This window comes from Photobacterium damselae, assembly GCF_003026815.1.
GTDB classification, from domain to species: Bacteria; Pseudomonadota; Gammaproteobacteria; order Enterobacterales; family Vibrionaceae; genus Photobacterium; species Photobacterium damselae.
The window spans coordinates 57672-115342 of record NZ_PYOG01000011.1 but is presented as its reverse complement, the minus strand read 5'-3'; the positions used below and the strand labels follow the sequence as shown (position 1 = coordinate 115342).

At 38.8% G+C, this 57671-nt stretch carries 40 protein-coding genes (1 of these 40 only partly in view); 20 read left to right on the top strand and 20 right to left on the bottom strand.

Translation table 11 applies throughout. The annotated features are described in order from the left end of the window. The first annotated feature begins 325 nt into the window (after nt 1-325). Entirely contained in the window at nt 326-1261 is a 936-nt protein-coding gene (locus tag CTN07_RS11975; RefSeq protein ID WP_005306279.1) for a VirK/YbjX family protein, read from the top strand. A 202-nt stretch (nt 1262-1463) separates the two neighbouring features. Here CTN07_RS11975 and CTN07_RS11970 read toward each other — a convergent pair whose 3' ends face one another. The 3 genes from CTN07_RS11970 to CTN07_RS11960 all read right to left on the bottom strand — a co-directional run bounded on the left by CTN07_RS11970 (nt 1464) and on the right by CTN07_RS11960 (nt 4752). Continuing rightward, a complete protein-coding gene (locus CTN07_RS11970; RefSeq protein ID WP_005306282.1) occupies nt 1464-1646 on the bottom strand; it encodes a hypothetical protein in 183 nt (60 codons plus the stop codon). 488 nt (nt 1647-2134) lie between these two features. After that, nucleotides 2135-3226, bottom strand: coding sequence for a linear amide C-N hydrolase (locus tag CTN07_RS11965; RefSeq protein ID WP_005306285.1), 1092 nt, complete (start codon nt 3224-3226; stop codon nt 2135-2137). 164 nt (nt 3227-3390) lie between these two features. Continuing rightward, nucleotides 3391-4752: an NCS2 family permease gene (locus tag CTN07_RS11960; protein WP_005306287.1), complete on the bottom strand. Its 1362-nt coding sequence runs from the start codon at nt 4750-4752 to the stop codon at nt 3391-3393. 460 nt (nt 4753-5212) lie between these two features. Here CTN07_RS11960 and CTN07_RS11955 point away from each other — a divergent pair, with 460 nt between their 5' ends. Together CTN07_RS11955 and CTN07_RS11950 are read left to right on the top strand one after the other, a co-directional pair. Further along, nucleotides 5213-6517 carry an L-cysteine desulfidase family protein gene (locus tag CTN07_RS11955; RefSeq protein ID WP_005306290.1) on the top strand — a complete coding sequence of 435 codons (1305 nt, stop codon included), beginning with the start codon at nt 5213-5215 and terminating at the stop codon, nt 6515-6517. Nucleotides 6518-7088: 571 nt separating this feature from the next. Next, a complete protein-coding gene (locus CTN07_RS11950; RefSeq protein WP_005306292.1) occupies nt 7089-8417 on the top strand; it encodes an SLC5/6 family protein in 1329 nt (442 codons plus the stop codon). A gap of 79 nt (nt 8418-8496) precedes the next feature. On the opposite strand, the gene CTN07_RS11945 is transcribed toward CTN07_RS11950, so the two are convergent. From CTN07_RS11945 to CTN07_RS11930, 4 genes are all read right to left on the bottom strand, one after another. Further along, on the bottom strand, nt 8497-9405 hold the full coding sequence (locus CTN07_RS11945; protein ID WP_005306295.1) for a LysR family transcriptional regulator: 909 nt from the start codon (nt 9403-9405) through the stop codon (nt 8497-8499). Between the two features lie 175 nt (nt 9406-9580). After that, on the bottom strand, nt 9581-10471 hold the full coding sequence (locus CTN07_RS11940) for a DMT family transporter (RefSeq protein ID WP_005306297.1): 891 nt from the start codon (nt 10469-10471) through the stop codon (nt 9581-9583). A 191-nt stretch (nt 10472-10662) separates the two neighbouring features. Further along, nucleotides 10663-11208, bottom strand: coding sequence for a 3'-5' exonuclease (locus CTN07_RS11935; RefSeq protein WP_036765889.1), 546 nt, complete (start codon nt 11206-11208; stop codon nt 10663-10665). A gap of 121 nt (nt 11209-11329) precedes the next feature. Continuing rightward, the gene (locus CTN07_RS11930; RefSeq protein WP_036765891.1) at nt 11330-11725 is read right to left on the bottom strand and encodes a hypothetical protein; all 396 of its coding nucleotides are present in this window, start codon (nt 11723-11725) and stop codon (nt 11330-11332) included. Nucleotides 11726-11880: 155 nt separating this feature from the next. Between CTN07_RS11930 and CTN07_RS11925 the strand changes: the two genes are divergently transcribed. Continuing rightward, nucleotides 11881-12675: an AraC family transcriptional regulator gene (locus tag CTN07_RS11925; RefSeq protein WP_005306303.1), complete on the top strand. Its 795-nt coding sequence runs from the start codon at nt 11881-11883 to the stop codon at nt 12673-12675. Between the two features lie 210 nt (nt 12676-12885). Here the strand turns inward: CTN07_RS11925 and CTN07_RS11920 are convergent, their stop codons facing one another. Continuing rightward, nucleotides 12886-15156, bottom strand: a complete 2271-nt coding sequence (locus CTN07_RS11920) for a patatin-like phospholipase family protein (RefSeq protein ID WP_005306306.1) — start codon at nt 15154-15156, stop codon at nt 12886-12888. Nucleotides 15157-15258: 102 nt separating this feature from the next. After that, nucleotides 15259-17259 carry a replication initiator protein RctB domain-containing protein gene (locus CTN07_RS11915; protein WP_005306308.1) on the bottom strand — a complete coding sequence of 667 codons (2001 nt, stop codon included), beginning with the start codon at nt 17257-17259 and terminating at the stop codon, nt 15259-15261. A 1197-nt stretch (nt 17260-18456) separates the two neighbouring features. Here CTN07_RS11915 and CTN07_RS11910 point away from each other — a divergent pair. The 4 genes from CTN07_RS11910 to CTN07_RS11895 all read left to right on the top strand — a co-directional run bounded on the left by CTN07_RS11910 (nt 18457) and on the right by CTN07_RS11895 (nt 23617). Continuing rightward, on the top strand, nt 18457-19671 hold the full coding sequence (locus tag CTN07_RS11910; RefSeq protein WP_005306311.1) for an AAA family ATPase: 1215 nt from the start codon (nt 18457-18459) through the stop codon (nt 19669-19671). Nucleotides 19672-19674: 3 nt separating this feature from the next. Next, complete coding sequence (locus CTN07_RS11905) at nt 19675-20649, top strand: ParB/RepB/Spo0J family partition protein (protein ID WP_005306314.1); 975 nt, start codon at nt 19675-19677, stop codon at nt 20647-20649. 120 nt (nt 20650-20769) lie between these two features. Beyond that, nucleotides 20770-22887, top strand: coding sequence for a tRNA(Met) cytidine acetyltransferase TmcA (locus CTN07_RS11900; RefSeq protein ID WP_005306316.1), 2118 nt, complete (start codon nt 20770-20772; stop codon nt 22885-22887). Beyond that, nucleotides 22871-23617, top strand: a complete 747-nt coding sequence (locus CTN07_RS11895; protein ID WP_005306319.1) for a phosphatase — start codon at nt 22871-22873, stop codon at nt 23615-23617. The genes CTN07_RS11900 and CTN07_RS11895 overlap by 17 nt, the downstream gene beginning before the upstream one ends. A gap of 858 nt (nt 23618-24475) precedes the next feature. Here the strand turns inward: CTN07_RS11895 and CTN07_RS11890 are convergent. Then, complete coding sequence (locus tag CTN07_RS11890) at nt 24476-26401, bottom strand: EAL domain-containing protein (RefSeq protein WP_005306321.1); 1926 nt, start codon at nt 26399-26401, stop codon at nt 24476-24478. Between the two features lie 246 nt (nt 26402-26647). Between CTN07_RS11890 and pdxH the strand changes: the two genes are divergently transcribed. Next, nucleotides 26648-27286 (top strand): pyridoxamine 5'-phosphate oxidase, encoded by a 639-nt coding sequence (gene pdxH / locus CTN07_RS11885; protein WP_005306324.1) that lies wholly within the window; start codon nt 26648-26650, stop codon nt 27284-27286. 21 nt (nt 27287-27307) lie between these two features. Here the strand turns inward: pdxH and CTN07_RS11880 are convergent, their stop codons facing one another. Then, on the bottom strand, nt 27308-28018 hold the full coding sequence (locus CTN07_RS11880) for a helix-turn-helix transcriptional regulator (protein WP_005306327.1): 711 nt from the start codon (nt 28016-28018) through the stop codon (nt 27308-27310). Nucleotides 28019-28979: 961 nt separating this feature from the next. Here CTN07_RS11880 and CTN07_RS11875 point away from each other — a divergent pair. The 4 genes from CTN07_RS11875 to putP all read left to right on the top strand — a co-directional run bounded on the left by CTN07_RS11875 (nt 28980) and on the right by putP (nt 35510). After that, nucleotides 28980-29747: a helix-turn-helix domain-containing protein gene (locus CTN07_RS11875; RefSeq protein WP_005306330.1), complete on the top strand. Its 768-nt coding sequence runs from the start codon at nt 28980-28982 to the stop codon at nt 29745-29747. Between the two features lie 289 nt (nt 29748-30036). Continuing rightward, complete coding sequence (putA, locus tag CTN07_RS11870) at nt 30037-33180, top strand: bifunctional proline dehydrogenase/L-glutamate gamma-semialdehyde dehydrogenase PutA (protein ID WP_005306333.1); 3144 nt, start codon at nt 30037-30039, stop codon at nt 33178-33180. Then, entirely contained in the window at nt 33180-33845 is a 666-nt protein-coding gene (locus CTN07_RS11865) for a hypothetical protein (protein ID WP_005306336.1), read from the top strand. Before putA ends, CTN07_RS11865 begins: the two co-directional genes overlap by 1 nt. A gap of 168 nt (nt 33846-34013) precedes the next feature. After that, nucleotides 34014-35510 carry a sodium/proline symporter PutP gene (gene putP / locus CTN07_RS11860; RefSeq protein ID WP_005306339.1) on the top strand — a complete coding sequence of 499 codons (1497 nt, stop codon included), beginning with the start codon at nt 34014-34016 and terminating at the stop codon, nt 35508-35510. Between the two features lie 61 nt (nt 35511-35571). On the opposite strand, the gene CTN07_RS11855 is transcribed toward putP, so the two are convergent. The 3 genes from CTN07_RS11855 to CTN07_RS11845 form a co-directional block, all read right to left on the bottom strand. Continuing rightward, on the bottom strand, nt 35572-36897 hold the full coding sequence (locus CTN07_RS11855; protein ID WP_005306342.1) for a hemolysin family protein: 1326 nt from the start codon (nt 36895-36897) through the stop codon (nt 35572-35574). Nucleotides 36898-37027: 130 nt separating this feature from the next. Then, complete coding sequence (locus tag CTN07_RS11850; protein WP_005306345.1) at nt 37028-38086, bottom strand: succinylglutamate desuccinylase/aspartoacylase family protein; 1059 nt, start codon at nt 38084-38086, stop codon at nt 37028-37030. Nucleotides 38087-38428: 342 nt separating this feature from the next. Next, on the bottom strand, nt 38429-39769 hold the full coding sequence (locus CTN07_RS11845) for a peptidoglycan DD-metalloendopeptidase family protein (protein ID WP_005306348.1): 1341 nt from the start codon (nt 39767-39769) through the stop codon (nt 38429-38431). A gap of 266 nt (nt 39770-40035) precedes the next feature. Here CTN07_RS11845 and CTN07_RS11840 point away from each other — a divergent pair, with 266 nt between their 5' ends. Beyond that, entirely contained in the window at nt 40036-40473 is a 438-nt protein-coding gene (locus tag CTN07_RS11840; RefSeq protein WP_036765895.1) for a bifunctional diaminohydroxyphosphoribosylaminopyrimidine deaminase/5-amino-6-(5-phosphoribosylamino)uracil reductase RibD, read from the top strand. 127 nt (nt 40474-40600) lie between these two features. Here the strand turns inward: CTN07_RS11840 and CTN07_RS11835 are convergent, their stop codons facing one another. The 3 genes from CTN07_RS11835 to CTN07_RS11825 form a co-directional block, all read right to left on the bottom strand. Then, nucleotides 40601-44539, bottom strand: a complete 3939-nt coding sequence (locus CTN07_RS11835; protein WP_005306351.1) for an AsmA family protein — start codon at nt 44537-44539, stop codon at nt 40601-40603. 274 nt (nt 44540-44813) lie between these two features. Continuing rightward, nucleotides 44814-45941, bottom strand: coding sequence for a membrane-bound lytic murein transglycosylase MltC (gene mltC / locus CTN07_RS11830; protein ID WP_005306354.1), 1128 nt, complete (start codon nt 45939-45941; stop codon nt 44814-44816). A gap of 119 nt (nt 45942-46060) precedes the next feature. Beyond that, nucleotides 46061-47392: a DUF3943 domain-containing protein gene (locus tag CTN07_RS11825; RefSeq protein WP_005306357.1), complete on the bottom strand. Its 1332-nt coding sequence runs from the start codon at nt 47390-47392 to the stop codon at nt 46061-46063. A 284-nt stretch (nt 47393-47676) separates the two neighbouring features. Here CTN07_RS11825 and CTN07_RS11820 point away from each other — a divergent pair, with 284 nt between their 5' ends. Together CTN07_RS11820 and CTN07_RS11815 are read left to right on the top strand one after the other, a co-directional pair. Then, on the top strand, nt 47677-48441 hold the full coding sequence (locus CTN07_RS11820; protein ID WP_005306359.1) for a TerC family protein: 765 nt from the start codon (nt 47677-47679) through the stop codon (nt 48439-48441). Between the two features lie 371 nt (nt 48442-48812). Then, nucleotides 48813-50210: a cytochrome-c peroxidase gene (locus CTN07_RS11815; RefSeq protein ID WP_036765897.1), complete on the top strand. Its 1398-nt coding sequence runs from the start codon at nt 48813-48815 to the stop codon at nt 50208-50210. Nucleotides 50211-50270: 60 nt separating this feature from the next. Here CTN07_RS11815 and CTN07_RS11810 read toward each other — a convergent pair whose 3' ends face one another. After that, the gene (locus tag CTN07_RS11810; protein ID WP_036765898.1) at nt 50271-50600 is read right to left on the bottom strand and encodes a DsrE family protein; all 330 of its coding nucleotides are present in this window, start codon (nt 50598-50600) and stop codon (nt 50271-50273) included. A 378-nt stretch (nt 50601-50978) separates the two neighbouring features. Here CTN07_RS11810 and CTN07_RS11805 point away from each other — a divergent pair, with 378 nt between their 5' ends. The 4 genes from CTN07_RS11805 (at nt 50979) to CTN07_RS11790 (ending at nt 54511) form a co-directional block, all read left to right on the top strand. Continuing rightward, nucleotides 50979-51305 carry a hypothetical protein gene (locus CTN07_RS11805; RefSeq protein ID WP_036765899.1) on the top strand — a complete coding sequence of 109 codons (327 nt, stop codon included), beginning with the start codon at nt 50979-50981 and terminating at the stop codon, nt 51303-51305. 208 nt (nt 51306-51513) lie between these two features. Continuing rightward, complete coding sequence (locus CTN07_RS11800) at nt 51514-52419, top strand: AAA family ATPase (protein ID WP_005306365.1); 906 nt, start codon at nt 51514-51516, stop codon at nt 52417-52419. Nucleotides 52420-52421: 2 nt separating this feature from the next. Next, nucleotides 52422-52865: a hypothetical protein gene (locus CTN07_RS11795; RefSeq protein WP_036765900.1), complete on the top strand. Its 444-nt coding sequence runs from the start codon at nt 52422-52424 to the stop codon at nt 52863-52865. Further along, the gene (locus CTN07_RS11790; RefSeq protein WP_036765908.1) at nt 52862-54511 is read left to right on the top strand and encodes a VWA domain-containing protein; all 1650 of its coding nucleotides are present in this window, start codon (nt 52862-52864) and stop codon (nt 54509-54511) included. The genes CTN07_RS11795 and CTN07_RS11790 overlap by 4 nt, the downstream gene beginning before the upstream one ends. Before the next feature lie 110 nt (nt 54512-54621). Here the strand turns inward: CTN07_RS11790 and CTN07_RS11785 are convergent, their stop codons facing one another. Together CTN07_RS11785 and CTN07_RS11780 are read right to left on the bottom strand one after the other, a co-directional pair. Beyond that, nucleotides 54622-56466: a hypothetical protein gene (locus tag CTN07_RS11785; protein WP_005306371.1), complete on the bottom strand. Its 1845-nt coding sequence runs from the start codon at nt 56464-56466 to the stop codon at nt 54622-54624. A 12-nt stretch (nt 56467-56478) separates the two neighbouring features. Next, nucleotides 56479-57671: the final stretch of a DUF8727 domain-containing protein gene (locus tag CTN07_RS11780; RefSeq protein WP_005306373.1), read on the bottom strand. The gene runs 1315 nt beyond the window's last position; the window shows 1193 of its 2508 coding nt (coding positions 1316-2508); its start codon lies off the right edge, out of view — the gene reads right to left on this strand; it ends in the stop codon at nt 56479-56481.

Sequence of the window (57671 nt, the reverse complement as noted above, 5' to 3'; positions counted from 1 at the left end):
TAAAAATGAAATCCTGATCACAATCATTGTTCTATTTAATTTTGGAATAAAACCTTTCATTGTAGTGAAAGTGAAAACCGCTAAAAAAGAATATATTTACACCTATCCAGTGAAATCAATAAGAAAAATAATGATATTAATCACCATCGAAAGGTTTTAATAAATATATTTTTTATTATTTATTTCAATCTTTCAGTTGATAAAGATCACAAATATAGAATATTAACAAATACAACAATGACAATTGCTTACATCAATAAGACAGAACTTTGAAAGTCATTTTTTTAAGATGGGATGTTCTATCGTAAATAGCCAAGGATATCCAGTGAGCACTACTTTACCATCCCAAGATAACAATAGTCGGCTACAGCAAGCAATTAGCCTTGCAAACTTAGTGTATCCACATACAGCAGGGATTCAAAAAATACGTAAAAATGCTCGCTTTGTTTTTTGGTGCTTAACCTCGCCAAAAACGGTTCAAACCATGCTAGATTTGTTGACCACACCTCTGCTAGCACCATTAAAAACGCAATTTCCTTGTCTTCTCGAAAAGCCTTTAAAGCCCTATGGCAATCTTGGATGGTCACAAGCAAGAAGAACCCAACTTATTGTTGAGCATTTCACTTTTATGCTTAAACATTTTCCTTATCATATAGATGCTATCTATAAAAATAGAGGCATCGTGTTATATCAGTTTCAAGATAAAGACAAAAGATCCTACAGTATTAATCTCAACTCAGGCGAACGCAGAGAAGGATCGCTAGGGCTCCAACTTATCGATGAATACGGTCAACGGCTTTATTCAATCAGCTTTACGATATCAACAACTGAAAATACTCTTTACATTGGTTCTCTACAAGGGCCTACGGAGAGTATCTATAATCGAAATGAAACGATAAAAAGTCTTACCAAAGCATTACATGGCCTGCGAACCAAAGCCTTAATGGTTGAAATCGTAATGATGTTTGCACAGCTCTTTGAGATAGAGAACATATGTGCCATATCTAACCAAGGCCATATTTATCAAGCGTTGCGTTATATAGGTTCGAAACGAAATGCAGTGAGTTTTGATTACGATAAGCTATGGCAGGAATACCATGGTAAGCGTATTGATAAGTATACCTATCAGCTACCCACTCAACCAGAACGAAAAGATGTAGATCAACTAAATAGAACCAAGCGAAAACTCTATACTAAACGTTATCAATGGCTTGATGAATGTAAAATAGCGTTAGCAAACAGTATTATGCTTTATAAATGAAAGATAAAAAAATAGGGAAAGCATCCGGCTTTCCCCGCTTAACCCAAGTATCTATAAGCAATACTTGTAATCTTCCCAAAATGAAAAAAACTGTGAATAAAAAAGGTTTCATTTAGGAAACTAAGTTATGTAGAGAATGAGCACATCCATTGTGATACATAACTTAGTTAATTCTAATTCTGTACTAAATTAAGAAATTACATTATTTCTCAATTCGGATCTCACCATCTTTATCCATACAGACAACCGCTTTGCGCTGTTGGATTAACTGCGCGGCATAAGAAGGTGTTACTGCGTGTAGTTGACCTTTTGAGCAAAGAAATGAACCTTCCCATGCTTGATCACGATATTTACCGGTTTCTGTAAACTCAATAACAACTTTCATATTACGCTCCTAGATGTCTCTGTACTTATGATAATGAAGCATGTCAGTATTCTTGTGGCGACTTCGATACTAAACATACCAGAAGATTTAAAAATTATTAGCGACATAGTTGCAACGTTAGATTCGTATAATGTAAAAGTCGTATTGTCCTAAATTGCATGTAATACGATTGAGCTTTGGACGACTATTAAAAATAATAATAAAAATGAAAAGATATAAATAATTCTATTTTTCTAAGCTTATGAATAATCAAGCATCAACTTAAAGTCATTCATAACTCATCAAACAACAAATCAAAAAATAAACATAAAAAGCAAGCTAGGAATATTCACCGAATTAAATCCTTTCATTATTGGAAATAATACATTGCAAATATATAGAGTATTAGCTCTACACCAAAATAGTATCTAGATAGGGATATAAAACACAAAAAAAGCACAGTACCTTAAAAAATACTGTGCTTCTAACTTAACAATGACGTACTTTACTTAAAGAGATGGCGTCACGTCTTCAACCGAAAACTTACCATTATCTAAAGGACGAACTTCTTCTTTCTTACCAGTAAAGCTTAGCTTACTTAAATCTACCTTCTTGATGGTGCTATCACGCATAGTTTTGTAGAACAACAACCCACGAGTCTGATCGATAACTGATGTCCATTGTGTCGCACTTGGTAAATCTGCTGGGATGTATTCCTTTGCATTAAACTCACTGCCGATTGGAATATCGAAGTTATTTAAAATATGAAATGCTTGAGAAACAGCTTCATCACCCGTTTTCATAACAGGTGCCGAGTTTACATAAAATGCCGCACGAACAAATCGTGACGGTGGTGTAATATCGCCAGGTAAGCCTAAAGCACCAGAGCCAACGCCAAATGAGAAAGCATTAACGCCATTAATCTGCTGAGCCTGACTCACTCCCGGATGTAAATTTATGTAGTTATTTAAATTTGTTACCTGCCAATTATAGTCAGGAGCATTAGTCAGGACTTTAGCGGTATTTTTATGAATATGGATCTGCCCATGATCCATAATCTCAATCACGATGCTGTTACCTTGCTTATCAGAAACACGCCAGTGGGCAGTTGGTGATGGATTACCTTTTGCATCCATATAAACAGGAACAATCTTAATCTGATTAAGCGCCTGCTCGACTTCTGCTACCGTTTTAAATTGACTTAACATCCAACGAACAAAATCCATATCTGTAATATTATTCGCAACAGAGTTTGGATCGTACTTAGCTAAAGAGCCGTAATTCTTAAAATAGAATAATCCTGCGGTTAAGCCTTCTTCGTTTACCCCTTCGGCAATAAAACGGTCATCACTTACTGAGATACCAGCAAAACCATATTTGCTCTGCCAAGTTAAGCCTTTCTTTTGATCTGGTAAGATAGAGGTATACGAATGCTCTCGAGGAGAAACAACCAGCTTGCTATTTAGATCGCTTTCGCCCCACTCAATAGTACGAGCTTGAACATAATCGTGGTTAGTAGATGAAAGAGAGATACCTGTACACGCATTAGCTGAGTATGCGACAACAGAGGCCAGTAACGCACTTAATAATTTTAGTTTCATGTTTCACATCACCATGTATCAATATTGGCGACGATATTACATGTTTTTATCTCATCGTCAAAAACAATGTTTTATTGGCATGTAAAAAAATATTTCTTAATCACAAAAAAACCCTTGAGATCATACTAACTCAAGGGCTTTTATAACGTTCTAATGATTAAATCTTAAATAGCCCAACCACCAGCATAAAAAGCAACAAGAACAATCGCAATCAGTACAGTTCCGATGTTAAGGCGACGCCACTCACCAGAAATGACGCGTCCAATAACAAGTGCGGCAAAACCTAACATGATGCCTGTAACAATATTGCTAGTTAATACAATAAAGACAGCACACAGTAATCCTGAAAGACCATCAACCAGATCGTCCATATTTAATTTGCTAACATTACTGAGCATAAGTAGACCGACATACATAAGAGCTGGTGCGGTCGCGTAAGCAGGAACTAAGTAACTTAATGGAGAGAGAAATAGCATAAGTAGAAACAGAGCACCAACAACGGTTGCTGTTAAGCCAGTTTTACCACCAGCTGCAGTTCCAGCGGCTGATTCAATATAAACAGCAGCAGGAGCACCACCAACAAAACCAGCAAAAATACTGCTTACTGAGTCTGCAGTAAGAGCTTTACCACCACTAATAATATGACCACGTTCATTGAGCAAATTAGCCTGTCCTGCAACAGCACGAATCGTACCTGTAGCATCAAAAATAGCCGTCATCACAAGGGCTAGAACACTTGGCAAAACAACTGGGTTTAGTGCCCCCATAATGTCCATAGTGCCAAGCAAAGATTCCCCTTCACTGCCAAAAGTTGGCATTGCAAAGAAGCCATGGAATGTTACTTTCGGGTCGAAAATTAAACCAAAAACAGAAATAGCAATAATAACTAATAAAATACCACCAGGAACGCGACGTTTTTCAAGACCAAATATCGCAGCTAAACCAATAAGAGACATAAGTACAGGTAGAGAAGTGAAATCCCCCATTGCAACAGGGAGACCTTCATGAGGGTTTTTAACTACTAAACCAACACCATTGGCTGCAATTAACAATAGAAATAGACCAATACCAATGCCTGTACCATGAGCAATTCCAAAAGGCATATTAGATAAAATCCACTTCCGTACCCCTGTTACGGTAATCGCAGTAAAGATTAAACCCATTAAAAATACGGCACCCAACGCAACAGGAATACTGATCCCTTGCCCTAGCACTAAACTAAATGCGGTAAAAGCAGTTAAAGAAATGGCACACCCAATAGCCATCGGAAGATTAGCCCAAAGACCCATAAGTAAAGAACCAAAGGCCGCAACTAAACACGTTGCAATAAATACAGCACCTTGGTTAAAACCTGCCGCACCTAACATGCTTGGAACAACGATAACAGAATATACCATTGCTAAAAATGTCGTTAATCCAGCAACGACTTCTTGGCGCACGGAGCTACCACGTTCAGAGATTTGAAAAAAACGATCTAACCCAGTATGACCAGTTGCATGAGAAGCAATGGAGCGATTATCTGACATGAGAGTTATCCTTCATGATTGTCGTCAGGCTTAAAGGAAGTAAAAAAACGCAACGCAAACGTTTGGCTTTTTAATTTTTGCCGCGATTTTAAGAAGCTTTAACACAAAAAGCAAAAATTTGATGATGATCTCATTGGTATTTGGTGAAGAAAACAGCAGACAATTAATTGCAAACGAAAACGATTGCTACAGATTAAGAAAATATGTGAAATTTACGTTTAAAGCTTACAGATAATTAACAATTTAAATTCTATTAATTATGTGATCCAGTCAACAAACAACCTATTCACAGCAACAATCATAGAAAACATTTCTATATATCAATAAAAAATGAGGATAAAAAGGGAAAACATTTCTTCATTTCTAGCGTTAATATAATCCAAAATCATACAGAGCACTTTATTTCTTCTATATCGCTAACAAGCTCTGTATCTCTAGCAGTGGATTTAAGGTGAATATAATGAAAAAGCATCTATGGAATGGGTTTATTTCTGTTGTTAAACGCGATGTGGTTCCAGCTCTTGGCTGTACCGAGCCAGTCTCAGTTGCTCTTGCTGCTGCCATTGCGATGGAGAAACTAAAGCAACGAGGAGTTACTCAGATAGATGCAATTCGTGCTCAAGTATCACCAAACCTAATGAAAAACGGAATGGGTGTTGGAGTACCAGGAACAGGTATGGTTGGCTTACCCATTGCTGCTGCAGTTGGAGCTATCGCAGGTGATTCACAAGCACAACTTGAAGTATTAAAAAATATCACCGAGCAAGACGTTAAGTTAGGTAAAGCGCTTATTGATAATGGTAATGTTGCAGTAACCGTTGCCGATGTTACCAATATTCTTTATGCCAAAGCAACGTTATACAGCGGAGAGCATTTTGTTAGTGTTACCATTGCCGATAGTCACACACAAGTAATTGCAATTGAAGAAGACGGCATCACGACGTTTACGGCACAAAAAGATGCATCAGCACAAAAAGCGAGCGCCGCTGAAAATCCATTTATAGAAGCCATTGCAGAAGATATCTATGATTTTGCAATGAATGCCCCTCTTGAAGATATTCGTTTTATTGAACAAGCTTATGAGCTTAATGACGCATTATCTATTGAAGGCCTAACAGGTAAATACGGCTTACAAATTGGTGCTACATTCCAGCGTAATGTCGACCGTGGACTCTTATCTGGCGGTCTTTTAACTGAGGTACTCTGCCGAACCTCTGCTGCATCTGATGCGCGAATGGATGGAGCTATGAAGCCTGCAATGAGTAACTCAGGTTCTGGTAACCAGGGGATTGCAGCCACAATGCCAGTTGTTGCTGTGGCCGATTTTATTAAAGCCAATAAAGAGCAACAAATTCGAGCTCTTATGCTTTCCCATTTAATGGCCATTTATATTAAAAGTCATCAAAATAAGCTCTCAGCACTTTGTGGAGCAACAACAGCTTCAATGGGAGCGGTAGCGGGGATGACTTGGTTACTGGGTGGTAACTTTCCACAAATCAGCTCTGCTATTTGCAGCATGATTGGGGATATTGCCGGTATTATTTGTGATGGTGCAAAAACCAGTTGTGCAATGAAAGTTTCATCTTCTGCTAGCGCTGCCGTTAAAGCCGCATTAATGGCCCTTGATGGTATTCGTGTAACAGGTAACGAAGGTATTGTGGCAGATGATGTAGATACATCTATTCGCAACTTATCCGCTCTAGCCAATGGCGCAATGACTCAAACCGATGTGCAAATTCTAGATATCATGGTGAACAAGTCGTAATACCACTTCGGATCATCATTTACTCTCCGTACAACTAAGCCCATTGTGTAAATGCAATGGGTTTATCCTTACCTCTCAATTGATTTTTAATTCTATTTATTCCCTTCTTAATAAGCATTAGTGATAACTTATAACCTTTAGTTATTTCTAATTATATTCTCTAGCGAGATAATCCTATCCAATCTGTAATACCAGATAAAATTACTCAAGATTGTTCCCTTTTTAGAATAAGTCTCCACCTAACAGCTTATTTTAGAAAAAATGACTAAACTTGCGATTTATCTCTCAGTAACAGATGAAAACACAAGGCCATTACAGAGCCAAATAAATATAAAAATATTGAAGTAATTCAAACTATTAGACACAAAAAAGATCATTTAAACTGATCAAAATCAAGGGTGAAAATTCATTTTATGCTTAACCCAATGGCAGAGAATGGATTTCTTTTTATGCTAGTTACATGCGTTTTTTTGCAAAATAATTCTCTTCATATCTGCGTATGCTCATCTTGAAGAGAATTGATGCTCTGTATCTAAAATAAAAATAACAACCCTACTAAATGGAAACCACTATGAGTGATATCACCCCAGCAGTAAAATCTGCGTGCAATACCAAAGTCTCACCCCACATTAGAGCCAATATGTCAGAGCAAGAGTGGAAGCAAGCGATAAAATTTGACAGCGTTGATATTGGATGGATTGTAATGAGTATCGGCATGGCAATTGGTGCCGGTATTGTTTTCCTTCCTGTGCAAGTTGGCGTGATGGGACTTTGGGTCTTTCTACTCTCTTCGATCATTGGCTACCCAGCAATGTATCTCTTCCAAAAGCTATTTATTAATACGTTAGCAGAATCAAAAGAATGTACAGATTACCCTGGCGTTATTTCTGGCTACTTAGGCAAAAACTGGGGTGTAGCTCTTGGTATTCTCTATTTTTTGATGTTAGTTATTTGGGTACTGGTATATTCACTTGCCGTTACCAATGATAGCTCATCTTATCTGCATACCTTTGGCATTACCGAAGGCCATTTAAACCAAAATGCTTTTTATGGCTTAGCACTTATCTGTATTTTGGCCTTTATCGGTTCTAAAGGTGAAAAGTTGCTGTTTAAACTGTCAGGATTTATGGCAGTAACGGTATTAACTTTGGTTGGTGTTATGGGAGTACTGCTTATTTCTCGCTGGGATTTCAATAATATTCCAGCAATGGGAAATATGGGAACAATGATCAAGGATGCGATCATTACCTTACCGTTTACGCTAACCTCGATCCTATTTATCCAATCACTTAGCCCAATGGTGATCTCATACCGCTCCCATGAAAAATCGATTGAAGTTGCACGTTATAAAGCCTCTCGTGCCATGACTATCGCATTTTCTATCTTATTTGTTGTCGTGTTCTTCTTCGCAATATCGTTTACCTTTGCAATAAATCAAGAGCAAGCTCATGAAGCTATGCAACAAAATATCTCTGCTCTTGCCATTATTGCTCATTACTTTCCTGGAAGTTGGGCGACAATTACCGGAATTGTTATCAATATCTTTGCGGTCGTAACCTCCTTCTTTGGAGTATTCCTTGCGTTCCAAGAAGCATGTCGTGGTTTAGCAATGAATCTGCTGCTACGAAAATTTGAAGAGTCCCAAATTAACCGTCAATTGGTTAATAAATTGGTAACCGTATTTATTATTTTGCTGGCATGGTCTGCGGTTGCACTTAATGCACCAATCTTGTCGTTCACTTCTATCTGTAGTCCGATCTTTGGTTTAGTTGGCTGTTTGATCCCAGCATACTTGGTATATAAAGTGCCTAGCTTACATAAATACAAAGGTGTAGCGACCAATCTAATTATTATTACTGGTATCTTGCTTTGTATTTCTCCACTACTTGCTTTTATGTAATTTGACAGTAAAAGATACGAAAAAGGGCTATGGTCGAAAAATCGATCATAGCCCTTTTACTATCCAAATCTTTATCTTATTAGCGAGAACCTAGCTTATGACGCTCTTCCATTTTAGACATCAAAAAATCAATCAATAGCCGCAATCTCTTTGGCATTAAATTTCGCTGAGAGTAAACCAAACTGATTGGAACTTCCGGCATTTTCCACTCTGGCAATAAATGAACAAGTCGCCCAGTTTCAAGGTGAGGAAGACAAATAAACTCAGGCAATAGAGCAATACCCAAACTATCAACACACGCATCAGCTGCAGCTGAAATAGTATTAACCTGAATACGATGAGGAAGTTCGATATGAAACTCTTGCTCATTTTGTGATATTTGCCAAGCTGAGTTCACCCTTGCGGCATTATCAATTCGAATCTGGTAATGAGGATCTTTTAAATCAGTCGGAGCGTTAATCTCACCATATTGTTTCAAATATTCAGGGCTAGCAACCAAAATACGATGCGAAGAGTGAAATTGACGAGCAATAAGACTTGAATCTTCAATTGGCCCAATTTGAACGTAAAGATCAATACCTTCACTGATTAGCTCAACAGGTTTATTGGTTAGATCAAGATGGATAACCACATTTGGATATTGACGCAGATATTCATTGATATACGGAATTAAGACCTGTTGTCCTACTTCTACCGGCATCGCAATATTAATCCTTCCACGGACTTGATCCTGATTTGCAGTCACTTCCAATTCGGCTTGTGAAATGATGTCCATCATCTGAGCGCAAGATTGATAAAACAGCTCCCCTTCTTGAGTTAGAGTAATATGTCGCGTTGATCGCGTTAATAACCTAACCCCTAAGTGGCTTTCTAATTCAGCAACTTTTCGACTCACTGTAGATTTGGTTAACTCTAGAGCCTCTGCTGCCTGGGTAAAACTGCCACATTCGACAACTTGTGCAAAAATCGCAACGGTATTGAGATCCATAGCTTACCTTTATCTATCTAATGTCTTTTGTTGGGTAATGGTGCCAGTCATAATCAAGACAATCAACTATTTAGCTCTCTTCAATCAATCGACCAAAGATCAAAACAATAACTAAAAGAAAAAAGCATAAAAAAACGGCTTATTATCAAGCCGTTTTTTCTCATTACTAAATCAATTAAGCAATTGCCATATCTTTTGCTGGTGGCTGTTTGGGTTTTCGCTGTGCTAATGCAACACCTGCCAACACCATCATTCCTCCAATATAGTGGTAATAAGCCAGTTGCTCGTGCAGAACAATACTGGCAACAATTGCAGCAATTACAGGCATTAAATTCATAAACATCGCCGTACGATCAGCACCTAATCGTTCAATAGCTTGTAGCCAGCACCATGGTGCAATCACCGAAGCCGGGATAGCAGCATACATAATAAGTGGTAAAGAATCGGCGGTAATACCCGAACGATGACTTGTAATCAAAAGAGGAGTTAGCATGATCACCGCAAATAATGTCTGAACATACACAGACTGCCAATTGCTTATCGGCATTTTCCAACGTTTCAGTAACACGCTATAAAGAGCATATACAAACGCGGCAATCAGTAATAAGCCATCTCCTTGAGTGATCCCTTGTGCTAATAAATAAGAAATATCACCATGCCCTAACATAAAGATGAGGCCAGCTAGGGACAGAACAGCCCCGACTAACGCCATTGGAGCTAATCGTTGGCCGAGTAAAGGGACACTTAAAAACATGCTGATAAGCGGCACCAATGAGATAATTAAAGCCATATTAGTTGCAGAAGTGGTAGCTGCTGCAAAATAACCAAGAGATTGGTTTAATACCATACCAAGTAGAGCTAAAAACGCTAATTTGGATAGATAGGGCTTAATAATATGACGCTTGCGCCAAGCACCAATTGCGACAAAAGGTGTTAACGTCACCATGGCAAAAAACCAGCGATAAAAAGAGATCGCACCAGGATCAATAACACTAAATGAAAGTTTATTTACGATGGCATTTATGGCCCAGATCGTAACGGTTAACAGGGGAAATAGGTAGAACATAACACGCCTTAATGCAGAATTTGCAGGAGACTACTCGAATATACAAGTCTCAATAAGGCTATTGTGTCACGTCATTTACCGAACACATATTCGTAATCGGACATGTTGAGTTATTTATCAGACATAATCAGAAAAAGAATGGTATTGGCGATAAATGCAAAAAAGCGAAGCACTTGCTCCGCTTAAATTAATTAAGAATTAACGTCACAAAACATGGTTCTTGCCAATCGCGCTAGATTGTACGCATCGACATAACCAGAATGCTGACGACCTTCCCACTCAAGACCTGCAACATCCATTGCAGCTCGATGACCTAATCGCTTATTCTCAACATGGCGTTGTAACTTAAACAAAGTAGCTAAATTTAGGTATTCACGAAATGGAACCTTAAGACCTTTAGCTTCACATTCTCGTTTAAGAATTAAGTCATCTTGGCCCCAAGCGGCATAAATTTTATGTCGGCCACCAAATTTTTGCTCAATTGAACGCAGAATAACAGCTAAAGGCTTACCATTCTTTTCAACTTGCTCAGGTTTGATGCCTGTGAGTTCGGTACAAAACGGAGAAACTTGATCGTGTTCGGGCAGCACATAATGTTGAGCTCGACGAACAATCTCCCCAGTATTTAAATCCAGTTCCGCGACTCCAATTTCGATAATTTCACCAGTTCTTGGTCTTCGTCCATCATTCCAGCAGCACATTTCGAGGTCAAAACAGACTAAGCGGTCAAAATTCATTCTTCATCCAAGGATCACGGGGTAAACAGACGCGAATAATACCATTATCGTTTACTTGGGTGAACTTTGAGATGAACACTATATCCAGAGTTCTATATCAAAAAGACTTTACGATCATTATTTAGTGAGAGTGGATCTTACAGTTGTTGGGTATCGCTTTACTGCTTAAACGCACTTTGTAAGCATTAATGACACCATCATATTCGCCGTCAAAACCATCACCATCAGATTTACCTTCATTCACACCGTCAAACTCAAGATACACACTTAAATACGGCTCATCGCCCTTACCATTTGCAATTTGATCCAATAAATCTGCGTCAATATCAGCTAAAGCATCATTCTCTGAGTATAACCAATAATCTTTAGTACCATTGCATGGTGTAAAAGCATTCACTTCAAAACCAACGGTGTACACGCCTTTATACAATATTGGAGGAGTATCTTTTGCCATTACAGATAAACTTGTGCCCAAAAGAGCAACGAGCAATACAGGAATACGCCATAATTTCATCATTCTGTTTCCAATCTAGTTTTCCAACTGCAACAATGCCAAGTCAATTCAGCCATATCTATCCTTTCTATGTACAGATTTGTCAGGGTATTGATTGAACTCTTATCTCGAAGCCCGTATCTTTACGCAGAGAAAAGAGTCATATAGATGATCTACATATGAAAAATGTCTATCGCCCAATTTTTGATGATAACAACCCTCCAGCTGAAATATTTTTCGGTCATGAAGTCTTTTTGCCAAATACAGGAACCATTCCGCATTGGCATTCATGGGGACAGTTACAATTAATCAGTGGCGGTATAATGGAGTTGAAAACCCAAAACAAACGCTTTCTCTCTCCTCCTCAGTATGCGGTTTGGGTACCACCAACTGTCACTCATGAGAGTTACATTCGTCGCAGTTTAGATTATTGCTCGATGAATATTATTGCGCCTTTAGCATCGACGTTACCGAGTTATCCCTGTCTTTTAGAAATCTCTCCCATTATTGAGGCGATTGTAAATGACTTCCGTCGGCGAAAGCTGATCTATCCTCAAACCCCAGAAGACGAACGACTGGTTAAAGTACTTCTCGATCAGGTTTTACAATGCCCTATACATCAACAGTTTTTACCAACCAGCGATGATAAGTTGTTAAATCCTATTTTGGTCGAGTTAGAAAAGAATCCGACAAACGCTAAATCATTAGCACAATGGGCAAGCGAGCTTCATACAACAGAGAGAACATTAGCAAGACACTGCCAAGATAAGTTAGGAATGAGTTTTACAGAGTGGCGACAGAGAAGAAAATATATCTACTCACTGCACTTATTGCGCAAAGGAATGACAGTAAAAGAAGTTGCTCTAACTTTAGGTTATCACCAAGCCTCTCCTTTTATTACATTATTCAAAAAACATTCAGGAAGTACACCAGAGCAATATCGCCAACGTATTGGGATGGATATTCAAAGTTAGAAGGCTAAATCAAATTTTGGGTAAAAAAAAGCGAGCCGGTCGAAGGCTCGCCAAAAACTCATATATTGCTTTTCGAGAGTTTAGCTACTGTCTTATTACTATCCTTAGTAACGCCACAATACACTCATCGAAAGGGACAAAGGTTATATCCGAGATAAATAATAGCTCAATCCGTCAATATTTTGTCATGCCAATGTCAAAATATGTCTCTTAGTTTTGAATACCGCCGCCAACAGATAGATAAATGGAATTATCACCGTGAGATGATTGGCCATAACCAAAGTACACAGGCCCTAAAAATGAATCGATGGCAATAAATACACTTCCTGCACTGATAGCACTATTCCAGCTCATATCAGACATATGGTTCCATACACCACCACGTTCAATAGAACCGCCGAGATATACCGGAGATGAGAAAGCACCAAAATCATTATCAAATAAACGGTAGCGGTACACTAAGCCAGCAAAAGCACTGTAACGACCATTTAACTCATAGCGGTGATAACCTGATAAATTAAATAGACCACCGAGATCTTGAACATTAATCGGTAAGATTTCTTCAGAATCAGAACCACCACTCTTTAAGATGCTAACAACTGAATGACGACCTAAATTCCATGGTTGAATTAATGAAACGTCATAGTATGAGCCATAACCAGATTCACTTTCACCTAAGAATGCTGTTTTTGCGTCGATAAGGCCAAACTCAGAGGAGAAATAGGTTCCTTTTGATGGGAAATAAAAATTATCCAAGTCATCATAGGTAAAGCTCCAGTATGGGCCATAGGTTCGGTAATCTTCTTTCGTACCATTAACAAGTAGACGAATTTTACCATCTTGAATTCGATAACCCATATTAAAGACAGCCCAAGGGCGAACATTCCAACCAAGTTCCGCAAAACCAGTATAGTTTGCATATTCAGCACGAAGATTTAAGGATGAGGCATCAGCATCAATATTGCTAAATTGACGAATTTCATTGTTCCAACTCGCTCCAAAAGCACTAAAGAATTTTTGGTCATAATCAAAAGGCAAATAGAGTTCTGTATTCACCTTTTTCCAGCTACCAAGCTGTGCTTCCACCGTCCATTCACCACCTTTATCGGTCACATCGGTATAAATATATTGTGCCCCAAAGGTAAAATCTGAACGTTCAGAAAAATCATCTTCAAAGGTTAATTTAAAATTAAGATACCCCGGTCCCCAAGGCTTTTCATCTACTTTCATCACTAACACGTTTTTACCCGATCGGTGTTCAATTTCGTAACCGACTTTAGCAAAAATATCTTGAGACTGTAGGCGGTTAACCGCTTCTTCAAGCTCTTCATTAGAAATGATACGTTTCGTTTTCAAATCTAATAAAGCCAGTAATGCCGTGTCAGATAAACGGGTATGGTTATCAATATCGATCGTATCAATATAATAGGCACTATGAGCCGCCAATTGACTACGTCGGTTCTGCTTTTCTTTTAAATATTGTTCATATTGGGCAGGAGAAACTTGAAATTTAAGTAAAGCAGGCAACATCTTATTCGCGATATTTCGGCCAGCGCGATACGCTAGATCCATTTTATCGAAATCCGGTGCAAGCATGAAACTCACATCGGGTTGCATATAAATATCACCAGGATGAAGTAAACTTTTTTGGTGATCCGCACTGGCATTCGTCATGTATGTTGTTAGCTGAGAGATGATATTAAGTGCGCTTTCCAGATCTTTTTGAGGAAGTAAACTGTCTCGCAAATCGACCGCGATAATAACATCTGCTCCCAGTTTCTGGGCTATATCAACAGGCATATTATTAACAACGCCACCATCGACCAATAGCTTGCCATTTAATTTTACAGGCTTAAGGGCCCCGGGAACCGTCATAGACGCTTGCATTGCTGTTGCTAAATGACCAGAACTAATTACATAAGGCGCAACATTTGCAATATCGGTTGCAACGCTACGATAAGGTATTGGTAATTGATCAAATGATGATACAGCAGGTAGGTTATTGGTTAAATTACGCAGTAAAACGGCCATCCCCTGCCCTTGAAAAGCACTGGGTCTCGCTTTAAATTCCCCATTAAGATCTAAACCTAGATCGGTATGTAGCTGAAAATCATCGTTCTGCTGTTTACGACGTAATGTTAGATCATTTCGTTTTGCTCGATCATTGTAACCTTGATCCCAATTTGCATTTAACGTGCGATCTTTCACCTCTTTAGCCGTTAATCCCATTGCATACATGCCACCAACATAGGCTCCCATACTGGTACCAGTAATGACATCAACAGGAATTCGGTTCTCTTCCAAAACTTCTAAAACACCAATGTGAGCTGCGCCCTTTGCGCCTCCCCCACTTAGTACTAAACCAACTTTTTTACGATCTATCTGTGGACGATCTATCGCATCAGCAAAGATATTAGAGCTAAAACATAATGCAACTATCAATAACCCTTTTCTGACATGCATTCGATCTAAACGCGACATACTACCCTCTATAAAGATCATTTCGGTAAATAGTTATCAGAAGATAAAAAAGAAAAAAGGATTCTACCACGAGAATCCTTTTTCGGACGAGTAATCTAAATTTTATATACCCTTTGCAACATCATCTAATGCAGCCATGACTTGATCATTAATATGTCCAGTATGAACTAATTTACATACCTTACGACGAACCGCTAGACCAGAGATTAAACGTTCAATCGACAAATGTCGGGCATCTTGCTGACTATTGTATAATTCAACTGTTTTACTTAAGGTCTCATAAGATACCACTTCATCACCGACACGTAGCCAATCTAGCTTCTCTAAATACCCCTGGCACTCATCAGTGATAGCACTAGAGGGATGACCAGTCATAGCCGACAGAGCCGTTATACTGCGTTGTAGAGCTTCTGGAGATGTATATTTAGATAAAATAATCGTTAATTCATCGGCATTAATTTCTACCAAATGCTTACGCAGCTTAATTCGACGGCCAAGGCGTCCTTTCGGTCGATGTTCTTTGCGCTGAATGGGTTCAAATTCACCATCAATAATTTCGGAAAGCTGATCAAGGTGTTGCCTTGGCATAATCTCATTTCGAAGCGGATTTGGCATGGTAGGTGCCATATTTCGCTTACCTTCATTGATTGTTTTTGCACGAGAAAAACGGATCACTTCATCAGCATTACATTTAATATCAATTTGGTAATCGGTATAGCGCTTATCCGGATCCTCTGGAGAGATCGTTAAATGATAGCCCCATAAATTAACGGCAAAAATAGACTCAGAGATCTTATCTTTTGCTAATTTTCGCAATTCCCGAATTAAATCAACAGAGAAACGTCTCCACTCAATGTTTCTTGCAAGCTTTTGATTTAACTCACTAAGAAGCATAGTATCAGTGCCTTTACGCGACATTCGACTACGGAAAAACGTATACAACTGAAACACAAGTGTATGCTGACGCAATATCTCTGGTGGGAATAAAAAGAAATAGTCACGGGTTAATAATTCATCAAAAAAAGACGGTTCCCAAACCATAATATACAAATTAGGTTTGATACGGATCTCACCATCTTCGCCTTCTTGTGGTGCTTCTTCAGAAGCTGTGATCGTACGAGCAATAAAACGAAAACGATCACTTTTGAAACCTTCAGGCATATTTTCACTTAACCAACGACCGGTTAATTCATGTAACTGAAAGTCAGTAAATTCAATACGATCAATACTTTCACGAATAGAATCTCGCGCAGGTCCACTGTCTTTTTTACCGCGCAGCGCTAGAATATCGGTAATATAAACAGGTGTTTTATTCCCCATAACTCGAGATTGAAGTTCGTAATCAGAGATATGATGATCATGGTATTGCACGGTTAATGTAAACAGCGCAAATAGTGTCATCAGATCATCAACCGTCATGATCGACTTTGAAGATCGAGTTTCAATGATCGCTTTTGTACCACTAATCGCTACCATTGATTTTTGATAGCTCTTTTTTGTTCGAGGAGGGGCTAACGCTTGATCAATGATCCCAGCCCAACTTGTCGGTGAAACTACAATTTGATCGGCCTCATCGGGCATGCTTGGTGGAGTACCTAAACCATGTTCCGTCAGTAAACGACGGTTAACATGAGTTTGAGCTAAAGCCTTCGAGCGTTTTTTCTTTTCTTTTTCCTGACTTGTTTCAGAAATAAGACTTCCAGTACCTAACTGTGAAATTAAATGTGCTGGATTAACAAAATGATGCAGCATTGTTTTCCCTGCAAGCCCTTCTTCAAATCGCACGGGTTGCTGGGTAAATAAACCAAGATTAACTGCTGCTCGTAACCGTTGCTGAATGGCTGCACGAGTTAACTGCCCTTCTGTTGCTTCAACAAGCTCTGTTGTTGAAACCATGCCATCAACCGTTGATAAACCTCGAAGTGAAATTAGATTTAACAATTCAATGATGCTTTTTGTCACACCTTTAAAATGTTGATATTGACCAAGCCAATCAACAATCGCCGAATGGATTGCAAAAAGATGCCCATCTTTGTGGGATCTTGGAGCTAAGATCAATATCTTTTCCGTGGTTGTAGTATCAGTCTTCTGGGTGGTTTTCATCTGTCAAAGGCCGTAGATGCATCATTTTTCCGTAAGAGATTAATAGAAAAAGATCAATAAATAAAGATTTTTTTATTATTTTTTCTTTAACTGATCTTTTTGATTTTTATGATCTATATGATTATCTGATCTTATGATCTGGTCATTAAATACGCACTTAAGTCATTGATAAGTAATATTTTTATTTTTTTGAGATTAGGAAGAATGATCAACGCCTGCACAGAAGCATGATCAATAAGTATGAGAAAGCATGATCAACAAAGCCCCTAAAGCATGATCATCAAGGAGATGAAACGATGATCAATAACTATTCGAATCAATGATCATGATTTGATCATTGGTTACACACAGACTTATCCACAGAAGACTTCAAGAGGGTCTCTTTTTTTGAGATTTTCACCCTAGAACAATGATCAAGTAATCGTTTTTTGAACTCTATTTGCCCAAATTATGCTGTAGTTTACTCTAAAATCCAAAATTGAAATGACAATTCCAGTAAAGAAATCGGATTATATCATGTGTCCGATGGAAAAGATGATCATGGAAGAGCTTTTGTATTTCAATTTTATCTATCTATAGCTATTAGCGAGTTTTTATTATTGTAAAAATAGCGTCTAATCCCTTGTTGAATCTACGTTCCCCGTAAATTTCTCCTGATTTTATATGCTTCCGAGATCAAATATATTTTTAAAGCTTTACTTGATCATTTTTCCGATCATGAGACTGAAATATGGCATGATCTTGGTGTGTAAAACATCCTTGATCATCGTTCGGCTATTTATTAAAAATTATGGATCAATGATCAAGGTTATCGCCTTTCGTAGCTCGTTTAACTAAGACAATTGACAGTTTTGGCTATGAAATTGAGTAATTTCATTAGTGTGTTTAATTTTGCATCAAATACTGAAGATATAATTGATTCTACATCATCCGTAATTTAGCTCTTTTTTTTCACGCTTCCGAGATATGTTCATTTACATTGTAAATAAGTGACGCTGTAACACTTTCTTTGTATCCCTCTTTCTTGGTCAATTACCCTATAAAATTTCAGAGCTCATCACAAAAAACGATCTAAAAATTTGAATTATCCTGCAAAAAGCAATTATATATACTTATCTTTTTTGTTCAGCTATTTATTGTTTTTGTGTGAATGTGCTGTACAATATCGCTAAGTCTTTTATCATGGTGAAAAATAGAATGAATAGGGAACAGACCATAACGAATTTGCTCAATATTGCTGAGCAGACGAAACAAGTACAAGCTGACCGTATTGAGATTGTTTTAGAAGAAAGAAGAGAAGAACTTTTTCCTCCAATGTCTAAAGCATTAATGGAAACTCGTTCTGGTTTAACACGTCGTAAATTAGATGATGCAATTGCTCGAATGGAAGCAACTGGTCATCAATTTACTAAAAATAATGCTAATCACTACTCTATTACATTAGATGAAGCACACAAACTTATGGCTGCAGCTAAAAAACCTGCATTTCATGAGCGAGAAGGTGCGGGTCGAAAACCTTGGGTTGTTAATGTTCAGAACCAAAAAGGTGGTACTGGTAAGTCAATGACTGCTGTTCATCTTGCTGCATGTTTAGCTCTCGATTTGGATAAACGTTACCGTATTTGTCTTATTGACCTCGATCCACAGGGTTCTTTACGCCTATTCTTAAACCCTTTGATCAGTGTTGGTGAGCAAGAAACAATTTATTCAGCTGTTGATGTTATGCTCGATAATATTCCTGAAGGAGCACAGCTTAATAAGAAATTCTTGATGGATAACGTTGTTTTACCAACTCAATATCCAAATTTAAAGACAATTGCGGCGTTCCCTGAAGATGCAATGTTCAATGCTGATGCTTGGCAAGATCTCGCTGTAAATCAAGACCTTGATATTGTTCGCTTACTAAAAGATCGTGTGATAGACCCGATTGCTGATGAGTTTGACTTAATCATGATCGATACAGGTCCTCATATTGATCCACTTGTTTGGAACGCTATGTATGCTTCTAATGCGTTAATCATTCCATGTGCAGCAAAGCGATTGGACTGGGCATCGACCGTAAACTTCTTCCAGCATCTACCTACTGTATATGAGATGTTCCCTGAAGATTGGCATGGTTTGGAGTTTATTCGCCTGATGCCTACCATGTTTGAAGACGATAATAAGAAACAAGTTTCGGTTTTAACTGAAATGAACTACTTATTACGTGATCAAGTGATGATGGCGACAGTACCAAGAAGTCGAGCGTTTGAAACCTGTGCTGATACCTATAGTACAGTATTTGATTTAACTGCGGCTGAATTTGAAGGGGGTAAAAAAACCTTATCAACAGCGCAAGAAGCCATTCAGCGAGTATCATTAGAGCTTGAACGTGTAATGCATAGCCATTGGGCGAATTTAAATCGGGAGTAAACTATGGCAATTAAAACAAAAGATCTCAATGCTCGTTTATTTGGTAAAGCCGATAAGCGCCGTGCAACAACCCCGATTGAAGCTCAAACTGCGGCAAAAGATAAAGCTGCTGTTATCGAATTGGCCGTTGCGGGTGAAGAAACGGTAGCCTTTGAATTAGTTAAAATTCCAGCAGCTGAGGTTGCAACGAAAACGGTTGTGTTTACGGAAAATGCTCGTGAACAAGCGTTTTTAAATGAGCACGCTCTTGCTGATATTTTATCAACACTAAAAGATCGTGGTCAGCAATATCCGGCTGTTGGTCGTTGGATGGACGACGGTCGAATTGAAGTTTTAGATGGTAGCCGCCGTCGTATGTCATGTATTTTGGCACAAAAAGACTTCTTAATTTATGTTGCGAACGGTATTAATACCGAACATGCTAAGTTTCTTTCTGATGTCGCGAATGCGCATAAACCTTTGTCTCTTTATGAGCGAGGTAAAGAAATGCAGGCATTGTTAAATAATGGCAAAGTTGCCGATCAAAAAGAATTGGCTAAATACTGTCAATGCAGTGAAGCATTAGTTAGTGGAGCTCTTAAGGCGGCTAGTTTACCAATGGAATTACTGATGGCATACCCTAGTGTTGGTGAGTTAGGTCGCCCAACCATTGTAAAGCTACATCGTATTTTCTTTGGTTTAGATGATAATAAGCAGCATGAGTTAATTGATCAGCTATCACAAACTAATAAGCCATTGTGGAAACAGATCAATGCTCAGGGTATTTCTCGTATTACACGTGAAGTTACGATGAAGCTTGAAGAGATGGGAGAGAGCTTAAAACCACAACAACCAATTGAAAAGCCAAAAGCTCAAGAACTGGTTAAGGGTAAAGTTAGCTATACCCGTGATGGCGATAAATTACAGCTAAAACTTAAAAAAATGAGCGATCGTCAAGTGAGTGATATTCTTCAATATCTCACTGAATATCTCAAATAATCTTCTCTCTTATTTTTAAACCACATTAATCAATGTGGTTTTTTTCTATCTATTGTTTAGCAAAATAATTGACTCATCCATGCTATGATCGATACAGAATTTTTTTAGTATCGTTGACTTATGCATATCCAATTCTCTCATTATCTGACGCAGCTAATTCCTTTTTTACAGCAAACGAACAGCCGTCGACTCGTTGTGATTCAAGGAAGCTACGAATGGGCTCAACCTTATCTCAAATTGTGTACTAGCTATTATCAAGAACCGCTTTGGGTTGGAGAGCTTAGTTCCAATTTATATCAAGGCCGTCACATCAGTTATAAAAAAGCAAAAACGGTTTTAGGTCAGGAAACGGATTGTGTCATTTTTGATGGTAATTCAGATCTGAGTTACGAAGCTATTGGAGCCGTTGTCGGTACCATTAAAGGTGGCGGTTTAGCTATTTTATTCTTACCTAATGAGTGGGAAGAGGATAACTTAGCCTATCAACGTTTATTGAATTATATCGATATCAATACCGTCCTTTTTTTGTCTGAATCTCGCGCTTTATTCCCCAAATTGCCAGAGATAGATGATTCTATCGTACACACGGCTTCATCGGTTCTTGAGTATGGCGCTATTACTCTCGATCAACAAAAAGGCATTGAAGCTATTATTAAAGTGATGACTGGGCACCGCAAGCGACCTTTGGTTTTAACGGCAGATCGAGGTCGAGGTAAATCAGCTGCTCTTGGTTTAGCTGCAGCCCAATTATTATCTCAACGAAAAATAAAGATTGTCGTTACTGCACCGTCATTAAAAGCGGCGCAAAATATATTTTATCATGCTGCAGATAGGCTCGGGCTAGAGTGTCATTTAGGAAGAGAGTTATCTTGGCAGCAAAGTATGCTTGTATATGTAGCTCCTGATGAATTATTACAGCAGCACGTTGACTGTGATTTACTATTTGTTGATGAAGCCGCAGCTATTCCTACCTCCATTCTCGAACGAATTCTTAACCGATATAGCCGTATTGTCTTCTCATCAACAATTCACGGTTATGAAGGGACAGGGCGAGGATTTGCGATTAAATTTAAGCAGATCTTAGCCAATAAAATGCCTCAGTTTCGCTCGATTTCGCTACATCAACCCGTTCGTTGGGCTTCAAATGACCCTCTCGAAAAATGGTGTTTCGATGCTCTAATGCTTAATGCTGAGATGGCAGACTTAACTCAGCTGCCAAGTCATCACTCAGAGATTATTTATTCTCTAGTTAGCATTGACGTATTAGCAAAAGATGAAGAACGATTTAGGCAGTTTGTTGGATTGTTGATTAATGCTCACTACCAAACCTCGCCAAATGATATCCAATTATTATTAACTCACCCAGATGTACTTTGTTTTATCGCCTCCTATCAAGGTCGCATAATTGGTTGCTGTATTGTATTAAAGGAAGGTGGGTTTGATAGCGCTTTAGCTGAAGAAGTTAGACTGGGCCAACGTCGAATAAAAGGTCATTTACTTCCTCAATCCATAGCGGCTCATATTGGTTTGGATGCTGCTCTTACCCAAGGTTGTGGGCGAATCCAGCGTATTGCGATTCATCCAAATTGCCAGCAGCAAGGTCTTGGTTTGAAATTATTAGAGACAGTAACATCTCATGCAAAAACATTAGACCTCGATTATTTAGGAACAAGTTTTGGTGCTAGTAGCGACCTAACTCAGTTTTGGATAAAGGCTAATTATCAGTTCATTCGTTTAGGATTAACAAAAGATGCATCGAGTGGGGTACATTCTGCTTTAGCTGTATATCCTCTAACTACGAAAAGTGAGACCTGGTTAGAGTCGGCACAAACGCTCTTTGCTGCAAATTTGATGTATCAAAGAGTTGAGGTATTTTCTCAGTTGGAGCCTTCTTTATTGCTGCTATTGTGGCGATCCCTTAAGCAAGAAAATCAAGCTTCTTTTCTTTCTTTGGATTTGATGAATATGCAGCTCTCCGCATTTCTTCGCGGTGGAATGGGGTATGATCTTGTTGTTGCAAGTCTTGAGCAACTGATGATGTGGTATTTAAGTCAACCGCGTTTTTTATCTGAGCAAGATGAATCGTTCTTTTGCCGAAAAGTGCTTCAAAAGAGAAGCTGGTCTGAACTGGTTGTAGATTATGAATTAGTTGGACAAAAGCAGGCTGAGCAAAAATTACGATCTGTTGTTCAAGAGATATTTTTAAAATGGAGTACTGAACATGCAAATATTAGTTGATACACATACGCATACGGTTTCGAGTGGGCACGCATATAGTACGCTTCTTGAGAATGCTGAATTTGCGGCTAAAAATGGTCTCAAGATGTTTTGTACGACTGATCATGCCCCTTCAATGCCTGGTGCGCCTCATTTCTGGTTCTTTGCCAATCAACGAATTTTGCCTCGCTTTCTTCATAATGTTGCAATTATTCGTGGCGTCGAAGCAAATATCCTTAATCAAGAGGGCGACATTGATCTAGACCAACGTATTATTGATAGTCTTGATTGGGTTATTGGTAGTTTTCATGAACCAATATTTCAACCTGCTGATAAAGCGAGTCATACTCAAGCTTTAATCAATGCGATTAGTTCAGGTAATATCGATGCAGTTGGTCATCCAGGTAATCCGCATTTCGATTTCGACTTTGAAATGGTTCTTCGTCAAGCGGCAAATCATAACGTCGCGATTGAAGTAAATAACTCTTCGTTAGGAGGATCGAGAGTAGGGAGCGCACCTAGATGTTCTGACATTATTGCGATGGCTAAAGAATTGGATGTCTTCATTACAACGGGGTCAGATGCTCACTTCGCTGCAGATGTTGGTAATTTTACTCAAGTTAAAGCATTGCTTAAGCATCATAATTTTCCTCAAGAACGTGTAATAACGAATTCTCCTGATTCATTTCTATCATTTCTAGAGCTAAGAGGAAAAGAGCCAATATCAGAATTTTCAGTGAATTCGTTTTAATCTCTGTTTACAGTGTAAATCTTTATTATGGGTTTACACTGTAAATATCCTATTTTAGTCTTACCTTCTTACCTTCTTACCTTCTTACCTTCTTACCTTCTTACCTTCTTACCTTCTTACCGATATAGTCGTCTATAGCCTCATATTTAAGTCCAGGGATATCTCATCAAACACTCAGTTTAAAAATATTACCTTGCATTGTTTACCTTGAACTTGAATCAGCGACAGCACTCTGGATTCTGCATATTGAAGTCACTTGGGTATAAAAGACTAGAATTCTTCGAGGTTCTGAAATGAAGAATAGCGCTTGTTCATTGTGATGTAGATAAGTGCAAGTCTTGCTTAGGTGTGCTGCTGTAGCAATGTCTTTAGCTAATGAATAGGGGAGTATTCCTATTGACGGTATGATTATTCTAAAGCCTAAACCCATGACAAGATTCTGAGCCTTCTCCTTTAAAGTATTTGGTGTCTTTGATAATCGATTAAAGAAGATAATTTGAGTTTACAGTGTAAATATATAGTAAGTGTGTACTTACTTATGTTTTGGTTTACAATGTAAAGGAGACAATATGAAATATGTCTTTGCGACAGATAGAAATGAAAAATATCTGTACTGGCATTATATGTTGTCCTTAGCGTTAAAGGTCTTTAATTGATGCAATAATCAATCTTTGAATCTTGATCTGTCGAATAGTAGATTAATCTAATGTTCGACAGGCACCGTTTAATAGAATGATTTAAAGTGCATTAATCAGCACTATGATAAGAATTCTCTGGTTTGGGGGTGAATGATAGAGTTAATGTTAGATGAGATTTACAGTGTAAAAGAGATTAAAGTTTTACACTGTAAATTAATTATTATGCAATTATCTTTTCTTCCGTTATGCCCTTCTCGATGACAAAACCTTGGAATCCAGTGATAAATAGATCAGATAGACGTTCTTTTTGTGTTTCCGTTTCTACTCTTGTTGCTATCGTTTTGATATTCAAACTATGTGCAGTACGGCAGATTGATGATAAAACATTTGCTTTGGTTGGATCATTTAGTTGGTTAGTGTAAACAAAATCAATTTTGACATAATCTGGCCTTAGTTCTTGAAGGTAATTTAGTGATTGAAAATAACGTCCATAATTATCAATCCCTATACCGAAGTGATGAAATCTAATGGTTGAGCAAAGAATACTTGTGGCATCAAAATGTCGGACACAGCAAGATTCTGGAATTTCGAAATACAGTCGATGAGATAAGTTTTTATTGGTATCTAACGTTGTTGTTAGCCAACGTACAAACGCAGGATCATTGATACTATTGGTTGTTAAGTTAATTGCGATAGGGGGCATCTGTTTTTTTGCTAACAAGGTGTTGATCGCATGGATGATAACGTTGCGATCAAATAAGCTCCCTAACGATAAATCTTCTATTGCGTTAAGAAATTGGTTTGCACTATATCGTGATGTTGAATCATGGATTGCCGTAAAAATTTCGTAGTGATAGATCTGGTCAGCACCAATTTGAACTGATTGATATTGGTAGCTGAAGTTATCTTTTTCAATAGCATCTAATAGAATTTGCTTCCATTGTTGTTTGCCAAAAGCCGCTTTAGTTGTGATGTCTGTTGTAACATAAATCGGGTGTTCAGGCGTTGAAGCTGCCTGAGCTAAACTATTATCTAGCTGAGCCAATAAGTTGCTAGTTGTTGTTGGTTCTGAACATAAAACAATCCCGATACGAGTTTGATTTAAAGTTAATTCCTCATCCAATTTTAATTGCTCTGGCATGAGCAAAATATTTTCACCAATGAGTTTAAGATTTTCTAAGGTTTCTGATGGAATTAATATAGCAAATTCATCATAAGATAAACGTGCAACCGTTGCGTTGGTATTTCTAACCGCTTGCTCTAAATATGTGGCTATTTCTTTGATTAACTGGTCTCCTATTTGATAGCCTTCTTTTTGATAATAGTCATCAACAAATTGTAACTTAGAGAGGATAACGCCTCCTTTTGATGATTCTTGTAACCATGAATTAAGTTGATGAATAAAGAAACTACGATTACCTAATAATGAAATAGGATCTTTGTAAGCTTGTTCTTTTAGTTTTAGCGCCTCTTTTGCTTGAGCTTGAAAATTTAAGTTTAATTGAGTAATTAAGCTATTAAATGCTTTAGTGATAATTTTGAACTCTTCATTTTTTGCCATCGGAAGAGGGGATTGTGGATTCTTAGTTAAATGCTGAATAACTTGCTGTAATTCATTAAATTCTCGGCGTGTAAACCAATAAAGACTCCCTAACCCGAAGAGTAATATGGTGCCATTTGCGAAAAGTATTCTTATCAATGCGGAATTTTTTTCTTTGACCATATTGGATGATGAACTAACTAGTTTAATCGCGATCTGATTATTTAATGGTGTTACTAATTTTTCTGATATTGAATAATCGGTTTCAGGAAAAACAGCTGTCACAAATTGATATGATAAGGATTTTGGTTCAATAGGTGATAACCATTTTATTTGCTGATCGTCGATACTTATCTCTATATGTGAAAAATTCTCATGAGATATTAGTTGTCCGATATCCGATTCAATATGGGTTAGATTTTTTTCTGTTAAAGATGGTGTAGTCAGTAAATAATTACGTATTAATTGAAGTTCAGATTTTATTATTAGTTTTTCACTAATCGCAATTAAGTCTCTATCTGTTGCTACCTGGTTAATTGTTAATGCGCCAATCGTTAGAGTAAAAATACTCGCGATATTTATAATTTGTTTTTTATATAAACTCATAAGAAAGCCTAAGATGGGCAATGGTTGCGTAAATGAAAGATTTCTATGTGATGCGCCATTTATGAGATAGATGGTGAGTCCCTATTAATGTAGCAAATAGAGGTTTTAGGCTTGAATGATTTTAGGTTAGAAGAGATCAAAATCGTTAATTGACTCGAAGAAGTTTGTTTAATCTCTTCATTGTTACGTGTTAAATTTAGATCAAAGTTATGATGGAATAAGATTAAGCTTGAGAGGATATGAGATATGGATCTTTCTGATATTAGAAGAGATTACACTAAAGGTGGCTTAAGAAGAGAAGATTTGACTCAGAATCCTCTCGATTTATTTAATATATGGCTACAGCAAGCAATTGATGCTCAGCTTTCCGATCCAACGGCAATGACGGTGGCAACAGTAGATAGTGAAGGCCGTCCATACCAACGTATCGTTTTACTAAAAGATGTTGGGGATGATGGATTTGTTTTTTACACTAACTTAGGTAGTCGAAAAGCTCTGCATTTACAAGATAATGCAAATATAAGCCTGCACTTTCCATGGCACTCTCTGGAACGCCAAATTCACGTAACGGGCACTGCTGAAAAATTATCTTCTTTTGAAGTTGTTAAATACTTTTCATCTCGTCCTAAAGAGAGCCAAATAGCCGCTTGGGCAAGTAAGCAAAGCTCGCGTTTAAGTACTCGTCAATTATTAGAAAGTAAGTATTTTGAATTAAAGAAAAAGTTTTCTGAAGGCGATGTTCCGCTGCCATCTTTTTGGGGGGGGTATCGGGTGAGAATATCGAGTATCGAGTTTTGGCAAGGTGGCGATCACAGACTTCATGATCGATTTTTATATACTAAAGTCGATCATGAAAACTGGTCAATTGAACGTTTAGCGCCTTAGATTAGTCAGTATATTGAAATGTTATTCTTTTAATATAACGGATAATTGCTGTTTAAGCATACTTGGTGGAATGTGAGATCCATAGCCATGATCCAGCGCTAGATCGAGCAATTCACCTTTTGTATTGGCATTAAATTTCTCTCTTAGGCGAAGAACATAATTTTCTATTGTCTTGACCGAGAGGTTTAAAACTTTTGCGATATATTGAGGTTTTTTACCATATAAGAGTAGAAACAGAACTTCTGATTCTCTTGTATTTAGTTTAATCGGCGAGTTATGTAAATCAATATTAAAAGATGCTTGTTCTTTGGGATTTAACCCTGCAGCTCGACAGATCCAGTGGCCTGCTTCTAATAGTGCAGTATCTTTTAATTCAATACCTGAAAATATGGTGCCAATAATTTTATTGTCATCATTGCGCCATGGCATTTTAGTAAAGAGATGTGCACGCCATGTACCATCTGAATATGGATGAATGTCTAAAATTCTTAGACGCTGGCCAGACACAATAACTTGTTGGTCTTGCTCTTGAAAATGCTCAGCACATTCGATAGTTGGGCTTGGCATGTCAAAGTCTGTCCGTCCGACGCAATCTAGGTGATGTTCAACTCCAATAATGTTTCCATACTCTTTATTTGCATAGACGAAAGTGGAGTTCAAGTCCTTGCAGCCCCAGCAACCAGGAAGTTGGTTGAATATATGCATTAAACTTGGTGGTACCGACTCTTTCACACGTATAACCTTATTATTATGTTTTAGTAATTCTAGTGAATTTCATATGCTAGGTAAATGTTACTAGTCTCTAATGTCTTAATTATCGGCGTTTTCACTGATTTTAGATAAAAAAATGCCAGTCATAAGACTGGCAAAAGACAAGAGTTTTACTCCGAAGAGTTTTATCCTGTACGACGTGTAGAAGAGGTATCCATTAAATTTATCTTTAAAATGAGGGTTGTATTTAAAGAAAATTTAGTGGTATGTATCCAGTAGTGGATACGTAAACAAACACATAGTGCCTGTCTACGTATGAACTATAACTAACCGAGAAATAACAAAGTAGGGGGGAAATCACCTATTGACAACATTAGTTATATATGTATTTGGTGTTTAGGTTACTTTTATTATAAAAACTAATCCATAAGATAATTTCTTTTCATGATTTCGCAATGTTTTGGTTTATAAATTGACTGTTATTTCATCGGCTTACTGTCTGTTTTTTCGACATCGTTCGGAGGGGGGAGTTGCTGATGATAACAAGCATATAGATTTATAATAGATTCAAACCTAAACACTCTAAATGTTAGTTTCTCATTAGCAGCTAGTATTTTCTACCTTATTTACCTCTATTGATAATTGATAGTTATCTGGCTTCTGAAGTTGGCATTGTTAAATTGGATTTGGTTAATATATCGAAAGAATGATCAAGTAAATAGCCGTTATAGTATGGAACGATGATCATGGTGCTATTGTTTTTAACCTTTTAAATTCAATTGGTTAGTTTTGATATGATCGTGTTTATATATTTCAATATAGTATGAGTTGCTGTATTTATCATCATTTTTATAATCCAAATGACATTGGCCGTAAAATTGTCGACCTTGATCATCGTTTCAGAGAAGATCTTAGTAAATAATTTGAAAATAGGCTGGGTTCTCTGCGATAATCCGCAGGTCATTACTAAGCTATAACGTTTATGCAATCTTGCCTTCCTACTTGCTCTAAAATTGTTGCTCTTCCCGATGAAATGGATCACCACCACCATGATCATCACCAACTTGTTATTGGTGTCTCTGGTCGTTCTGAATTTGAAATTGAGGGGAAAGGTAATGTTATTTCAAAGGGCCAAGGCTGCATTGTATCTTCAGATGCAGAGCACGCTTTTTCAGGTTTAGGAACGAATGAGATTTTAGTTGTGAACTTGCCTTCTCATTTTGAGGGACTGCTTGCTGATCATCATCAATTAGAATCTCTTTTTGATCATTCTTATTATTTCTCTCTTGATCTACAAGCACAAACGTTGATTCAAGCTCTATCTACTGAGCTCTCATCGGCACCGAATGATCTACTGCTTAGCCAAAGTTGTTCTAATATGTTGTTGTGTTCTTTGCAGCGCCATATTCAAGATCCTCATAAACATGTAAACCATCGCTTAAATATGGATCACCTTGATCTGTATATAGAATCTCATCTTAGTACCAAAATTTCAGTTTCAGAGCTTGCTGGTTCTGCGTTTCTAAGTGATAGTCAGTTTTTTCTTTTGTTTAAACAACAAGTAGGAATGACTCCTCATCAGTATGTTTTACATAAGCGTCTTCATCGAGCGAAACATCTTCTGATTCATTCTCAGCTCTCTTTGATGGACATTTCACAGCATTGTGGTTTTGCTAGTCAAAGTAGTTTTACACAATCATTCAGTCGTCTCTTTTCAATCTCTCCTGCACGTTTTCGAAAAATGGCGTGATGCTTATTTTTTATAATACGAACTTGTCTAATTTGGTGCTCTATCTCTAATTCCATATCTTTCTGTTAATGAAAAGATAAAGATATGATGTTTTATTATGCTTGATATATGCATTTTAGGGATTTCTCAGTTCAAATTTTAGTTAAAACAAGACATTTACTAAAAATGATCGGAGAATAACGCAAGACTGCTGTTCGAACAAAAAATACCATCATCAGTAGTAACAATGGTGTAACATTTTAATTAACTCTGTTATCACCATCATTTTGTACTGAGTGAGGGATAATTCATGCTCGATGTTAATGCGGTTCTTGCTCCAACCTACCTGTCTCAATCTACACTTTTAGATCACTGGGAACGGATTTCTCCGCTGTACTGTATTGATGAAGATCTATGGTTAACTGAATTACTTAAGTTGGTCCGGCCGACTTCAACTGAAAATGATGAGATAACCACTCGTGCAAAGGATCTTGTTGGTCAAGTTAGAGCTGATCGACGTTCGGTGCAGATGATCGATGCATTACTTTTAGAATATAGCCTCGATACTGATGAAGGGATAACCTTGATGTGTCTAGCCGAGGCGCTAATGCGTATTCCTGATACTGTCACTGCCGATAAATTATTGCGTGATAAGTTGAGTGTGGCGAACTGGTACGCTCATTTACAACACTCTAATTCTGTCTTTGTGAATGCTTCTACTTGGGGCTTAATGCTGACTGGCAAAGTCGCAACTTGGCATAATATTGAAGGCGATTCACCAACTCAAGCGATGACTCGTTTGGTGAATAAGCTATCAGAGCCCGTTGTTCGCAAGGCTATGCAACAGGCAATGAAGATTATGGGACATCAGTTTGTTTTGGGTCGTACTATTGATGAAGCTCTTGATCATGCATCCGAAGATCATCGCCAAGGTTATCTTTTTTCGTTTGATATGTTAGGAGAGGCAGCGCTAACCAAGCTCGATGCAAATAAGTACTATCACGATTATTTGTCTGCTATTGAGCACGTTGCTCAGCAAAAAACAGACTCATCCCAACAGGATAAAGAAAGCTTTTCGGTTTCGATTAAATTATCGGCACTTCATCCACGCTATGAGATGGCACAGGCTGAGCGAGTATTGGATGAGATGTACCAGAGTGTATTAGATTTACTTATCCGTGCTCGTCAATTAGATGTGGCTATTACGATTGATGCCGAAGAATCTGATCGATTAGAACTCTCTTTATTGCTGTTTCAAAAGCTCTATCAAACTCCAGAGTTAATTGGTTGGGGGGGCTTTGGGTTAGTGGTTCAAGCCTATTCTAAACGTGCTCTTGCCGTGTTGGTATGGTTAGCCGCTTTAGCACAGCAGCAAGGGGATCAAATTCCGGTTCGCTTAGTTAAAGGTGCGTATTGGGATAGTGAGATTAAACTGGCTCAACAACGTGGTATTGCTGGATATCCTGTTTTTACACGTAAAGAAGCGACCGACTGTGCTTATTTAGCGTGTGCTCGTTTTCTATTGCAAGATCATATGTCACCTCTGATTTACCCTCAATTTGCTACTCACAATGCTCATACCATTGCTGCGATTGAGGTGCTGGCTAAAGATCGTCGTGACTATGAATTTCAGCGATTACATGGGATGGGAAAAACCTTATACCAAAAAGTGCGTGCCGCTCGTTCTCAACCCGTTCGTGTTTATGCCCCAGTTGGTAGCCATAAAGATCTATTACCTTATTTAGTGCGCCGCTTACTCGAAAATGGCGCTAACAGCTCGTTTGTTCATCGTTTAATTGATGCTCAATGTGATATCGAGCAGTTGGTGATTCATCCTTATGAGCAACTGATGTCTCGCCATTCTTTAGCCAATAATGCCATTGCTTTACCCCCTAATTTATTTGCCCCTTTACGCAAAAATTCACAAGGGGTGAGTCTAGATATTGCCTCAGAACAAACGCTTCTAATGGCAGAGGTCGCTTTATATTCAAAGGGGCTGTGGCAGGCCAATTCTATTATTGATGGTAAAAAAGCTCTTTCGACCCATCCTATAAATGTTACTAGCCCTTTTGATAATAAAGTCATCGTTGGGGAGCGCTACGATGCAACACCTCAAGAAATTGAATCTGCGATAAAGGCTGCCGCTCATGGTTTTTTATCATGGTCTGTTCGGCCTGTTGAGGAACGCTGTCAGTGTCTGTTAAAACTGGCTGATTTACTTGAAATACATCAAGCGGAACTGATCGCTTTGTGTCAAAAGGAAGCTGGAAAAACTTGGCAAGACAGTATTGATGAAATTAGAGAAGCGGTTGATTTTTGTCGTTATTATGCTGTTCAAGCTGAAACATTATTTCATGAACCGCAGTCGGCGAACGATTATTTAGGTAGAAGTTGTGAGCGTCAATATCAAGCTAAAGGCGTTTTTGTCTGTATCAGCCCTTGGAATTTCCCGCTAGCGATTTTTCTGGGCCAAATTACTGCAGCACTTGTCAGTGGAAATAGTGTGATTGCAAAACCTGCAGAGCAAACGTCGTTGATTGCAACTCGCACTATTGAATTAATGTTTGAAGCTGGAGTACCTAGTCATGCAATTCAGCTTCTGATTGGCAGTGGGCAATCAATCGGTCCCTACTTATTGTCACAATCAGCGATTGCAGGTGTTGCGTTTACGGGTTCAACCCAGACTGCACACCATATAACAAAGACCTTAGCCGAACGTGAGTGCTTACCCGCTACGTTAATTGCTGAAACGGGCGGTCTAAATGCCATGATTGTTGACAGTACAGCACTGCCAGAGCAAGTGGTTCGTGATGTTATTCGCTCAAGTTTTGCTTCTGCTGGGCAACGTTGTTCTGCGCTAAGAGTGCTTTATATTCAAGATGATATTAGCCAACGTCTTATTTCCCTATTGCAGGGAGCCATGGAAGAGTTGGTTATTGGCGATCCTCAATATTATCAAACCGACATTGGTCCTGTGATTGATCAGTTGGCTTACGATCGCTTAACTCATCATATTCAATCGCTACAAAGCAACCATCAATTGCTGTATCAATGTCAACTTAATGAAACCGCATCTAATGGTTTCTTTGTTCCCCCAACGCTGGCACAAATTGGTTCAATAACCGAGCTGACTCAAGAGCACTTTGGTCCCATTTTGCATGTTGTGAGTTATAAGGCCACTGAGCTCGACCAGATCATCACAGATATCAATAGTATGGGCTTTGGCTTAACGCTTGGTATCCATAGTCGCAATGAAGCCACCTACCACGCTATTGCTCAACAAGTTGAGGTTGGTAATTGTTATATCAATCGCGATCAAATTGGCGCTGTTGTTGGGGTTCAACCTTTTGGTGGTCATGGGTTATCTGGCACGGGCCCTAAAGCAGGGGGGCCTCATTATCTGTACCGTTTTGTTTATGAATCTTTAATTTATTCATCGGAAATGGAGGCGTAATGATGTCGGTATCTCTCAATGCTTGGCAACATTTATCTCTTAATGAAAAGTTGTCACAACTCGCACCATGGGTTGAAAGTCTTAATACTCAGCAGCAAGCGTTGATTCATTTTCATTGCCAAAATATTGAAAATCAGGTGATAAGCTCGGTGGTGTTAACTGGGGCTACGGGTGAGGAAAATACGTTAACGTTACAACCCAAAGGGCTTGTCTGCGCAGTTTGTGATAAGCGTGCAAATGAGTTAGGTGTACTTGCTCAAGTGATTGTGCCCCTATTAATGGGGTGTTCTGTCCACTTATTTACTTACCCTATGGAGAAAGAGCAGGTCAAGTCGTTGAATTTAACATTATTGATGGACTTGATTCCCTCTGTCTTTTCTCTCCACTTATTTGAAACTTTAATACCGTTTGTTTTTGCGCATGAAGTTCGAGTTATCTCCTATCAAGGTGATAGTGGGTACTTACTCGGTTTGCAGCGGGCGATATTAGAAAAAGAAGGACCTTTAATTTCTTTTATGGTTGAAACTCAGCCTCAAACAATACCGATACTAACAAGCTGTGACTTGTGGCGAGAATTTATTAGTGAGCGAGTACTAACTATTAATGTGACGGCTATTGGCGGTAATGCTCGTTTATTGGCTCAGACTCAAGATAGCGATCACTGAATGATTTCCGAGGCTTTTTGAGGGTAAAGATAAGAAGCCTCGGTTTGTATACAAGTAAGCTTTAGGTCTTCGATTATTTGCAAATTTGAAGAACGATTTATCGCGTTGCTTGGGTATAACAACAAAGCTTTTGCAATGACAAAAGTGAACTCAAACAAGGAAACTATGATGACAGTAGATAGCGTTGCTATTACCGGAACCTTTGTCGCTTATTTAATCGTAATGCTGGCAATTGGTTATTATGCTTATAAACGAACGGCCAACTCCTCAGATTATTTTCTGGGGGGGCGAACATTAGGTCCATGGCCTGCTGCATTGTCGGCTGGTGCGTCGGATATGAGTGGTTGGTTGCTATTGGGACTACCAGGTTATGCTTATGTTGCAGGTATTGAATCATTATGGCTTGCCGGTGGCCTTTTATTGGGAACCTGGCTTAACTGGTTAATTTGTGCCAAACGATTAAGAACTTACAGTATTACAACTGATAATGCTTTAACGTTACCTGAGTTTTTATCCCGTCGATTTGATGATAAATCTAAGCTAATTCAAACTATTTCAGCATTTTTTATTTTGCTGTTCTTCCTTTTTTATACCAGCTCAGGTTTAGTCGCAGGCGGTAAATTATTTGAAACGGTATTTGGGCTTGATTACAGCATTGCCGTTATTGTTGGTACCATTTGCGTGGTTTCCTATACCCTCTTTGGTGGTTTCTTAGCGGTATCTTGGACCGATTTAGTTCAAGGTTTGTTGATGTCGGCAGCGCTAGTCATTGTGCCTATTGCTGCGATGAATGGCGGTGTAAGTGATTTGACCGCCGCATTAGAAGCGAAAAATCCAGAGTTATTAACGCTATTTAATGATGTAAAAGGTCAGCCGCTTTCAGCCATTGCAATTATCTCGCTGCTTGCTTGGGGCTTGGGGTATTTTGGTCAGCCTCATATTTTGGCGCGTTTTAAAGCTACCCGTAGTAATGGCGATATTGCTACTGCTCGTCGTATTGCAGTGGTGTGGACTATGCTATCGATGGCGGGTGCTATTTTGGTTGGTTTAACTGGGATGCTGTATGTCGATGGGCAAATCGGTGGTTCTTTGGCCGATGGCGAAAAAGTCTTTATGCTATTGGTTAACTCACTTTTCCATCCTGTTGTGGCTGGTATTTTACTTGCAGCTATTCTAGCAGCCATTATGAGTACCGCAGATTCTCAATTATTAGTTTCCTCTTCTGCTCTTGCGGAAGATTTCTACAAGCAAGTGTTCCGTCCACAAGCCTCTAGTGATGAAATTGTTATGGTGGGTCGTATTGCTGTGATTGTGCTATCGATCATTGCACTACTGCTAGCAATGGATCCTGAAAGCTCTGTTTTGGGATTGGTTTCTTATGCTTGGGCTGGTTTCGGTGCAGCGTTTGGTCCTGTATTGCTACTTAGCCTATTTTGGGCTCGCATGAATCGAAATGGAGCATTAGCGGGTATTATCGTTGGTGCAGTTACCGTTGTGGTATGGAAACAGTTGACTGGTGGTATTTTTGATTTATACGAAATGGTACCAGGCTTTATTTTCGCTTCTATTGCAGCCATCGGTACCAGTTTATTAACGGGTGAACCGTCTGAGAAAGTGAAAAAACAATACCAAGCGTATCAACAGAATTTAATTGAATTTGATTAAGATTGATGTCGTAAGGTCGTAAATAAAAGAGCCCGCAATAAATTTGCGGGCTCTTTTTACATTAATTATCTAAGCTGGTTTGGATGAATTGCTCTTGTTTTGTATCGGATGTGGTTTGATGGCGGACAAAAACGCGATCGACACGATTACTTTGAATAGCGACAACTTCAAAACGCCAGCCTTGCCAGTAAATGCAATCTCCAGGTTTTGGCAATTCACCGCGTTGCCACATGATCATACCACTGAGCGTGTGATAACCATTTTCTTCTTCATCTGGTAGACTTTTTAACTCTAGTAACTCTTTGAGAACGGCAATGGGCAATAAACCGTCCATAGTCCAACTGTTATCTGCATTTTGAACCGACCAAACATCTTCTGGGTTACGAATATTAAATTCACCAGCAAGTGCTTCTAAGATATCTTTTGGCGTCACGATACCTTGTAGATCGCCATATTCATCAACCACAAAAACCATCGAATTGCCTGATTGTTTAAACAACTCAAGCAGCTTTGGTCCTGTCCAGTTTTCAGGCACAAACACAGGAGCCGAGATAAAGTCTGTGATCTCATGGTCTGGATGACTGATAAATTGTAGGTACTGTTTGGCGGTAATAAAGCCTTGGATATTCTCAATCCCCCCCTTACAGACTGGGAAGCTGGTAAATTTAGCGGCTAAGATTTTCTGTAAATTACTCTCTTGACCCTGTTCTAAATCGATATAGACCAAATCATTGCGTGGTGTTAATAGGGACGAAATCTTACGACGGTCAAAGTGAAGGACATTCTTCACCATGTCGTGTTCTTGTTTTTCTAATACACCACTTTCCGAACCTTCAGCGATCACCGCTTCAATGTCTTCTTCTGTTAATTGTTGTCCATCACCACCTCGTTTTCCCATAAGAGCCAAAAAGCCTTCTGTTGATAGTGATAACAACCAGACAAACGGTTTAGAGACACTGGCTAAGAACGATATTGGTTTAGCAATAACTTGTGCAATGGCTTCTGGGTAGTATTGACCTAAACGCTTAGGGACCAGTTCACCTAATACAATGGAGAGGTAGGTAATGCCCAATACCACAATCGCAGTCGATGCTATAGATGCGGTTTTGGCATGCATACCAAGTTCAATTAACCATTGCGCCATAGGGCCGGCTAATGCTGATTCACCGTAAATACCGTTTAATAGGCCAATTGCAGTAATACCGATTTGGATGGTGGAAAGAAAACGAGTTGGGTTAGTACCAAGATTAATGGCAGTTTGTGCGCCAGATTTCCCATCTTCTGCTAAACGTTGCAGTCGACTTCGTTTCGCGGTCACTAACGCAATTTCTGCCATAGCAAAGACACCATTAAGCAGAATTAAACCAATTAATATGGCGATTTCCATGAAATGCTCCTGATCCCTAGTTATAAAGGGGGTGATAAAACTGAAATAAACACTAGGTATAGTGAAAGCATAGAGTAGGAACGAAGAGCAGCCTATGATTTAGCTGCTCAGAAAGAGGTTTGACGATAAGTTATAGCGTCATACCATATTTTAAATCGTCGTCGAGAACCTCAATGGCATCATCAAGATACGACTCTACTTGCTCTTCGACTAAGCTATCAGGTTCATCAAAGAAAGCAATATGGAAAATAGCATCGCCTTCATTAACCAGTGGCAGTGTCTGCTGGCCAATCACAATTCCCCCTTGTGGTGCGATAACGGATATTTCACTGGCTCCTGATGGGTCATTAATTGAAGCGATAATTTGGTTCTTTTCCACTTTTTCGCCCAGTGCAACATGAGAGCGTAATAGACCGTCAGAATCGGCTCGAACCCAACGCGTTGCTTTAGGAACCATAGGAGTATGTTCTTTTTTACTGCGACTGCTTCTTAACATACCTAAATGCTTCATAACATTAAGTGTGCCTTGTACGCCAGACCCGATGGCATGGGGATCAAAACGCAGAGCTTCACCCGCTTCAAAAGTAATAACTGGAATATCATAAGCTTCTGCGGCCGCGCGTAGTGAACCATCACGCAAAGAAGCATCCACTACAACAGGAGAGCCAAATGCAACAGCCATCGCTTGTGCCGCTTCATTATCAAGATTGGCGCGAATTTGAGGCAGATTCGTGCGATGAATGGCTGCGGTATGCAGATCAACGACATGAGTTGCTCGACGAACCACTTGACTAAAATATTGGTAAGCCATTCTTCCTGCAATAGATCCACGCTCAGAACCTGGGAAGCAGCGGTTGAGATCGCGTCGGTCGGGCAGATAACGAGATTTATGAATAAAACCGAATACGTTCACCACGGGAACGGCAATGACTGTTCCGTGTAGTTTATTAAGATCGATTTTATCAATAACTTGGCGTACAACTTCGACGCCATTAAGTTCATCGCCATGAATTGCTGCATTAACTAAAAGCACGGGGCCCGGATGTTTGCCATGCAGAATGTCGACGGAGACCGAAAGCGGTGAGTGTGTATAGAGTCGAGCAATTTCCAGTTCGCAATTGGCTCGGGTACCTGCCGCGATGCTGATATTGGCAAACTCAAAAGGTGAAGATATATGTTTTGCTACCATATGTTGTTGTCGTGCTTATGTTATAAGCCACTTATCCCTGTGATTGATATGGAAATTGGCAGCAGAATAAGCAGATTTTTGTGAATAGAAAAGTAGGAACGATCACATATTGCTAACTTATGAGGGATGTTTTGTTTCTAATTGTATCTAAAGTGGTTGGTACCGAGGTTCTAAGTGATTTTTGTGCTGGATTTAGTAGGAATGTTTAGCGGGAGTGATTCGATTGACGGGTAAGATAACGATGTGAAGATTAGGTCATACGCAAAAAATACAGAGCAAGAGGCAAAGCTATCAAATACCAAATCGTATTGATAGCTTTGCTTTTATTATATTACAGCAGGTTTAACTGTCTTTAGTTTTGGGTTTAATACGAGCCAATTGAATGGTCTCAGCAGACATAGGATCTTTCATCATCTGATTATATTGCGCCACCATCTGCTCAAAGACTTTCTTTTCTTTGCCTGGTACTGATGAGGCCATTGGTATATTGGCTGTCATTGGGTTGACCGGCTTATTTCGAATCAAAAACTCATAATGGATATGTGGACCGGTAACTCGACCAGTACTTCCTGATAGCGCAATTTCTTGACCGCGGTGAACTCGCTGGCCTTTTTTCACTAAAATCTTAGTATTATGCAAGTAGCGTGTTTTGTAGTTTGTACCGTGTTGAATCACGATATAGCGACCTGCATAAGGGTGATTAGTTGTCAGCACAACAACACCATCACCAGTTGCTAGAACCGGTGTACCACGAGGCGCGGCAAAATCCACTCCGTTATGAGGCTGACGGCGACCCGTTACTGGATGCTTACGATTTGGATTGAAGTTTGAACTAATACGCCACTGTTTTGCTGATGGGTAACGTAAGAATGCGCGTTGCAAACTATTACCGTCTTCATCGTAGTAGTTCCCATCGGTATGTAAATAAGCTGAAATTATCTTGCCTTTATTGTGGATACGAATGGCTCGGACTTCGTGTTGTCCTGTTGGTTTTCCATCAATAAATTGGCGTTCGTGAACCACTTCAAAGGTATCACCGGCACGCAGATCTCGCGCAAAGTTAAGTTTATCTTTTAATAGGTTCGTAATTTCGAGGACTTCACTGTAATCCAAGCCCGCTTTTTGTGCCGACACTGAAAAACTGCCATGAATTGTGCCACTAGCAACCGCCGATTTCCATTGGCCTGGAAGAGTAGTCTCTTGATACTCAAAATCGCCACTTGGTGTTCGAACATAATCAAACTTTTGCGCAGGCGTTTGCTGTAATTCAAATTTAGTCAGTTTATGGTTATTTTCATCTAACCAAAAGCGCAGGGTATCTCCTGGTTTTAAGGTATCAATTTTTAAGCTGTCTAAATCTGATTCCATCACCTTTTGCATATCTTCACGAGAGACATTTAGTTTGGAAAATACGCCACTTAAGGTATCGCCTTTTTTAATGGTGTATTCAAATTGCGGTGGAAGAGGGACGGTTTTGATAATGGTTTCGGGCTTTAAAGTGTCAACAACAACTTGAGGTGCTGCTGTTTTTGGGGATAGCTCAATGCTTTTGGTCGCAGTAGATGGTGTCGTGTTAGTATTAAGTGAAATCACAACAGCAACCGTGACTAATGAGAGTCCAGCAATGCTTAGAAATTTGGTATTACTCAGTCGTTGTAATACCGAGGTTTGAAATATAGACATAAAATGGATAGTAACTCTTCGTTTTTATTTATTAATTGAGCGATGTTTTAAACGCACGATATACGCTTTATTAGTTAAGGTGCTATAAAACCACATTTATCATGAACATTAAATGAATAGCTTCAGAGAATGTGTGGTTTATTTGAAAAAATAGAGATAAAGCAGAGTGTGACTAGGCAAAAGTGAATAAAAATAGATACAAACACCGTAGTGAGTACACACTTATGAATGAACTATCTCATCAATAATTAAGAGAGAAAGAGACTATGAGTCAAAGTGCTGATATTGAATTTATGCAACAAGCACTCGCATTATCAAAGCAAGCTTTACCCGATTGTCGACCAAATCCTCCGGTAGGATGTGTATTGGTAAAAGATGGGAAAATAGTGAGCGAGGGGTTTACGCAAAAGCCGGGTTGTCATCATGCCGAAGCGATGGCTCTTGCAAATTACACTGACTCTCTAGCGGATGTTACCGCTTATGTCACTTTGGAGCCCTGCTCATTTGTCGGTCGTACTCCTTCTTGTGCTCATACTTTAGTTGAACGCGGTATCAAGCGAGTTGTTGTTGCCACTCTTGACCCAGATCCGCGCAATAATGGAAAAGGAATTAAGGTGCTAATTGATGCCGGTGTTGATGTAAGAATTGGTGTTGGAGAAGATGAGGTTAGTGCTTTTATTTCTCCGTATTTAGGCCAGTCGTAACTCGTCTTTTCGCTGAGTTTTAAATCTCTGATAGCAAAATGCCCAGTGTTGGTTTACCGATATTGAGTCGGATAATCACTGGGCATTTGGTTAAGAGAACCATCAGATTCTATTTATGGTGTTCTTGCTATTGTGGTAATCCTTGCCAAATCCGCTGACATTCACTACTTGCATTTGGCGCGATCGGTTTTTCAAACAGCCAACTTAGGGGCGCAATAACAGGGCTTGTTGTAAAACGTACTGAAGTTTCCAATATTGCCGACAATGGGATATTCAGATTAAAGTCGTTAAAATTGCCCGTAACCTCAACTGGTGTTTGTAAACCAAATATTTGCGCACGTTTTGCTTTCGGACTCAAATACATGGAAAAATCACGTTGCTTGAAATTGGCATCAAAAGTGCCGTGAACTTGAATACGAGTTGTATCGAGCAACAGATCTCGCTGCTTCATTGTACCGTGATTAATATTAAAGCCACCAGCGACACAGTTGATAACGGAAGGATCGTGCTTGGTTAAACTTGGCAGTACCGCATCAGCAAGACTGACCGCCCATAAGTCTACTACGTTGGCTTGAAACGCCTTTGGCCAAACTGCAAACCCAAGGAATCCTGAAGCGTTATTCATTAGCGATTCTGGTGTATTTGCCAAACTATGAAGGTTAAATTCAGTACTTAATAAACCATGCATGGTAGTTTTTGGGTCAATCCGACGAGCTAAGATGCCATAGTCAAAGTTTTCGACCTTACCTTTCAAACCGATATCAAATTTATCTCCTACCGCTTTTACCGAACCTGAAAGGTCAATTTCACCGCCAGGCAGTTTGATATGAAGAGGATTAACCGTCAGTAAGCCATTGTTTAGTGTCCAATCCAATTCTCCGGCGCCCAGCCAGTCATTGCCAGAACGTACCTCGCCAACATTTAGGCTGAACGTGGCATCAAACTTTTTCAATCCGTCAGGACTCATCAAAGCAACGGGTTTAGAGGCTTGAGGGGCTTTACTAGCTGAGGATTCTTGTTGCCATGCATGCCAGCCTTTTACTTTAAAATCATTAAGTTGAATAAACGGAGCCGATAAATCTAAATTGATCCGTGGTCGAATGCGTTGTGGTTTATGCGTTAGCAGCAGATCGCCTTTTCCTGTGAGTTCGCTACTACCTACTTGTAACAGCATATTATTTAAGTGATAGCCGTTAGGATCGGAGGTCAACTGTCCAGCAACTTTTATTGGTCCATAAGGTGGTAGCTCAACCCCCGTAAATTTATTAAAACGGTTTAAATTTGGAGTGGTCGCTTCAACGGCAAGATTCAGTTTTCGCATATCGAGCGGCATTTTTACTTGAGAACGGGCATTAAGTTTAATATCACCAATGTTTGCGATTAGTGATAATGGGATGGTTTTTCTGCCATCGTTGGCTTGCTTTAGTGAAACCGAATTGAGCGTGATATTTACCGGATCTTGCGCGGCCTGACCGACTAGAGACAGTGACGTTTCAGTATTAGGCCCGGTGATAAATTGCCCTTTATCGAGTTCAATATTAAAGGCTTTACCTGTGTATTGTTGTTTTACACCAAGATGCCCACCGATGAGTTGCGCATTGATATTCGCTTGCTCCATAAACTCAATCATGGAACGGCCCGATAAAGCTAAATGTAACTGAGCTCGGCGAAGAGAGAAGTCAAAATCATTACTAATATTAAACTGATTTAAGATTGCCCCAACATTGGGCTTATTGACCGACAAATTCAACGTTGAAGCAATTTTATTTTGATTAATTTTCAGCGCGATATTTCCACGATATTGGCTACCTAAGTAGTTGGCTGAAAAAGGTGCTGCGGGCATGATGCCATTTCGCATTTTTCCGGTAAAACTGAGTTGATGCAGCTGCTGTTTAGACCATTTCATTGTATCGACATTTACGCTGACATCTGCATTTTTGACGACCAACCCGTGAGCTAAAATTGGCACATCAAGGTTTACCCCCTGTGTTGGCACCGTTTGCTCCACATGAGGTAAGCGATCGCCATCGATAAATTGACTTAGTTGGGAGAGATCTAAGCGCGAAAAATGGCTGTTTAGGCCCACAAACATATCACCAGTGGGTTTCCACTTAAGATCAATGTTTCCCTGACTTCTAAGCAAATTGATATTTGAAGCCTCTAATGTGACCCAATCTTGCTTATAGGTGAGCTTGCCTTTTAATTGAATTGGACCATGTATCGTTGATTTCGTACCGAGCCATGGACTGAGTTTACCAGCATCTTTACTGTCTATATCTAGATCAAACCAGCTTCCTTGTTGCCATTGCGTACCAACTAATTGTCCCTTTGCCTTTAGCGTAATAGCAGGGCTAATAAATTGAAAATCTGTTTGCCAATCTCTTTGGTTAATAATATCGCTTAGACTACCTGCAGAGGCTTCAATTTTGGCAGGAATTCCCATCATTTGCCCTGAAATATGAGAGCTGAAAGGTATGTTCATTCCTGCGGTCAATTTTGCACTATTAATTGCAAAATCTGCTTTTGCTCCCCAGTCTAACTGAGCCTTATCAATAGTTAGTGCTAACTTACTGTTATCGATCCACTCTTGTAATTTAGTCCCTTGAGTATCGACATTCAGCTCGGCCAAATTAACATGGCCTGTTGCGTTAGGAATACCAGATATCCACCCAGCCATCTCACCTAACTGAGAGTCTTTTGCTCCTAACGAAATCGCCACTTTGGATAATCCCGTTGTTGCATCAATATTGGCGCTACCAGTAAAAGCAACATCTGCAATATTTGCCTGCATAGGTGCGGTTAGCTTTCCTTGTTTACCATCGACGGTTAAAGCAATGGAATGAACCGGGGTACCGAGGCCTTTAATTTCCCCCACTTTTAGCGCGAGATGAGTTTTGGTTTTAACTAACCACTGATCCAGAGCTTGTTGCAATGGTGATTGTTGAGGTGGCGCAGCAGCGTAACTCATCATCATGGGTTGAGGTTGTTCTGGTTGCAGCCAAGGACGAAGATCGATAAGCGGAATATCGAGTTTGCCATCAATATAGTTAAGTGGTTGTCCTTTTTTCGCAAGAGCAAAAACTAAATGCCCTGATGCTTGGGTAACCGGACTGTCGATTTTTAATTTAGTTAAGCCGATACCTTCATGAGAAGCACTTAATTTTGTTGTGATTTTTAATGGTGCAGCAGGACCAATATCCAGATCTAAAAAGCTTTTGATCGGAGCTGTATCATGCCAATCGAGATCAATATTGGCATGGGTTACACCTGTTCGCCATGGCTGGATATCAGCATCAATATTAAGTCGAGCACCAATAAACTCACCAGCAGCAACCAAGTGACCCTGTTGATGATTAATGATTGATTCTAAATCACCGGTCAGCGAAAAATCATAGCTCTGACCTTGAACAAAGCCTTGTGCTTTTAACAACCATTGATCGGGCTTGGTCAGTGACAGTTGCTCAACTGCCGCAGAAAAATATTGTCCTGTTTGCTGATCTAAATAAGAGACAGACACATCTTTAGCCGTAATGGTATCTGTTATTTTTAGCGTTAAAGGCTTACTGGTTTTATCGTCTGAAGTCGTAACCTTTGGTGATGAATTAAACACCCAATTAGGCTTACCTTGATAATCACGATTGAGTTCGACATGTGTATTATCGAGCTTGAGGTAGTCTATCTCTAGTGTATTTCGTAACAGTGGTAGCAGTGATACTTTTGCAGAAGCGTGGCCCGAAGAGAGCATAGGTTGCCACTTCATCGCTTCGGTATTTCCAATCGTTAACTTATTGATATCGATTTCAGGAGAAAAGGAGAGAGTTAGAGCAATATCCCCCTCAATTTTGGTTTCTCGGGCTAAATTTTTCGTTAACCATTGGCTGATTTTCTGTTTATGAGGGGTGAGATCCAGCGTTACCCCATAGCTCAGAACACCAATACCAATTGCTACAGGGGTCAATACGCTGAGTCCTACCCATTTCGCAATTTTTTTCATTTTTGGTTTTTTGCCTGATGGTTCAGGTGTCGTTGAGTGCTCTTGAGCTACTACAGAATCTTTTTTTGTCATAAGTCGGCTAAACTTCAGATTATTGTATGGTGTTTTATTACTAACTCTACCATGTTTAGCAATAAGTTTATATTCGTTATATCCAAGTTGGTATAGAAGAGCATTTTGGCATAGTTGATAATGATATTACATCGGTGAATAGTTAAATCGATGTAAAGGTCTGTGAGGAAATATTGGTTATCTACTTTGGGCTAAGTAATAAAAAAGATGGGGTGTGATGCGCTAACGTTACCATTAACGCATCAGTAAGAGTTGGAGACTTTAGCGGGAAGACTTATTGGTTATTGAACTCTTTTTGGAAATGAAGCACTTTTTGTAAATATCGACGCGCTTCTTCTTTTGGATGCTTATTTGTAAGAGCCCAGTAGACTTGATCTGGATTGAGTTGGTTGATTTGATTCATCGCGCGATCTCGATCAGGATCAAAGGTTGCCAATACGCCACCTGTGCCCCCGTTATAAGCCGAGATCATCGTGTAGTGTTTGGTGGTTGGGTGTTGAACATTCTTCAAATAACGGTTTTTTAGAATATAGAAGTATGCTGTACCTGTATCGATATTATTAGCTGGATCAAACAGATATTCTTTCGTTGGGATCCCTGGCTTATTCTTTACCAAATTAAAGACATCAGCTCCTGCAGTTTTTGGGATCACCTGCATCAAACCATAAGCCCCAGCATGACTTACAGCAAAAGGGTTAAAGCTACTTTCGGTTTTGACAATGGCATAAATTAAATCTTCATCAATACCGTACTGCTTTGATGCGCGTTTGATTAAATCAGCATATTGATATTCACGTTGTTCAAGGTGATCGCCTACCATATCTATTTGGACATAATAAGCGGTGCCGTATTTAAAGGGTTTTGATTGAAGTTTGTTCTCAATTAAGTAATCGGCAAAACGGTTAGCACGCCACTCCCACTGAATATCTTGACCATCATGATCTTTTACCTGACCCAGTAAGAAAGGCTTACCATTAAGGGGGATGGTTTTATCGCTAAACAGATCAACTTGAGCAGGATCAGCCGGCATCAGCAAAGTTGAAACAATGGCTTCTTTTAATGTCTCTTTAGGTGCGTATTTAGACACAGTTGAAACGTAGATTTTACCTGTATCAAAATCGATATGAGCTCGCGTTCGATACCCATCAAGATATTTTACATAACGGTGTTTACCGGCTTGTAAAAATTCATCATCCCCCCATTGTTTTTTAACTTGCTCATTTAAGTAAGCGAGCAGTTTCTTAAAGGCTTGTTCTTGTGCATTGGTATTGGTTGTTGGTGGAGGCGGAGGAATAACAACCGGTGGTTTTGATGGCTCCGCCGGACCATAAACATCGAGATCTGACGGGGCGCAAGCGGTTAAAGCTATTGAGCTGGCGACAGCAAACCAAAGGTGTTTCATGATGTTCCTTATCTAGCACAAGAAATTAAAGCAATAATTAAGGAACAAATTTTCATGAAAACAAAAGGAAATAGCAAGCTGAGTAAAATGATTAGTTTACTTATGTGACCTCCGCGCTGTTATAGCCCCCGTTCACCTTGTCCAAACCGATAAACTATTTGGCCTGTGAATAAATCATCATTGGTTGAGTATTTAGTGCCATAGTGATGACGCCAGTCTAGTTGGAAAGCCCAGTTTGGATGGAATTTATAGTGTAAACCTGCACCACCAACATATTGAAAGCTCTTAATATCTCTATCTTGATCTTTTAAGCTTTCACCAATCCCCGCTGATACATAAGGCCGTAATTGCCCATGAGGGTTAAAGTAATATTGAACATCAAGGTTGTAGCTCTCATAGGTATTAGTTTGTTGAGTGGTTGTACTTTTGAGATCGGCTCGGGTGTAGTTTAAACGTGATGAAAACTGCTTAGTAAAATACAGACCCAATGACATCGTTGGTGCCCAATCGTTTTGTAGTCCCCATTTGGGATCTAAATTAAGGTAACTGGCCCCGGCGGTAATTCCTACAATACCATAGGTCACAGGATCATTAGTTAATTGGGTATAACCTCGCTCGCGGTAATGGCGATCACTTCTTTGGTTTGGATCATTGAGCTGATAGCTAACGTTAAGTGCAATTTGATTATCGGTTTTGCCGTTGCGATGTTGTTGCTGATTATATGAGATATAGCCAGTGCCTGCTTTGACCAAGTTGCGTCCGGTTAGTTGATTGATACCTCGGCCAATACTATCGACTGGATCTAACAAAAATAGAGCGGTATCACCTAGAGTTTGCGATCCCAGAACTTTACCGCCAGAAGCTCTAATGTGACGTTCTTGCTGGAAGGCCCACTCACCGTAAACCCAACCTAAAACAGGGGTGACGACCAAATCTTGAATTGATGGTACTTCGGCAAAGGCTTCAACACCGTATTCCCAATACACCGTCGACATGAGTGCTGAATAAAGAAAGGAATCCCACTGACGATACCCAGATTTTCTAGCGACTTGATAGTAAACGCCACCAAAGTATGGGTGACCAATATAATTGATATACCAAACATCTCGGTCCCAAACTGGGCCTTCAGTAACATTGTCATACCATTTTTCAAGTAATCGATCGTCACTTTTATCCCAATTAGTAAAGTCACTAGGCAGCAAAGCTAAAAAGCCTGCAACACCTAAACCATAACCAATAATGGATTGGGTTTGTGACCACAGTCTTGCTTTATCTTCACCGTTATGAGCAGAAAATAGGGCGATTTCATAAGGATTTGAAGCGCTATAAGGCAGCGAAGAATTATTCTCCCACTGTGAATTACTGATAGTTGAAGAGGCATAACTTAATGAGGGAGAAAACGCTAAGGTACTACAAATACAGAGTGCGAGACTTGAATATTTTTTTGTCACTGAGGCTCCTGTCATATCGATAAATAATTCTTTGTTTACTAACAAGTTGAGCTTATTAAGTGTTAGCTTACCTTATTACTATGTTAGACAAGTGCTTGGATTAATCGAATTTTTGTAAGGAAATATAGAAAACAGGACATACTTAGTTACAACTTCTCTGTTGAGTGGATAACTCTCTCATGGTCAACTAGCGCCATCGAAATTGATGAGGTAAATATACTTACTATGGACGACCCCTCGAGTTGCTTGTTAACTCTAAGCTCCTTATTTAAGGAGACTGCACAATGCTAGAACTTTTCTTACAACCAGAATCCTGGATGATCTTAGCAACCCTATTTACGTTAGAAGTTGTATTAGGTGTTGATAATATTGTATTTATATCGGTACTTTGCGAACGCTTACCTGTTCATCAGCAAAAGATGGCCCGTAATCTTGGTATTACTTTAGCGGTAGCTGCTCGTATTGTATTGGTTTTCTCTATCAGTTGGGTTATGTCACTCACTGAACCATTATTAACCATGGCAGAGACGGTATTTACTGGCCGAGATCTTATTATGATCGGTGGTGGTGCTTTCCTATTAGCGAAAAGCTTAAAAGAGCTATGGATGTGGTTAACTCATAACGAAGAACATAATGCGAGTACAGTTCGCGCTGGTATTACGTTGGTTCTTCTACAGATTGTTGCTGTAGATGCTGTGTTCTCAATGGACTCTGTTATTACCGCTGTTGGTATGACCGATGAAATTCCATTGATGGTTGCCGCGATTTTAGCCGCAGCCGTTGTGATGATGCTGTGTGCTGAGAAAATTAATACCTATGTTACGCGTTATCCTGGATTTAAAACTCTAGCTTTGTTGTTTCTAGTACTACTCGGTGGATTATTAATGGCAGAAGGCTTTGCTATCCACATCAACAAAGGTTACGTTTACTTTGCTATGGCGTTTGGCTTAACGATGGAAATGTGTCATATCCTACTTAAGAAAAAACGCAGTAAAGTGATTAAATCTATTCAGCCTCAACCAATGGGGTGGGCTATTAAGGCTCGATAATTTGTCTTAATTTCCTAAAATGCAAAGGCAGAGATTACGATCTCTGCCTTTTGTTTATCTGGCATTCTCTCATTTATATTATCGTGTTGAGTATTTATATTGATACTTTACTTAATATTTTTTGCTTGAAATGGCTGTTTTTGGGGATATTTTTAAATTGATTTAGAACAAGAATTGTGGCGATTGAAATTTAAGTTAAATTTAACATGTTATAAACATCATCTCTTATCCTTATGTTTATAGTGATTATTTTTTGTTTGTAATTTGTTTTATCGAATCTTTCTATTACTGCATCCGTTTTTTTCGTTTTGAACATTTTTATTTGGAAATTTATTTTGCACACAAATAAATATTCTAAATAGGAAGTTGTTGTGAAATTAATTAAATATGCAGTTGGTGCTGGCATTATAGGATATCTTGCCACCGTATATGCCGTTGACCACTTTGATCAAAACCTAAGTGAACAGAAAGAGCAAAATGCGACCCTATCTCATATGAACGCGCTGTCGTCAAAAGCCTTCAATGTATTTGCTGAAAATGGCTGTGAATACTGTCACACCAAAAACAGTGAAATGCCATTTTATGCTAATTTGCCGATTGCGAAGCAGCTAATGGAGCGAGATGTACGTAACGCTCAACGTCAGTTTAATATCTCTGGTATGTTAGAAAACATGCAGCAGGGTAAACCCATTTCAGACGTAGATCTTGCTAAACTTGAATCGGTTCTTGAAGACGGTTCAATGCCTCCTAAACTGTATCTAACTATGCACTGGCGTTCTGACTTATCTGATGATGAGAAGAATACTCTACTCGATTGGGTTCGCCAGCAGCGCGCTGAGCAACATGCCAATACAGGGGTAACGGCAGAATTCAAATATGCTGCTGTTCAACCAATCACAACAACCTTTAAAGTTAACCAAGCTAAAGTGAAGCTCGGTGACGAACTGTATCACGATACTCGCCTATCTTCTGATAACTCTGTTTCTTGTGCGACCTGTCATGATCTTAACCGTGGTGGTGTTGATAGATTAAATACGTCTACTGGTGTGGGTGGTGCGAAAGGCCCAATTAACGCGCCGACTGTGTTTAATGCGGTATTTAATATTCACCAGTTCTGGGATGGTCGTGCCTTTGATTTACAAGCGCAAGCTGGTGGTCCACCTCTAAACCCGAAAGAGATGGCATCAACGTCTTGGAATCAAATTATTACTAAGTTGGATAAGGATCCTGTTCTTAAAGCACAATTTGATGCGCTGTATAAGCAAGGTATTACTGAAGAAACCATTACAGATGCTATTGCTGAATTTGAGAAAACTTTAGTGACGCCAAACAGCCGCTTTGATAAGTATATGCGTGGTGATAAATCAGCGTTAAATGCAGAAGAAATTGCAGGCTACAAGTTATTTAATAAGTACAAGTGTCAAACCTGTCACGCTGGTGAAGCAATGGGTGGCCAGACATTTGAAATTCTCGGTGTGAAGAAAGATTACTTTGCCGATCGAGGCACTCCGTTAACAGACGCTGACAAAGGTCGTATTGGTGTGACTAACGATCCGAATGATTTACACCGCTTTAAAGTACCAACGTTGCGTAACGTAGCTCAAACAGCGCCATACTTCCATGATGCCAATGCTAAAACGTTGGATGATGCGGTAAATAAAATGGCACTGTATCAAGTTGGTGTAACGCTACAACCTCAAGAGACAAAAGAGATTGTTGCTTACTTAAAAACACTAACGGGTGAGTATAACGGTAAGCTGGTTCAGTAACGTTATTACCTTTATCGTTAATAAAAATCCAAGTGCAGAGATGTACTTGGATTTTTTTGTTTAAGGCTTAATATAACTAAATCCTTCCGTTTGCTTTTTAATTAGCTCATAGGCTCCCGCTGGTACAACGGTGACAGCTGTACTTAATTGCTCTTGAGATAGCTGAAACTTATCAAGGGAGTGATGACAAAGCGCAAAGGTCACGCCTTGATGAGACAGGGCTTCGATTGTGCTTAAATTTGTATTCCCTTCTACTAAAAATCCTTGTACTGCGTTGCCGTGAGCAAGTAGCTCTATCTCCATTTTAGGTTCAATTTCTAATACATGAATGATGTTATTAAGGGCAAGATCTAAGCGCTCAATTTGATCAACATGGAAGATGGCTTTCATGTTCGAATTCCTTTGCTGCGGTGACGAAGTGTCATCAGTACTTATTGTGAAACGAACTGGTGTGAAGATCACTAGGAGCAAAATGAGTTATTGGATATGGAATGAGGTGCAATGGTTTATTTACTTTAAATCTCAACTGCGATAGCTAAATATGATGATTTTATCTGCTTATTTTGTGTTAAATAAGAGTTATTTAACATGTATTTAATGCATATTTAACTATTTATATCCTTGAAAAGTTATCGAAAGACGAAAATTGCTACCAACTTCATGATAATTATGAATTAAATTGAGTATTATATTTATGTTTTATGAGTGTATTTTGAGTCAAGGCTATTTCTCATATTGTTAGCTTTAACTCAAATAAAGGTAGTTCGCATGCAATCTAAAAAATCATTAAATCAATTATTAAAAGAAGCCCGTTCAGAATCTATGAATAAATGGATTGGTATTATTCAAGATGAAACTGAAATATTATCTGCTGGTGAAACCCCTACAGAAAAAATGACAGATTTAATTAAGCAGATCAAACTTGTGATAGATTTAGGTGGTAATCCAGATGAAAGTATAAACGACTTAATACAAAGTACCTTTAATCAAGGTATTCAAAGTGGTTTTGCTAAAGCTCTTTCTAAATTTCATAATGGATCCATCACTACACGTAAAAAGCCTAATGAGGATTTCTGGATATTGCATTCATATTAAAATCAATATCAAATCACGGCCAAACTCCCAACAGTAGATGGTAATACACAGAAAATAACTACATTTATTAAGATGAGTGAGCATGGTTTTGAATAAATTCAGTGCTTATTTTCTATGCATGAATTTTATCTTTAACCCATTTATATATAATAATATTGAGATTTAGTGGCTTATTGTATGGATGTAGAGTTGTATCAGGATTAATAGTATGGAATTAAGAGATAAGCTGTCTAAGTTGACGGCTGCATTATCGGAAGGTTTGATTGAGCGAGATACAGAAGTAAAACTAGCTGTATTAGGCTTGTTATCCCAAGAAAACGTGTTGTTTGTTGGCCCGCCAGGGACGGCAAAGAGTGAAATTTCAAGACGACTTGTAGAAGTTGTAAAAGATGCCTCGTATTTTGAATACTTGTTGACTAAGTTCACTACACCAGAAGAGGTATTTGGTCCGCTCTCTATTTCAAAATTGAAATCTGATGTTTATAGCCGAAATACGCAGGGATACATGCCGACATCAGATGTTGTCTTCTTGGATGAAGTCTTTAAAGCTAATTCAGCGATCCTTAATTCACTCCTCACAATTATGAATGAACGGATATTCCATAATGGTGTGAATAAAGAACAAACTCCACTACTTTCAATGGTCGCTGCATCTAATGAACTGCCAATTGGTCACGATGAACTTAGTGCTCTTTATGATAGATTCTTGATTAAGAAGTTTGTCTCACACGTAAGCGACAAAAACGTATCAAAATTATTGCAATTAAGCCCAAGCCCATTTTCATTATCTGATGAGTTAAAGCTCACTAGAGATGAGATCAAAGCTATTAGCAATGAAAGTAAAAAAGTTGAGATACCAAAAGATATCGAAAAGTTGATTATAGTTATCAAGAAAGAGTATGACTCTGAATTTGTAGAAAACTCTGATGAAGTATTGTCAGATCGCAAGTTAGTTAAAGCAATAAAAATAATGAAAGTATCTGCTTATACATGTGGAAGAGATGTTTTAGATTTATCTGATGTTAGTTTGTTGAGGTTTATTCTATGGTCAGATAGTAAAAACATTAACAGCGTAAATAACATCATAAATAAAAATCTTAGTGGGAGATTATAGGGATGAGTTTTTTTATGGGGGGAATGCCTTTGGCGAATGGATTAAATAATATATACCCAGAAAAGATTAAAGAATTATTAGGTCAAGATAGTCATGAATATATGGCTAATGTGAGTTATAAGTCTCTCACAGAAATACATATATCTTTGATTATCGAAGAGTTAAAAATTAAGGGACTTTTAGGTCATTTAAATGAAGTAGCAAATGATTTTGATGTGAGTAAGTCAGAGGGTAAAGCCAAAGCTGGTTGTCGATTCTTTGAACAGGTAAATGAAAGAATTAAACAGTACAACGCCAGTACAAAATGGAAAGATGAAAGGATTGAGTTATTTTCACTCCCTCAAAGCAGTTTTTATATCCATACACCAACACAAAGTAAACTAAAGGAAACGGTTAAAGAAAGCTCTAAATTAGAAGAACAACTTAAAGCGAATATTTGGTTATGATTCCTATACTTGGAATGCTATCAGAAGTTGCCACATCTGCTTTTACTAGGTTTGTATTAGTTAAGTTAGCAACGAAAGCAACTAAATACTTTATTGATGATAATTTTCGTTCAAAAGTCACGCCAGTTGAGGGCAGCGTTGTTTATAGTGATCTTTTTACTGGCGTTGAGCACTCAGGTATTTATATTGGGGATGGTAAGATATCTAATATTGTAGTGACTGGTACATTTGAGTCTGAAGTCAAACTAGACTCAGCTTCAACTTTTGTCGATAGCAGTAAGCTTCATAGCAAAATCTACGTATCATGCAACTCTAATGGTGCTGTTGGTCATCAAATGGTTGCTGATGAAGCAGAATCAAGAATTGGTGATAAGGCATTCTATGGATTGATTATTCAAAATTGCCATGAATTCAGTCGAAAGTGTGTTGAAAAAGCGCCAGAAAATTTGAATTTAGGGCTTTGGGATAAGGTTACAAGTTCTTTTGAAATTGAAGATACTTGGGAATTTACCATTGGGGCTTTGAAACGTTCTGCCAAAAAACATATGCGGGCAACCAAGTGGCGTTTGTGGGAGCAGGGTCAAGGGAACTCAATTTCAGAGAGTGAGTTAAAACAGATATATCATCAGCTTGATAATACTCCTCTAGATTCTCAAACTCTAGACGCTATTATACATTCGCAATCCGAGTTAGAGCGTTATTCTAAAGAGATTGAAGATGAAAACCTACCAGCTTCCGCGCTAAAGAATATTGACCAATATAAGACGCAACTAGCAAAGTTGAAATATGCAGGGGAAAAAGCAACCAAATTAAGTAAGGGGTTAGGTTATAGTTTTACTTATAACGAATTAAAGGATATCAAAGATATCGATTTTTCTTCTTTGGCTCAAGAGCTAGCGTCTAATCAAGCGATTACAGATATAGTAACAACACTCGGACGAGCATATATTTCTGAAAAGACTAATCATAAACAAGTGAAACGGATTAATACCAATGAGGTTTATGGCACACATAAAAGTGCTGATATTTCACGAGTCTTACCCTCTGATCTTGCTCTACTTGAAAATGAAGATCTCGAATATCTCTTCTATGCCAAACTACTAGAATCTAATCTTTCAACCTATAAGCTGCTTGGCCATCACATTGATTTTGAAAAAGAAAATGATACCGAAGAAGATAAGGGCCCTATTGTCACTTGTTTGGACACTTCAGGTAGTATGTCTGGAATACCGATTTTAAAAGCAAGAGCCTTATTGCTAGCAATACACTCAATCATCACCAAAGAGAAGCGTGAGTTATATGTATTGCTGTTTGGTTCAAGAGGTCAAGTTAAGGAGCTTTATCTAAGTGAAACATCTTCCAGTGGTCTTCTACCATTCATTTGCAAAGAATTTTCTGGTGGCACAGACTTCGAAACACCGCTTAAGCGAGCTATTAATATCATTGAACATAAGGAAAAGTTTAATAAGGCTGATATTTTGATGATCACTGATGGTGAATGTAACGTAAGTGATAATTTTCAACGTATGCTGGTGGCGAAAAAGTCACAGTTAGACTTTTCTGTTCAAACAGTAATTTGTACTGGTTCATTTGCAAACACCCACCAAGTAACCGATGGATTCAGCGATCGGATTGTTGGTATCTAAAGTGTATTAACTCAGCCCGATCTGACAGTTACCCACTTTTCGACTTGGTGTAAGTCAGATTGTGGAAATCCTCCCTAGTACTTACGTTAAGGGAGGATAACTTATCCTATCTAGTTTATGAACAGGGGGAGCTGTAGGTTTTCTGGGATGGCTACTCCTGCTTGTTTTAAAAGAAACTTTAAAGTCTCATTCAAGCGATCAGAATCTTGTGATAAGCCAAGTTGAAGCCCCAACGCTTGTAACGATGGGGATACGGGCATACGACCTTCAATGCTATAGTCAAAAGTATGGAAACTTTGTAATGATTCATCAGCATCTCCTATTGGATGTACAATCGTCATGGAACAAACTAGGCTCTTGTTGTTAGACCGATTGTGTATGCCATGAACATATTTCATCGTACATTCTGGTAGGTACTTCGAAAAAGCTAGTGTCGGGTATGTATACTTAGCGTCTAGCACTATTAGTTTTGATGGTTTATTTTCCTTCCTGACTTCAATAACAACGTCAGGGCATCTATGTGAATATTTGTGTTGGCTAGAGCGAGGTTTCACCTTTCCTTTATTTAGTACTTTACCTTCAGAGTTGATATATGAGCTTTCATTTGAGTGAGAGTTTTTTGGCATCCAATAAGTTGGTTCCCTAACCAAACTAATCTCGTTTCCATCTATATCATGTATTAAAGCCCCAATCGGTTTATGACCTTTTTTAATAGGGTTTAGGATATTGTTTAACGATTCACTAATTCTATAGTAAGCGTAAGATTCAAAAAGTGTTGGAATACTTTTAATTGCTAAAAGATTTTGATACACAGACCAGTCTGGACAGCTTCTTTCAAACCAATTGATATACTCAATAAACACGCCTCTATAACTTAAGTGAGCCTCTGCTTTTTGAGTGAGAATAGGTCGTTCAAGTATATAATTGGTAACGGGAATCGACTTATCCAAACTATGTTTGAGAAATTCTACGCGCTCAATCGCGCGAACACACCGCTTTATTTGATTGCCAAGTAGCTCTTTTTTAAATCGATTTACTTGAGTAAAAAAAGAAGAATAGCCATCGGGCATATCTTCACAAAATGCTGATTTTAGACTGCCGGTTCTGTTGTAGTTTGTGAGCTGTTTATCTGCTTCATTCAGAAGAGTTACGATAAAACCGTGAATTACTTGATTCTCATATAAGTTAGAGCTTTCTTTGAGAATAGGAACTTGTACAGAATGAGCTTTGTACATTCTGTTATTGAACTCAAAGTGAGCACGATCAATATCATCAACTTCTTCTACAACAGATAAGTTGTCTAATAACCACCCTAATGCACTGTCATCCAAGTCCTCTTCCCCAGAGGCTTGGAGAACACGATGCTCGGGCAAAAGCTTAGTTATAGGTTTTGAAAATAAGCTCTGAAACAGAAAGGATAACTTATCTATTGTGTGCTCAAGCCTTTCTAGGCTTCCATTTGGAGAAGTTGAGCCTTCCTTAAAGCCTGCTCCATGCTTGGTTGTTTGAAATAGAGAGTGAAGTTGTTCGTCCCCAAGTGTAGCCAGATAAGAAAGCATATCTTCAACATTCTGAGCGTTGAGTTTTGATGCAAATATCTCAAGTGGAGCAAAGTTTTTGATTACTTTGCTCTCTTCTTCATCTTCAAGCTCAACAGAAAGTTCCGCTAAACCAAAATAGTTAATAAATAGGCATTCAAGTAAGCGATTTTTCTGTCGTTGAGGTTTCCAAATAAAATTCGTGTAGTTTTCATCACAATCAACATAAGTAGCTGCGACCCGATGATCGTAGAGGTTTAATATCGCACTTTGAAACTTTGCGGGTACTCTTAAAAGTAACTCAATAACTTCGTTTTCTTTTACCCATGAGGAAGGCTCCAGTTGAGAGCCGACCTCGTTTAGACGAATAACCTCTCCAGATCTACTACCTGATTTAATGTGTAGCTCTAAATGCATATTCGCCTAGTCCTAGAAGTATGAGTATGAACCTGTAAATTCATTACCGCTAGCAAGTATTCTCTCAATCTGAGCGGCTGAGCGAGGGTAGGTTTTGTTTACAATAGTCAGTAGTTGTTCTAGTCGTTTTCTGAAGGATGCACCGTAACCCTCAATATGAGGTAGGATATGTTGTTGGATAGCAAAGTCCATTGCTGCTTCTGACCCAATCATCTGACCTGCGACATCACAATAGTTTGTAATCGCATTTACTTTTCTTCTACTTATTGGAATAGACTTTCCAAAAATAGGATCTCTTGTGCTTAACGTATCGATTATTTTTGCCAAAATAGATTCATCAGCCTTAGATAATTCTGCATATTCCGGGATAAATAACTCTCTAAGCTTTGAGGCTCGCACTGATCCATCTAGAACTAGGCTTGTTGTCTCAACAATCTTGTCTGTCGGTGAGTCAAGTGTTATCACTGGTACTCGGTCTATCAAGCGAGGGGATAGCTTTTCTGTAGTTGCATCATTATTGATAGTTGCAATAAACCTCGTGCTGTCACCAACTTTTAGAAAACGATGGCTTTCGTGAGGGATACCAGTGTCGATTGGGCGGTTTAAGTTTTCTAAATCACACAACGCAAGAAAGTCTGACCAATAGTGTTCCATACTAGACAAGTTTGCCTCGTCCAAAAGAATTAATTTCAGAGCGTCACTATCTTTAGATTCTTGTCTTGAAAGGAAGCTATATAATCCTGTTCTAGACTCCTGATATACATCTTTTAAGGAGTTGTAAAAGCCGAGCGTATCTCTGCTCGATACCCAACCACGCCCTACGGGAACGTAAAGGAAGTTTTGGTCTCCACGACTACTACCCAAATGTAGAGCTTTAGCTAAACGTGTTACTGTGGACGTTTTACCTGTTCCTGGAGGTCCAGATAGAATTGTAAGAAATGACTGATTTACAGAAACAATCAGGTTTGTCATCTCTTCTTTACTGAACATTCGACCATTGTCCTGAGCAAAGTGAGCACCTATAGCATCTATTACTTGCTCTGCAGAATCTGGTTCAGACTCACTAAATGTAATAGGGTTATACCTTTGGACTGGTTTAGATACTGAAGCTGATTTACCGTTTAACACTCGGTTAATCGCCTCCATTTCTCCTATTTTCTTTGCTAATTCTTCAGTGTCATTATTCTTAAGAGTTGCCTCAAATC

Excerpts from the sequence above, each read along its gene's own strand:
- CTN07_RS11970 (WP_005306282.1), bottom strand. The coding sequence starts at position 1,646 with ATGAAAGTTGTTATTGAGTTTACAGAAACCGGTAAATATCGTGATCAA.
- CTN07_RS11965 (WP_005306285.1), bottom strand. The coding sequence starts at position 3,226 with ATGAAACTAAAATTATTAAGTGCGTTACTGGCCTCTGTTGTCGCATAC.
- CTN07_RS11960 (WP_005306287.1), bottom strand. The coding sequence starts at position 4,752 with ATGTCAGATAATCGCTCCATTGCTTCTCATGCAACTGGTCATACTGGG.
- CTN07_RS11955 (WP_005306290.1), top strand. The coding sequence starts at position 5,213 with ATGAAAAAGCATCTATGGAATGGGTTTATTTCTGTTGTTAAACGCGAT.
- CTN07_RS11950 (WP_005306292.1), top strand. The coding sequence starts at position 7,089 with ATGAGTGATATCACCCCAGCAGTAAAATCTGCGTGCAATACCAAAGTC.
- CTN07_RS11945 (WP_005306295.1), bottom strand. The coding sequence starts at position 9,405 with ATGGATCTCAATACCGTTGCGATTTTTGCACAAGTTGTCGAATGTGGC.
- CTN07_RS11940 (WP_005306297.1), bottom strand. The coding sequence starts at position 10,471 with ATGTTCTACCTATTTCCCCTGTTAACCGTTACGATCTGGGCCATAAAT.
- CTN07_RS11935 (WP_036765889.1), bottom strand. The coding sequence starts at position 11,208 with ATGAATTTTGACCGCTTAGTCTGTTTTGACCTCGAAATGTGCTGCTGG.
- CTN07_RS11930 (WP_036765891.1), bottom strand. The coding sequence starts at position 11,725 with ATGATGAAATTATGGCGTATTCCTGTATTGCTCGTTGCTCTTTTGGGC.
- CTN07_RS11925 (WP_005306303.1), top strand. The coding sequence starts at position 11,881 with ATGAAAAATGTCTATCGCCCAATTTTTGATGATAACAACCCTCCAGCT.
- CTN07_RS11920 (WP_005306306.1), bottom strand. The coding sequence starts at position 15,156 with ATGTCGCGTTTAGATCGAATGCATGTCAGAAAAGGGTTATTGATAGTT.
- CTN07_RS11915 (WP_005306308.1), bottom strand. The coding sequence starts at position 17,259 with ATGAAAACCACCCAGAAGACTGATACTACAACCACGGAAAAGATATTG.
- CTN07_RS11910 (WP_005306311.1), top strand. The coding sequence starts at position 18,457 with ATGAATAGGGAACAGACCATAACGAATTTGCTCAATATTGCTGAGCAG.
- CTN07_RS11905 (WP_005306314.1), top strand. The coding sequence starts at position 19,675 with ATGGCAATTAAAACAAAAGATCTCAATGCTCGTTTATTTGGTAAAGCC.
- CTN07_RS11900 (WP_005306316.1), top strand. The coding sequence starts at position 20,770 with ATGCATATCCAATTCTCTCATTATCTGACGCAGCTAATTCCTTTTTTA.
- CTN07_RS11895 (WP_005306319.1), top strand. The coding sequence starts at position 22,871 with ATGCAAATATTAGTTGATACACATACGCATACGGTTTCGAGTGGGCAC.
- CTN07_RS11890 (WP_005306321.1), bottom strand. The coding sequence starts at position 26,401 with ATGAGTTTATATAAAAAACAAATTATAAATATCGCGAGTATTTTTACT.
- pdxH (WP_005306324.1), top strand. The coding sequence starts at position 26,648 with ATGGATCTTTCTGATATTAGAAGAGATTACACTAAAGGTGGCTTAAGA.
- CTN07_RS11875 (WP_005306330.1), top strand. The coding sequence starts at position 28,980 with ATGCAATCTTGCCTTCCTACTTGCTCTAAAATTGTTGCTCTTCCCGAT.
- putA (WP_005306333.1), top strand. The coding sequence starts at position 30,037 with ATGCTCGATGTTAATGCGGTTCTTGCTCCAACCTACCTGTCTCAATCT.
- CTN07_RS11865 (WP_005306336.1), top strand. The coding sequence starts at position 33,180 with ATGATGTCGGTATCTCTCAATGCTTGGCAACATTTATCTCTTAATGAA.
- putP (WP_005306339.1), top strand. The coding sequence starts at position 34,014 with ATGACAGTAGATAGCGTTGCTATTACCGGAACCTTTGTCGCTTATTTA.
- CTN07_RS11855 (WP_005306342.1), bottom strand. The coding sequence starts at position 36,897 with ATGGAAATCGCCATATTAATTGGTTTAATTCTGCTTAATGGTGTCTTT.
- CTN07_RS11850 (WP_005306345.1), bottom strand. The coding sequence starts at position 38,086 with ATGGTAGCAAAACATATATCTTCACCTTTTGAGTTTGCCAATATCAGC.
- CTN07_RS11845 (WP_005306348.1), bottom strand. The coding sequence starts at position 39,769 with ATGTCTATATTTCAAACCTCGGTATTACAACGACTGAGTAATACCAAA.
- CTN07_RS11840 (WP_036765895.1), top strand. The coding sequence starts at position 40,036 with ATGAGTCAAAGTGCTGATATTGAATTTATGCAACAAGCACTCGCATTA.
- CTN07_RS11835 (WP_005306351.1), bottom strand. The coding sequence starts at position 44,539 with ATGACAAAAAAAGATTCTGTAGTAGCTCAAGAGCACTCAACGACACCT.
- mltC (WP_005306354.1), bottom strand. The coding sequence starts at position 45,941 with ATGAAACACCTTTGGTTTGCTGTCGCCAGCTCAATAGCTTTAACCGCT.
- CTN07_RS11820 (WP_005306359.1), top strand. The coding sequence starts at position 47,677 with ATGCTAGAACTTTTCTTACAACCAGAATCCTGGATGATCTTAGCAACC.
- CTN07_RS11810 (WP_036765898.1), bottom strand. The coding sequence starts at position 50,600 with ATGAAAGCCATCTTCCATGTTGATCAAATTGAGCGCTTAGATCTTGCC.
- CTN07_RS11805 (WP_036765899.1), top strand. The coding sequence starts at position 50,979 with ATGCAATCTAAAAAATCATTAAATCAATTATTAAAAGAAGCCCGTTCA.
- CTN07_RS11800 (WP_005306365.1), top strand. The coding sequence starts at position 51,514 with ATGGAATTAAGAGATAAGCTGTCTAAGTTGACGGCTGCATTATCGGAA.
- CTN07_RS11795 (WP_036765900.1), top strand. The coding sequence starts at position 52,422 with ATGAGTTTTTTTATGGGGGGAATGCCTTTGGCGAATGGATTAAATAAT.
- CTN07_RS11790 (WP_036765908.1), top strand. The coding sequence starts at position 52,862 with ATGATTCCTATACTTGGAATGCTATCAGAAGTTGCCACATCTGCTTTT.
- CTN07_RS11785 (WP_005306371.1), bottom strand. The coding sequence starts at position 56,466 with ATGCATTTAGAGCTACACATTAAATCAGGTAGTAGATCTGGAGAGGTT.